This is a genomic window from Salinisphaera aquimarina (assembly GCF_042643355.1).
Classification (GTDB): Bacteria; Pseudomonadota; Gammaproteobacteria; order Nevskiales; family Salinisphaeraceae; genus Salinisphaera; species Salinisphaera aquimarina.
This window is the reverse complement of record NZ_JBHRSS010000003.1, coordinates 1,425,537-1,482,785: the sequence shown is the minus strand read 5'-3', so window position 1 is coordinate 1,482,785 and position 57,249 is coordinate 1,425,537. Positions and strand designations below refer to the sequence as shown.

At 65.3% G+C, this 57,249-nt stretch carries 49 protein-coding genes and 1 tRNA gene (1 of these 50 cut by a window edge); 18 read left to right on the top strand and 32 right to left on the bottom strand.

What is annotated here, in order from left to right:
• Window positions 1–65 precede the first annotated feature (65 nt).
• The 9 genes from fdhF to ACFOSU_RS10320 form a co-directional block, all read right to left on the bottom strand.
• The gene (fdhF, locus tag ACFOSU_RS10360) at window positions 66–2,972 is read right to left on the bottom strand and encodes a formate dehydrogenase subunit alpha (RefSeq protein ID WP_380689145.1); all 2,907 of its coding nucleotides are present in this window, start codon (window positions 2,970–2,972) and stop codon (window positions 66–68) included.
• 37 nt (window positions 2,973–3,009) lie between these two features.
• Window positions 3,010–4,548 carry an NADH-ubiquinone oxidoreductase-F iron-sulfur binding region domain-containing protein gene (locus tag ACFOSU_RS10355; protein ID WP_380689143.1) on the bottom strand — a complete coding sequence of 513 codons (1,539 nt, stop codon included), beginning with the start codon at window positions 4,546–4,548 and terminating at the stop codon, window positions 3,010–3,012.
• The gene (locus ACFOSU_RS10350; protein ID WP_380689141.1) at window positions 4,545–5,012 is read right to left on the bottom strand and encodes an NAD(P)H-dependent oxidoreductase subunit E; all 468 of its coding nucleotides are present in this window, start codon (window positions 5,010–5,012) and stop codon (window positions 4,545–4,547) included. The genes ACFOSU_RS10355 and ACFOSU_RS10350 overlap by 4 nt, the downstream gene beginning before the upstream one ends.
• Before the next feature lie 331 nt (window positions 5,013–5,343).
• Window positions 5,344–5,419 (bottom strand) — tRNA-Thr (locus ACFOSU_RS10345).
• 41 nt (window positions 5,420–5,460) lie between these two features.
• Window positions 5,461–6,207, bottom strand: a complete 747-nt coding sequence (locus ACFOSU_RS10340; protein ID WP_380689138.1) for a type III pantothenate kinase — start codon at window positions 6,205–6,207, stop codon at window positions 5,461–5,463.
• Window positions 6,204–7,181: a biotin--[acetyl-CoA-carboxylase] ligase gene (locus tag ACFOSU_RS10335; RefSeq protein ID WP_380689136.1), complete on the bottom strand. Its 978-nt coding sequence runs from the start codon at window positions 7,179–7,181 to the stop codon at window positions 6,204–6,206. Before ACFOSU_RS10335 ends, ACFOSU_RS10340 begins: the two co-directional genes overlap by 4 nt.
• Entirely contained in the window at window positions 7,178–7,795 is a 618-nt protein-coding gene (gene plsY, locus ACFOSU_RS10330; RefSeq protein ID WP_380689134.1) for a glycerol-3-phosphate 1-O-acyltransferase PlsY, read from the bottom strand. Before plsY ends, ACFOSU_RS10335 begins: the two co-directional genes overlap by 4 nt.
• A gap of 45 nt (window positions 7,796–7,840) precedes the next feature.
• On the bottom strand, window positions 7,841–9,691 hold the full coding sequence (locus ACFOSU_RS10325; protein ID WP_380689132.1) for an AMP-dependent synthetase/ligase: 1,851 nt from the start codon (window positions 9,689–9,691) through the stop codon (window positions 7,841–7,843).
• Window positions 9,672–11,462, bottom strand: coding sequence for a M61 family metallopeptidase (locus ACFOSU_RS10320; protein WP_380689130.1), 1,791 nt, complete (start codon window positions 11,460–11,462; stop codon window positions 9,672–9,674). Before ACFOSU_RS10320 ends, ACFOSU_RS10325 begins: the two co-directional genes overlap by 20 nt.
• A 121-nt stretch (window positions 11,463–11,583) precedes the next feature.
• Here ACFOSU_RS10320 and ACFOSU_RS10315 point away from each other — a divergent pair, with 121 nt between their 5' ends.
• Window positions 11,584–13,359 (top strand): pilus assembly protein TadG-related protein, encoded by a 1,776-nt coding sequence (locus ACFOSU_RS10315; protein ID WP_380689127.1) that lies wholly within the window; start codon window positions 11,584–11,586, stop codon window positions 13,357–13,359.
• Window positions 13,360–13,398: 39 nt separating this feature from the next.
• On the opposite strand, the gene ACFOSU_RS10310 is transcribed toward ACFOSU_RS10315, so the two are convergent.
• Genes ACFOSU_RS10310 through ACFOSU_RS10300 form a run of 3 tightly spaced genes read right to left on the bottom strand, consistent with a single transcriptional unit; the run spans window position 13,399 to window position 14,808 of the window.
• Window positions 13,399–13,809, bottom strand: coding sequence for a 4-amino-4-deoxy-L-arabinose-phospho-UDP flippase (locus ACFOSU_RS10310; protein WP_380689125.1), 411 nt, complete (start codon window positions 13,807–13,809; stop codon window positions 13,399–13,401).
• Window positions 13,799–14,155: an EamA family transporter gene (locus ACFOSU_RS10305; RefSeq protein ID WP_380689123.1), complete on the bottom strand. Its 357-nt coding sequence runs from the start codon at window positions 14,153–14,155 to the stop codon at window positions 13,799–13,801. The genes ACFOSU_RS10310 and ACFOSU_RS10305 overlap by 11 nt, the downstream gene beginning before the upstream one ends.
• Window positions 14,152–14,808 carry an HAD family hydrolase gene (locus tag ACFOSU_RS10300; RefSeq protein WP_380689121.1) on the bottom strand — a complete coding sequence of 219 codons (657 nt, stop codon included), beginning with the start codon at window positions 14,806–14,808 and terminating at the stop codon, window positions 14,152–14,154. Before ACFOSU_RS10300 ends, ACFOSU_RS10305 begins: the two co-directional genes overlap by 4 nt.
• Before the next feature lie 181 nt (window positions 14,809–14,989).
• Between ACFOSU_RS10300 and murB the strand changes: the two genes are divergently transcribed.
• The 7 genes from murB (at window position 14,990) to ACFOSU_RS10265 (ending at window position 24,013) form a co-directional block, all read left to right on the top strand.
• The gene (murB, locus tag ACFOSU_RS10295; protein WP_380689119.1) at window positions 14,990–16,018 is read left to right on the top strand and encodes a UDP-N-acetylmuramate dehydrogenase; all 1,029 of its coding nucleotides are present in this window, start codon (window positions 14,990–14,992) and stop codon (window positions 16,016–16,018) included.
• 36 nt (window positions 16,019–16,054) lie between these two features.
• Window positions 16,055–17,119 carry a PstS family phosphate ABC transporter substrate-binding protein gene (locus ACFOSU_RS10290; protein ID WP_380689117.1) on the top strand — a complete coding sequence of 355 codons (1,065 nt, stop codon included), beginning with the start codon at window positions 16,055–16,057 and terminating at the stop codon, window positions 17,117–17,119.
• A gap of 216 nt (window positions 17,120–17,335) precedes the next feature.
• A complete protein-coding gene (locus tag ACFOSU_RS10285) occupies window positions 17,336–18,997 on the top strand; it encodes an isovaleryl-CoA dehydrogenase (protein WP_380689115.1) in 1,662 nt (553 codons plus the stop codon).
• Between the two features lie 365 nt (window positions 18,998–19,362).
• Window positions 19,363–19,785: a MarR family winged helix-turn-helix transcriptional regulator gene (locus ACFOSU_RS10280; RefSeq protein ID WP_380689252.1), complete on the top strand. Its 423-nt coding sequence runs from the start codon at window positions 19,363–19,365 to the stop codon at window positions 19,783–19,785.
• A gap of 6 nt (window positions 19,786–19,791) precedes the next feature.
• Complete coding sequence (locus ACFOSU_RS10275) at window positions 19,792–21,204, top strand: TolC family protein (RefSeq protein ID WP_380689113.1); 1,413 nt, start codon at window positions 19,792–19,794, stop codon at window positions 21,202–21,204.
• Window positions 21,201–22,409, top strand: coding sequence for an HlyD family secretion protein (locus tag ACFOSU_RS10270; RefSeq protein ID WP_380689111.1), 1,209 nt, complete (start codon window positions 21,201–21,203; stop codon window positions 22,407–22,409). Before ACFOSU_RS10275 ends, ACFOSU_RS10270 begins: the two co-directional genes overlap by 4 nt.
• Window positions 22,406–24,013: a DHA2 family efflux MFS transporter permease subunit gene (locus ACFOSU_RS10265; protein WP_380689109.1), complete on the top strand. Its 1,608-nt coding sequence runs from the start codon at window positions 22,406–22,408 to the stop codon at window positions 24,011–24,013. The genes ACFOSU_RS10270 and ACFOSU_RS10265 overlap by 4 nt, the downstream gene beginning before the upstream one ends.
• Window positions 24,014–24,229: 216 nt before the next feature.
• Here the strand turns inward: ACFOSU_RS10265 and ACFOSU_RS10260 are convergent, their stop codons facing one another.
• Window positions 24,230–25,066 (bottom strand): MBL fold metallo-hydrolase, encoded by an 837-nt coding sequence (locus ACFOSU_RS10260; protein WP_380689107.1) that lies wholly within the window; start codon window positions 25,064–25,066, stop codon window positions 24,230–24,232.
• Complete coding sequence (locus ACFOSU_RS10255) at window positions 25,063–25,782, bottom strand: NUDIX hydrolase (RefSeq protein ID WP_380689105.1); 720 nt, start codon at window positions 25,780–25,782, stop codon at window positions 25,063–25,065. Before ACFOSU_RS10255 ends, ACFOSU_RS10260 begins: the two co-directional genes overlap by 4 nt.
• Before the next feature lie 64 nt (window positions 25,783–25,846).
• Here ACFOSU_RS10255 and ACFOSU_RS10250 point away from each other — a divergent pair, with 64 nt between their 5' ends.
• The 3 genes from ACFOSU_RS10250 to msrA are packed head-to-tail and all read left to right on the top strand — an operon-like array spanning window position 25,847 to window position 28,304.
• Window positions 25,847–26,200, top strand: a complete 354-nt coding sequence (locus tag ACFOSU_RS10250) for a gamma-glutamylcyclotransferase family protein (RefSeq protein ID WP_380689102.1) — start codon at window positions 25,847–25,849, stop codon at window positions 26,198–26,200.
• A gap of 28 nt (window positions 26,201–26,228) precedes the next feature.
• Window positions 26,229–27,578 carry an MFS transporter gene (locus ACFOSU_RS10245; protein WP_380689100.1) on the top strand — a complete coding sequence of 450 codons (1,350 nt, stop codon included), beginning with the start codon at window positions 26,229–26,231 and terminating at the stop codon, window positions 27,576–27,578.
• A gap of 36 nt (window positions 27,579–27,614) precedes the next feature.
• Entirely contained in the window at window positions 27,615–28,304 is a 690-nt protein-coding gene (gene msrA / locus ACFOSU_RS10240) for a peptide-methionine (S)-S-oxide reductase MsrA (RefSeq protein ID WP_380689098.1), read from the top strand.
• 9 nt (window positions 28,305–28,313) lie between these two features.
• On the opposite strand, the gene ACFOSU_RS10235 is transcribed toward msrA, so the two are convergent.
• From ACFOSU_RS10235 to pyk, 4 genes are all read right to left on the bottom strand, one after another.
• A complete protein-coding gene (locus ACFOSU_RS10235; protein ID WP_380689096.1) occupies window positions 28,314–29,240 on the bottom strand; it encodes a bile acid:sodium symporter family protein in 927 nt (308 codons plus the stop codon).
• Window positions 29,240–29,836 (bottom strand): Maf family protein, encoded by a 597-nt coding sequence (locus ACFOSU_RS10230; RefSeq protein WP_380689094.1) that lies wholly within the window; start codon window positions 29,834–29,836, stop codon window positions 29,240–29,242. The genes ACFOSU_RS10235 and ACFOSU_RS10230 overlap by 1 nt, the downstream gene beginning before the upstream one ends.
• Window positions 29,833–30,840, bottom strand: coding sequence for a hypothetical protein (locus tag ACFOSU_RS10225; protein WP_380689092.1), 1,008 nt, complete (start codon window positions 30,838–30,840; stop codon window positions 29,833–29,835). Before ACFOSU_RS10225 ends, ACFOSU_RS10230 begins: the two co-directional genes overlap by 4 nt.
• Window positions 30,841–31,023: 183 nt before the next feature.
• Window positions 31,024–32,445 carry a pyruvate kinase gene (gene pyk, locus ACFOSU_RS10220; RefSeq protein WP_380689090.1) on the bottom strand — a complete coding sequence of 474 codons (1,422 nt, stop codon included), beginning with the start codon at window positions 32,443–32,445 and terminating at the stop codon, window positions 31,024–31,026.
• A 576-nt stretch (window positions 32,446–33,021) separates the two neighbouring features.
• On the opposite strand from pyk, the gene ACFOSU_RS10215 reads away from it, so the two are divergent.
• Window positions 33,022–34,185, top strand: a complete 1,164-nt coding sequence (locus tag ACFOSU_RS10215) for an MFS transporter (RefSeq protein WP_380689088.1) — start codon at window positions 33,022–33,024, stop codon at window positions 34,183–34,185.
• 58 nt (window positions 34,186–34,243) lie between these two features.
• On the opposite strand, the gene ACFOSU_RS10210 is transcribed toward ACFOSU_RS10215, so the two are convergent.
• Both ACFOSU_RS10210 and ACFOSU_RS10205 read right to left on the bottom strand, forming a co-directional pair.
• Complete coding sequence (locus ACFOSU_RS10210) at window positions 34,244–34,648, bottom strand: hypothetical protein (RefSeq protein WP_380689085.1); 405 nt, start codon at window positions 34,646–34,648, stop codon at window positions 34,244–34,246.
• On the bottom strand, window positions 34,645–35,016 hold the full coding sequence (locus ACFOSU_RS10205) for a hypothetical protein (protein WP_380689083.1): 372 nt from the start codon (window positions 35,014–35,016) through the stop codon (window positions 34,645–34,647). Before ACFOSU_RS10205 ends, ACFOSU_RS10210 begins: the two co-directional genes overlap by 4 nt.
• A 303-nt stretch (window positions 35,017–35,319) precedes the next feature.
• Here ACFOSU_RS10205 and ACFOSU_RS10200 point away from each other — a divergent pair, with 303 nt between their 5' ends.
• The 3 genes from ACFOSU_RS10200 to ACFOSU_RS10190 are packed head-to-tail and all read left to right on the top strand — an operon-like array spanning window position 35,320 to window position 37,526.
• A complete protein-coding gene (locus ACFOSU_RS10200) occupies window positions 35,320–36,165 on the top strand; it encodes a uroporphyrinogen-III synthase (RefSeq protein WP_380689081.1) in 846 nt (281 codons plus the stop codon).
• A gap of 46 nt (window positions 36,166–36,211) precedes the next feature.
• Window positions 36,212–36,658 carry a DUF3429 domain-containing protein gene (locus tag ACFOSU_RS10195; protein ID WP_380689079.1) on the top strand — a complete coding sequence of 149 codons (447 nt, stop codon included), beginning with the start codon at window positions 36,212–36,214 and terminating at the stop codon, window positions 36,656–36,658.
• The gene (locus ACFOSU_RS10190; RefSeq protein ID WP_380689077.1) at window positions 36,651–37,526 is read left to right on the top strand and encodes an alpha/beta fold hydrolase; all 876 of its coding nucleotides are present in this window, start codon (window positions 36,651–36,653) and stop codon (window positions 37,524–37,526) included. The genes ACFOSU_RS10195 and ACFOSU_RS10190 overlap by 8 nt, the downstream gene beginning before the upstream one ends.
• Before the next feature lie 452 nt (window positions 37,527–37,978).
• On the opposite strand, the gene ACFOSU_RS10185 is transcribed toward ACFOSU_RS10190, so the two are convergent.
• Window positions 37,979–39,343: a 3-oxoacyl-ACP reductase gene (locus tag ACFOSU_RS10185; RefSeq protein ID WP_380689075.1), complete on the bottom strand. Its 1,365-nt coding sequence runs from the start codon at window positions 39,341–39,343 to the stop codon at window positions 37,979–37,981.
• Between the two features lie 257 nt (window positions 39,344–39,600).
• On the opposite strand from ACFOSU_RS10185, the gene ACFOSU_RS10180 reads away from it, so the two are divergent.
• Window positions 39,601–39,813, top strand: a complete 213-nt coding sequence (locus tag ACFOSU_RS10180; protein WP_380689073.1) for a hypothetical protein — start codon at window positions 39,601–39,603, stop codon at window positions 39,811–39,813.
• Window positions 39,810–40,940, top strand: coding sequence for a hypothetical protein (locus ACFOSU_RS10175; RefSeq protein WP_380689071.1), 1,131 nt, complete (start codon window positions 39,810–39,812; stop codon window positions 40,938–40,940). Before ACFOSU_RS10180 ends, ACFOSU_RS10175 begins: the two co-directional genes overlap by 4 nt.
• Before the next feature lie 56 nt (window positions 40,941–40,996).
• Here the strand turns inward: ACFOSU_RS10175 and ACFOSU_RS10170 are convergent, their stop codons facing one another.
• The 4 genes from ACFOSU_RS10170 to ACFOSU_RS10155 form a co-directional block, all read right to left on the bottom strand.
• On the bottom strand, window positions 40,997–41,275 hold the full coding sequence (locus ACFOSU_RS10170) for an acyl-CoA-binding protein (protein WP_380689068.1): 279 nt from the start codon (window positions 41,273–41,275) through the stop codon (window positions 40,997–40,999).
• Window positions 41,276–41,341: 66 nt separating this feature from the next.
• Complete coding sequence (locus ACFOSU_RS10165; protein WP_380689066.1) at window positions 41,342–42,688, bottom strand: esterase/lipase family protein; 1,347 nt, start codon at window positions 42,686–42,688, stop codon at window positions 41,342–41,344.
• Window positions 42,685–43,950 carry a serine hydrolase domain-containing protein gene (locus tag ACFOSU_RS10160; protein ID WP_380689063.1) on the bottom strand — a complete coding sequence of 422 codons (1,266 nt, stop codon included), beginning with the start codon at window positions 43,948–43,950 and terminating at the stop codon, window positions 42,685–42,687. The genes ACFOSU_RS10165 and ACFOSU_RS10160 overlap by 4 nt, the downstream gene beginning before the upstream one ends.
• Complete coding sequence (locus tag ACFOSU_RS10155) at window positions 43,947–46,445, bottom strand: acyl-CoA dehydrogenase (protein ID WP_380689061.1); 2,499 nt, start codon at window positions 46,443–46,445, stop codon at window positions 43,947–43,949. Before ACFOSU_RS10155 ends, ACFOSU_RS10160 begins: the two co-directional genes overlap by 4 nt.
• A 140-nt stretch (window positions 46,446–46,585) precedes the next feature.
• On the opposite strand from ACFOSU_RS10155, the gene ACFOSU_RS10150 reads away from it, so the two are divergent.
• Window positions 46,586–47,299 (top strand): TetR/AcrR family transcriptional regulator, encoded by a 714-nt coding sequence (locus tag ACFOSU_RS10150; protein ID WP_380689059.1) that lies wholly within the window; start codon window positions 46,586–46,588, stop codon window positions 47,297–47,299.
• Between the two features lie 25 nt (window positions 47,300–47,324).
• On the opposite strand, the gene ACFOSU_RS10145 is transcribed toward ACFOSU_RS10150, so the two are convergent.
• The 7 genes from ACFOSU_RS10145 to ACFOSU_RS10115 form a co-directional block, all read right to left on the bottom strand.
• Window positions 47,325–49,148 (bottom strand): long-chain-acyl-CoA synthetase, encoded by a 1,824-nt coding sequence (locus ACFOSU_RS10145; protein WP_380689057.1) that lies wholly within the window; start codon window positions 49,146–49,148, stop codon window positions 47,325–47,327.
• A gap of 74 nt (window positions 49,149–49,222) precedes the next feature.
• Entirely contained in the window at window positions 49,223–50,014 is a 792-nt protein-coding gene (locus ACFOSU_RS10140) for an Abi-alpha family protein (RefSeq protein ID WP_380689055.1), read from the bottom strand.
• Window positions 50,015–50,051: 37 nt separating this feature from the next.
• Window positions 50,052–51,305 carry a DUF445 family protein gene (locus ACFOSU_RS10135; RefSeq protein WP_380689053.1) on the bottom strand — a complete coding sequence of 418 codons (1,254 nt, stop codon included), beginning with the start codon at window positions 51,303–51,305 and terminating at the stop codon, window positions 50,052–50,054.
• 70 nt (window positions 51,306–51,375) lie between these two features.
• Window positions 51,376–52,917, bottom strand: a complete 1,542-nt coding sequence (locus ACFOSU_RS10130) for a TolC family outer membrane protein (RefSeq protein ID WP_380689051.1) — start codon at window positions 52,915–52,917, stop codon at window positions 51,376–51,378.
• A complete protein-coding gene (locus ACFOSU_RS10125; RefSeq protein ID WP_380689049.1) occupies window positions 52,914–56,042 on the bottom strand; it encodes an efflux RND transporter permease subunit in 3,129 nt (1,042 codons plus the stop codon). Before ACFOSU_RS10125 ends, ACFOSU_RS10130 begins: the two co-directional genes overlap by 4 nt.
• Window positions 56,039–57,208 (bottom strand): efflux RND transporter periplasmic adaptor subunit, encoded by a 1,170-nt coding sequence (locus ACFOSU_RS10120; RefSeq protein WP_380689047.1) that lies wholly within the window; start codon window positions 57,206–57,208, stop codon window positions 56,039–56,041. Before ACFOSU_RS10120 ends, ACFOSU_RS10125 begins: the two co-directional genes overlap by 4 nt.
• A gap of 1 nt (window position 57,209) precedes the next feature.
• A protein-coding gene (locus ACFOSU_RS10115) for a GbsR/MarR family transcriptional regulator (RefSeq protein ID WP_380689045.1) crosses the window boundary here: on the bottom strand, window positions 57,210–57,249 show its final stretch. 437 nt of this gene lie beyond the right edge of the window; the window shows 40 of its 477 coding nt (coding positions 438–477); its start codon lies off the right edge, out of view; the stop codon is at window positions 57,210–57,212.

Sequence of the window (57,249 nt, the reverse complement as noted above, 5' to 3'; positions counted from 1 at the left end):
TGGGGCCACACGGCGCTCGGGTGTCGACGAGCCACGCGCGGGGCGGCCGTCGACCGGGAAACCGGCTATTCGGCCGGCTCCCACTCCCGATCGCCGTCCTCGAAGCCCGCGGCCACGGTATCCGGGTCGCGCACCGGCTGATCGCCTTCGATCTGCTGCTGACGCTCACGGGTGTCTATATACCGTTTCTGCCACTCGCTCATGGTGTTGCACGGGCGCACTTCGACCGCGGTCACCTTGTACTCGGGGCATTCTGTAGCCCAGTCGGAGAACTCGGTGGTGACCACGTTGGCGGCGGTTTCCGGAAAATGGAAGGTGGTATAGACCACGCCCGGCGTCATCCGCTCGCTGACCTTGGCCCGCAGGGTGGTTTCGCCCATACGGCTGGCAACGGCCACCAGCGTGCCGTCCTTGATACCGCGCATTTCCGCGTCCGAGGGATGCACTTCCAGCCAGTCCTCGGCGTGCCACAGACGATTCGCGGTGCGCCGGGTCTGCGCGCCCACGTTGTACTGCGACAGAATACGACCGGTGGTCAGCAGCAGCGGGAAACGGCGGTTGGCGCGCTCCTCGGTCGGCTGGAACGGCGTGAGCATGAACTTGCCCTTGCCACGCACGAAGTTGTCCACGTGCATCACCGGCGTGCCGTCCGGATGCTCGTCGTTGCACGGCCACTGCACGCTCCCCAGGGCATCGATCTTGTCGAAGTTCACGCCCTTGAAGGTCGGCGTGGTGCGCGCAATCTCGTCCATGATCTCGGACGGGTGGCTGTAGTTCATCGGGTAGCCGAGCGCGACCGCGAGCAACTGGGTGATCTCCCAGTCCGCATAGCCACCCGGCGCGGTCTTGATCTTGCGCACCCGGTTGATACGGCGCTCGGCGTTGGTAAAGGTGCCGTCCTTCTCGAGGAAGGTGGACCCCGGCAGGAACACGTGCGCATAGCTGGCGGTCTCGTTCAGGAAGATGTCCTGAATGATCACGCACTCCATGGCTTCCAGGCCGGCGGCGATGTGCTTGATGTTGGGGTCGGACTGGAGAATGTCCTCGCCCTGTACGTACAACGCCTTGAACGTTCCACCGGTGGCCGCGTCGATCATGTTCGGGATGCGCAGCCCGGGCTCGTGATCGATGGACACGCCCCACTCGGCCTCGAAGATATCGCGCACGCTCTTGTCGGATACGTGGCGATAGCCCGGCAGTTCGTGCGGGAACGAGCCCATGTCACAGGAGCCCTGCACGTTGTTCTGACCGCGCAGCGGATTCACGCCCATACCGGGCCGGCCGATATTGCCGGTCGCCATGGCGAGGTTCGCCATGCCCATGACCATGGTCGAACCCTGGCTGTGTTCGGTGACACCCAGGCCGTAGTAGATCGCCGCATTGCCACCGGTGGCAAACAGGCGCGCCGATTCACGCACGAACTGCGCCGGTACCCCGGTGTACTGTTCGGTGTTCTCGGGGCTGTTTTCCTCGCGCAGGATGAACTCGCGCCAGCCGTCATATTCGTCGAGATCGCAGCGCTCTTCGACGAACGCGCGGTTTTCCAGGCCTTCGCTGAGCACCGTGTGCGCCAGCGCGTTGACCAGTGCCACGTTGGTGCCGGGCTTGAGCTGGAGATGATAGTCGGCCTGCACATGCGGCGAACGCACCAGGTCGATCGCGCGCGGGTCGGCCACGATCAGACGCGCGCCCTGCTGTAGACGCCGCTTCATCTGTGAACCGAACACGGGATGCGCATCGGTCGGATTGGCACCGATGACCAGAATTACGTCGCATTTCTCGACCGAAACGAAATCCTGTGTACCCGCCGAGGTACCGAAGGTCGAATTCAGACCATAGCCGGTCGGCGAATGACAGACCCGGGCACAGGTATCGACGTTGTTGGTGCGGAATACCGCGCGCGCCAGTTTCTGCACCAGGAAGGTTTCCTCGTTGGTGCAGCGCGAGGATGTGATCGCGCCCAGCGCGCCGCGCCCGTATTTGTCGCGAATGCCGGTGATCCGCTCGGCCGAGAAGTTGATGGCCTCGTCCCAGCTGACTTCCTTCCACGGGTCGGTGATCTTTTCGCGGATCATCGGCTTGGTGATGCGATCCGGGTGATTGGTATAGCCCCAGGCGAAGCGGCCCTTGATGCAGGAATGCCCCTGATTGGCCTTGCCTTCCTTGGCCGGAACCATGCGCACCACCTCGTCGCCCTTGATCTCGGCGTTGAACGAGCAGCCCACACCGCAATAGGCGCAGGTCGTGGTGACCGATTTCTCGGGCATGCCCATCTTGACCACGTCCTTCTCGATCAGGGCTTCGGTCGGGCAGGCCTGCACGCACGCACCGCAGGACACGCACTCGGAGTTGAGGAAATTGTCGCTGTCGGTGCCGGCGGAGATCATCGACGCAAAGCCGCGGCCGTCGACCGTCAGCGCGAACGTGCCCTGGGTTTCGTTGCAGGCACGCACGCATCGCGAGCACACGATGCAGCGGCTGGCATCGAAATCGAAGTAGGGATTGGAATCGTCGATCACCGCATCCTGATGATTGCGGCCGGACTTGCCGTAGCGGTTCTCGGTCACGCCCAGATCGCGCGCCAGCCCGAGTAGCTCGTCGTCGCCGATGTCGTCGGAGGTTCGGCTCTCGCCGGCATGATCGGACAGATACAACTCGACCACGCCGCGGCGCAGCTGATCGAGCTTGTCGGTCTGCGTGGAGACCTTCATGCCTTCCGCGACCTGGGTCGTGCAGGAGGCCGGATAGCCTTTCCGGCCGTCGATCTCCACCAGACACAGCCGGCAGGAGCCAAACGGCTCGAGCATGTCGGAGGCACACAGCTTGGGCACATCGATACCCGATTCGATCGCGGCGCGCATGACCGAAGTGCCTTCCGGCACGGTCACGTGCTGGCCGTCGATCTCGAGGCTGATCTGGGTGTCGGACTCGCGCTGCGGCGTGCCGTAGTTGATCGGGTTCAGAGATGCCATGGCGACCTCCTCTTGTAGTGGTGTCCAGCGATGATCGCTAGACCGTCTCGGCGGGCTCGGCCACGCCGAAATCCTGGGGAAAATGATTCAGCGCGGACAGCACCGGAAACGGTGCCATGCCGCCGTGAGCACACAGCGAGCCGTTGATCATGGTGTCGCACAGCTCGCGCAACAGTTCGATATTCTCGTCGCGATCGCGCTCGTCGATGATGCGGTCGATGACTTCCTGGGCCCGCACCGAGCCGACCCGGCACGGCGTGCACTTGCCACAGGACTCGATATCACAGAACTCCATCGCGAAACGCGCCTGCTGGGCCATGTCGACGGTGTCGTCGAAAACCACCACGCCGCCGTGGCCGATCATCGCCTTGACCTCGGCCATTTCCTCATAGCCGAGTTGGGTACCCAGATGCTCGGCCGGCACATAGGCGCCCAGCGGGCCACCGACCTGTACCGCACGCACCGGCCGGCCGCTCGCGCAGCCGCCGCCGATATCGTTGATCAGATGATCGAGCGTGACCCCGAACGGCATCTCGTAGAGGCCCGGCCGGGCGACGTTGCCGCACAGCTGGATGGTGAGCGTGCCGCGCGACTTGTTCACGCCCAGATCATGATAATTGGGCGCGCCCTGGGCCAGGATCGACGGCACGGTTGCCAGCGTGATCACGTTGTTGATCACCGTGGGCTGACCCATGAACCCCTGGATCGCCGGCAGGGGCGGCTTGAACCGCACCAGCCCGCGCTTGCCTTCCAGACTCTCCAGAAGCGAGGTTTCCTCACCGCAGATATAGGCACCGGCGCCCATGCGCACCTGGATATCGAAGGCCTTGCCGGAGCCGAATATATCGGCGCCCAGCATGCTGTTCTCGCGGGCTACATCGAGCGCAGCCTTGAGCGTGCGCGCGGCGTCCGGATACTCGGAGCGCAGATAGATATAGCCGTGTTCCGCGCCCACCGCGACGCCGGCGATCGCCATGCCTTCAAATAGCGTGAACGGGTCGCCCTCCATGAGCATGCGATCGGCGTAGGTGCCGGAGTCGCCTTCGTCGGCGTTGCAGACGATGTATTTCGGCGTCGCCGGCGCGTCATGTACGGTCTGCCACTTGATGCCGGTGGGAAAACCCGCACCACCGCGACCGCGCAGACCCGATTCCTTCACTGAATCGACGATCTTCTGCCCGTCGTGCTGGAGCGCCGCGCGCAGGCCGGCACTGCCGCCATGGGCCACGAAGGCATCCCAGTCGGTGGGAGCGATTACGCCGCAGCGCGCAAATGTCAGCCGCCGCTGGCCCTGCTCGCGCAGCAGCGTGTCGATATCGCCGACATAGCGGGGATGATTCTCGACGCTGCCATCGGAAACCGCCGCGATCAGCGCCTCGACATCGCCGGCTTCAATCGGCCCGAAGCCCAGACGGCGTCCGTCCTGCTCGATCTCGACCAGTGGCTCGAGCCAGTAGAACCCGCGTGAGCCGGTGCGAACCACATCGGCCTCACCTATCGCGCGCGTGAGCGCATGCGCGGTGTCTTCGGCGCCGATGGAAACGGCCGCGCTGTCCTTGGGTACGTAATATTTCATGACGGCGCTCCGCTGTGGCCACCGGCCGAAAACAGCCCCGCCACGCGCTCGGGGCTCATGCGGCCGATCGTACGTCCGTCGAGCTGCACCGACGGCGCGCAGGCGCAATTGCCCAGGCAATAGACCGCTTCGAGATCCACATCCTCGCTGCGCTGGGACGCGGTCGTGGCCGCCGACCAGACCTCACGTCCACCGACCGCCTGACAGGCTTCCGCGCGACAGACCTTGAGCGTATGGCTCGCCTGCGCCTTGCGATGAAAATCGTGATAGAAAGTCACCACACCGAATACGTCGGCGCGCGACAGATTGAGTTCATCGGCGATCTGCTGGATCGCTTCGTCGGATACATAACCGAAATGTCCCTGCACGTCGTGCAGGATCGGCAGCAGCGGGCCGTTGCTCGCCGCATGGATTGCACAGATCGCTGCGATCTGTGGATCACCCTTGCCGTTACTCCTCGCCATTGCCGAACCCTTTATGACTTTAATGTATGGCGCCATCGGCGCACGCTAATGGGGCGCGTCGCGACAACACGCCTTTGGCATAGCAATACACTTCGCCGAAATCCTGTCAAATCGGGCGGACCGATGGGGTTATCGGCGTTATCTATGGTGCACTGCAGCGAGGCGTGAGCCACAAGGCCTGCACCGCAATCGCACGGATAACCCGGCGTACCGAGCCTACGCCGAAAGATGAATCGCGTTCACGAACCGGCGGCGTAAAACGCGCGGCCCGGCCGTAGCGGCCACGCCGCATGCCGGTACGAAGGGCATGAACCAAGGACTAAGGGAAAGATGGAGCCGGCGACAGGAGTCGAACCCGCGACCTACTGATTACAAATCAGTTGCTCTACCAACTGAGCTACGCCGGCTTTGAGAGACACCGCAGGCACGAATGGCGTGCGGCATGTCGTTATTCTGAACGCTGACGCGCCGGCTGACCACCCCGTGCCTCACGCTCGGCGTGCACGGCAAGCCCTTCCAGCACCAGATGCGGCACCACTTGCCACGGTCGCGCCAGCCGCGGGGCCAGCAACTCGGCCTCGCCTCCGGTCAGCAACAGCCGATCCGGCGCGAGATCGAGCGCCGCCGAATCCAGCACGGCGATCGCGCAGCGCAGCGTGCCCGCCGCGATCGCGCTGTCGGTATCCCGCGCCAGCCAGGCGTGTTCGTCCGGCACGTGCGTCGGCCGCAGTTGGGTCGCGTTGCGCAGCGCGAGGCGCATGCTGTTCACCCCCGGCGCAATCAGGCCGCCGCCGTGCACGCCGTCGGCGCCGACCCAGTCCAGCGTCAGCGCGGTGCCGACATCGGCAATGAGAACCGACCCCTCGGCACGGGCCTGGGCAGCGACACAGGCCATCCAGCGATCCACGCCCAGCCGCTCGGGACGGGCATAGGCGTTGACGAGCGGGCCGGATCGCGCGGTACTGACCACACGATGCACCGCCAGTGCGTGGTCGGCGGCGAAAATGCGCAGCGCCTGGATCGCGCTGTCATCGGCCACGCTGGCGACATAGATGCCATCCAGGGAGTCGCTGGGCAGTCGCGCCGTCCAGTCAGGGTGCCGGGCGCGCCAGATCGCGCCGGTCTCGGCCAGCGTGTGGCCGCGGGCCAGGGCCCATTTGACGCGGGTGTTGCCGATATCGATGAGCAGGTTCACGGCGCCACCCGCAGGCTGACATCGCCCGAGTACAGCGCCACGACCCGACCGTCGATCTCGACCTGCAGCGCGCCGTCCGCGGCGATACCGCGGGCGATCCCCTGGCGCTCGCCCTGGGCTTCGAGGACACGGACGTTGCGATCACGGGCGGCGTCGTAGCGCGCCCAGCGCGCCTGGAACGGGGCGAAGCCCTGGGTTTCAAAATCGAGTACGGCGCGCATGACGGCATCGAGCATGCCCGCGGCCAGCCGGTTGCGGGCCGGCATCACCGGCAGGTGGTCGCGCAGCCGCGTCCACGGCTGATCGATACCTTCGCCCTGCAGCGCCTGCATGTCCAGATTGAGCCCGAGCCCGATGATCAGGCGCGCGCTGCCGCCGACCTCGCCCTTGTGCTCGATGAGAATGCCGCCGAGCTTGCGGTCGCCGGCCCAGAGATCGTTGGGCCACTTGAGGGCGATCTGTTCGGCACCGAACGCAGTCAGCGCATCGGCCACGCAGACCCCGACCGCCAGACTGAGCGCGCCCAGCGGCGCGCGCGGCGCGGCCACATCGCGCGCCAGCGACAGATACAGATTGGCACCGAACGGCGAAGCCCAGGGCCGCTGGGCGCGTCCGCGGCCCGCCGACTGGTATTCCGCCAGGCAGGCACGGGTCATGCCGTCGGCGCGCCGCGCCAGCTCTGCATTGGTCGAGTCGGTGCGTTCGAGCACGATCAGGTCGTCGACCCGCGTGCGTGTGCTGTCCGCCAGATGCGCGTCGATATGCGCGGCGTCCAGCAGTTCGAGCGGCGTCTTCAGCCGATAGCCGCGCCCGGCCACCGAATAGATATCCAGGCCAAGCAGACGCAGATCGGCCACGCGCGCCGAGATCGCGGCGCGGGTGATTCCGAGCGTGGTCGCCAACGCCGGGCCGCTGTGCCAGGCGCCGTCGGCGAGCAGGGCCGCCAGCGTGGGTGCCGGGGACGTTGCGGTCACCGTCTGCGCCACATCACCCGCTCGAAGCGGTTTTCCGTGCCCGCACGCAGTCGTTTGATGTTCTCGCGATGGGTATAGACGATGAGGACGGTCATGGCGATGACAAACAGCTTGGCCGCTGCGGTGGCGGCCGGCGCCACTACGCAGGTGAGTGCGACCGCCAGCATGCCGAGGATGGTGGCCAGCCCGACGAAACCGGTGGTCACGAGCGTCCCGATCCAGACCACCAGCCCGACCAGCAGCGCGGCCGGGAGCAGGACTAGCAGCACACCGATCAGCGTGGCCGCGCCCTTGCCGCCCCGAAAACCGAAGAACACCGGATAGACATGTCCGATCACGGCCATAGCGCCACAGCCGAAGGCGGCCGCCTGGCTCACGCCGAAAATTGCCTGCACCAGAAGTGCGGCAACCACGCCCTTGAGCAGATCGAAGGCCAGCACTGCGGCGCCATAGCCGCGCCCGCCGGTGCGCAGGGCGTTGGTGGCCCCGGCATTGCCGCTGCCGCTGCGGCGCGGGTCGGCGCTGCCGAACAGGGGCGCGAGCAGCAGACTGCCCGACAGCGAACCGATGAGATAGGCCGCGACCAGCGCGAACACGATGAGCAACGTATTCATCCCCTGCTATCCACCTTGGGTCCTATCATCGGGCACGCGCATGACTCAGCCCTGATTCGTGTTCTGCGACACGTCCGCCTTTTCGCCCGGCGCGCGTCGACCGTAGAGCCGGGTAATGTCGCGAGCATAACAGCGGGCCACACGTCGACGCCTGATCTTGTCGGTCGGCGTGAGCAGCCCGTTGCCCTGGCTCCAGCGATCCGTTGTGATCGCCACCCGGCGAATCTGCGCATGCGCGGGATAGCTGGCCAGCAGACGCGCGAAGCGTTCGATGAAGAAGTTCTCTAGCCGGTTGCTGGCGAGGCTAGCCGGCAGATTCGGATCCAGCGACAGGCGTTTCATCACCGGCACCAGCCGGTCGGCGGGGCAACTCACGATTGCGGCCAGGACCGGGCGGGCTTCGCCCACCACGACCGCGCGTTCCACCAGGTCGTCCAGGCACAGCGCATCCTCGATCGGCTCCGGCGACGCTTTCTCGCCGGTGGTCATCACGATGACCTCTTTCATGCGGCCGGTGAGATACAGCCGTTTCTTGTCCAGCCGGCTCACCTTGTCGCCGGTATGCAGCCAGCCGCCCGCCGACAGCGTGGCGCGCGTGGCTTTTTCGTCGTCCCAGTAGCCGTGCATGACCCCGGGGCTGCGGATCAGCAACTCGTTGTCGGGCCCGACCTTGGTCTCGACACCGTCGAGCACGATGCCGACGCTGTCCAGTTCGTTGTCGTCGATCCGGTTGACGCTGACCACCGGCCCGGCCTCGGTCAGGCCATAACCTTGCAGTACCGGCACGCCCAGCCCCACCAGCGTGCGCGCCACGGGGTATGGCAGCGCTGCGGCACCGGAGATGGCGTATTGCATGTCGGTACCGAACAGTCGCAGGCAGCGGCGCGCCACCAGCCGCCGCAGAATCGGCCACAGCAGATGCCGCAGATGCCGGCGCGTGCGCCCCTGCTGGCGTTCGAATACCGATTCGCCGAGCTTGATGGTGAAGGCGACCAGCCGCTGAATGGAGCGCGGCCGGCGTTTGAGCCAGCGATTGAGTTCGACATAGAAGCGCTCGTACACCCGCGGCACCCCGACCAGCGTGGTCACCGGCGTGCGTGCGAGCGTCAGGCCCAGAAAACGCGGATGTCGACAGAAGGTAATGGTCGCACCGGTGATCATGCCGCGGTAGGCGTTGACGACGCGTTCGTAGCAATGCGGCAGCGGCACATAGGACAACGAATGCTCGTCTTCGACGACCGGCAGCGCATCGGCGCAGGCATAAGCGTTGTAGAGCAGATTGGCATGGCTGAGCATGGCTCCGCGCGAACGCCCGGACGAACCCGAGGTATAGACAAGGCTGGCCAGCGCATCCGGCTCGGCGCCTGCCGGCGCGACGGCATCCCGAGAGCGCTCGGCGAGTAAGGCATCCGCGCTTCGGACGCGGGAGCCGGCCACGACCTCGCCGCTGAACACGATGGCCCGCCGCAGTTCGGGACAGCTGTGTTTCGCCAGGATCCGGTCCGCCCAGCGGGCCTTGACCGCGACCAGCACGCTCGCGCCACTGTCGACGATGGTGCGGGCGTTGCTGGGCGGCGTATCCGCACAGAACAGACCGACGGTGACCGCGCCCAGCGACAGAATCGCCTGATCCACGCAGACCCATTCGGGGCTGTTGCGCAGCATGATCGCCACCCGGTCGCCCGGGCCGACACCCTCGGCGGCGAGCACCGCGCGCCAGGCGCGAACCCGTTCCGCGGCATCGGCCCAGGATAGTTCCACCCACGCGTGCCGGCGCGGCGAGTAGAAACGATAGGCCAGCGCCTCGGGCGTGCGTTCCACCCGCGCCGCAAACAGCCCGCAGAGCGTGTCCGCCGCGGCGCGCGCGACCCAGGCGTCAGGCCGGGGCGCGGTCATTCTGCAACCAGCGCGCGCGGCGCGCATGACAGGAATCATCGGCAGTATCGTCAATCGACAGCTGCCATTCCGGCGCCGCCTCGGGGCCCAGCAATACCGGCCGTACGATCAGTTCGTCGCCACGAAACAGATGTACCGCCACCTCGGTGCCGCCGGGATAGCGTGCCAGCCGCGCCGCCAACTGATCGCCGGCCTCGAGCCCATCGAAGGCCACCAGCCGATCGCCGGCGGAAATACCGGCGGCCTGGGCCGGCGTATCGTCGAGCACATGCACGACTATGGGCATGGCATCGCCGCTCAGGCGCAGGCCGAGGCGTCCCAGCAAAGCCGCTGCATCGTCGGTCGCCGGGGCGCAGGTCGCCTTGATGCCGAAATAGCCCAGCCAGTCGGCCCAGGGCGCGTCGATTGCGGTGTTCAGATGGCGATCGAAGAAATCATCCAGAGCAAGGCCGCTGACCTCGGCGGCAATCCGAGCCAACCCGCCCTCCGGCACCGGCGTGCCGTGCTGGCCGTAGTCTGTCCAGACCTTGCGCATGATGTCATCGAGGGTGACGCGTTCGTGGGTCTCGACGCGCAGCTTCAGATCCAGCGCCAGCGACAGTTGCGCGCCCTTGCCGTAGTAACTGACCACCGCGTTGGGCGTGTTCTCGTCGGGCCGATAGAACTTCAGCCAGGCATCGAAACTGGACTGGGAAAGACTCTGGCGATGCCGCCCGGGCGTGCGGTCGATCCGGGTCGCGAGCTTGGCCAGGCGATCGAGATAACCCTGTTCGCCGATCACCCCGGCGCGCACCAGGCCCAGGTCATCGTAGTAGGAGGTCACGCCCTCGTAGGCCCACAGATCGCGGAAGTAGGCCTCGTCGGCCAGATCGCTCTCGGCGACCGCGGCCGGCCGGATGCGCTTGACGTTCCACAGATGAAAATACTCGTGGCTGCAAAGCCCCAGCAGCGTTTCATAGGCTTCGCTGCGCTTGCTGTCGGCCGTGCCCGTCACCACGCTGGGCAGGGCATCGCGTGCCACCTGCAATACGCTCGATTCACGATGTTCCAGCCCGCCGAAGCCGCGCGGCGTGACCTGGGCGAGGAACAGATATTCGCGCGCCGGCAACGCATCGAACACCCGCGCCTGGGTCTCACAGATCGCGGCAAGATCGGTCGCCAGCCGACGCGTGTCGGCGTCGTGCGAACCCAGCAGCACAAACGCATGCGGCACGTCGCGCACGCTGTAGTCCACCCGTTCGATCGCCTGGCCCATGGCCACCGGATGATCGATCAGATCCCAGTAGCTGTCCGCGCTATAGACACCGAAGCCGTTGGCGTCCACATCGGTTGCGGGCAGCGTGGTCACCACGCGCCAGTCGTCGATGCCCGGTGGCGGTGCCAGTCTGACCCGGCAGGGTGCGTTGCCCATCGCCTCCGGGCGCAGAGCCAGCGACGTGAAATTGAAGAACCCACGGCGGTCGTCGAGAAATGCCGCCCGCACCGATTCGTCGCGAGCATAGAACTCACAGACCACATCCAGCGTGGCGGTCCTCGGCGTGCAGGCCCAGGCATGTCGCGAGACCGATTCGACCGCGATCGGCTCGCCGTCGCAGCGCGCCGAAATCGACAGCAGATGGCGGGCGAAATCGCGAATCACATAGCTGCCCGGGATCCAGGTGGCCAGATTCAGGTGCAGCGGGCGCCCGGCACGCACGTCGACGCGCAGGTCTACACGAAAGCGGTGCGCGGCCGCGTCAATCGGGGTGACGGTATATTCCAGCGGTGCCATGCAGTCCTGATTTTTCCTTCGGGCCGCGCAAGTCTACGCGCCGTGCCCTCGCCTGCCCACGGGCGCCATTCAGCCGCCACGCCCGAAGCCGATACCTCGATAAGTCCAGATAGTTTACGCAATGCCGCCCTGCTTGCGTTGCACCACGGGGGATACCGCGGACGTGATACGACGTTTGCCCATCGGCGGACGCCGCCAGCGCGGCGCCATTCTGATCATGACCGCTGCGTTTATCGTGGCCGCCGTGTCGTTGCTCGCGCTCGCCGTGGATGCGGGGCGGCTGTATGCCGCGCAGCAGAAACTGCAATCGGCCGCGAACCTGGCTGCGCTGGACTCCGCTCGACAGGCCAGTGGCTGCCGAACGGACCTGGGCGTCGACGGTGAGGCGGCCGCCAGCGCGAGCGTTGCCCGCAATTACGCCGCGCGCACCCCGGCCAGCCTGCCGACGGTCAGCCGTTTCCAAAGCGGTCAGGTGCTACCGGATCAGGACACGAAGTTACGCGTGTTCAGTGCCGATAATGCGCCGACACAGAAACCCAATGCGGTCCGGCTGACGGTGGTCGACAACAGCTTCCGGCCACTGTTTTCACTGTTTTCGGATACCGACACGACTCTGAGCGCTTCGGCCGGAGCCATCAGCCGGCCGGAAGCCAGCCTGCAATTCGGCACCACCCTGGCAAACGTCGACCCCACCCTGCTATCCGCTCTGCTGGATACGGATATCAGCGTAGCCAGTCTCGGAGACCTGGCTAACGCCCGCGTAACCCTCGCCGACCTGGTCGATATCCAGAGCAACGTCATCAGCGTCGAAGACGTTTCTCGGATATCCATCAGCGAGGCGCTCAACAATGTCTCGGGTCAATTGAGCACGTTATCGGGCAGTGTGGTCAACGCAGTTCGCGACTCCCTGGGCGATCAGCCGCTCTCCGCGGTACTCGGCATCGCCGGGCCAATCGGCGGTGACGCCTCGGTGGCGCTGGGCAATATCGTCAATGCGGCGGCCCAGTTAGTGGCGATAGACCGTGACCAGGCTGTCCCTCTGGATCTCTCTCTGCCGGGCGTGAATGCCAGTCTGCGCCTGCTGGCGCCGCCAAAAACCGAGATCGGCCCGGCCGGCAAACCCCAAGATGGCGACTACTACACCGTCGTGCATTCGTCGCAGCTCTCGCTTGCCCTGAGTATAGATCTGGACATCAACCTCGGGCTTGCCAGCGTCGCAAAGGTCACGCTGCCCGTCGGTATTCAAGTCGCGCAGGGCACCGCGCAGCTGGAACGAATCGACTGCCCGACCCTGGCCGATCGTTCGTACACCGTGGTCGTGACCGGCAATACCGCGCTGATCGCGGCCGCGATTGGCAGCGTCCGCTCCGACGGCAGCATCGACACGACTCAGGCCGCCCGCGTGACGGTTCTTGGCCAACCAGTCGCAGAGATTTCCAACGACGGCAATATCCTGTCGACAATTCCGGCAGGCGACGAGTTCGAGGCTGTTTTCGACGATATCGAAAGCCTCGACGACTTCCCGAGAGTCTATACCGGCGACGATGAATTGCGCACCGCCGACATCGCCTCACTGCTGGGCGACATCAATCTGCATGTAGATCTGTTGCGCGATGACAGCAGTAACGGCGGACTGCTGGGCGGTCTCCTGGGCGGTCTCGGCGGATTGCTGAGCGGGTTGACCAACGCCATTCTCGGCCCGGCGCTCGACGGCATTACAGCCATCCTCCAGAGCGCGGTGACGAACACCCTGGGTCCGGTGCTCGACCCCGTTCTGGCCGGCCTGGGCGTCAGCCTGGCCGTGCCGTCGGTCACGCTCGGTGGGCTGAATCCGAACCAACCCGAACTGTTCTGCACTTCTGCCGGCGACTGCGGCTTCGTCTCGGCGGACGAATGAACCGACGGCCTAAAAGCCGACCCCGAGCACCTTGCGGAATCAGTTGCTGCGCGACTGCGCCACCAGTGCCACGCCGAGCATGATCAGCGCGGTACCGGCGATGCGATACATGCTGATCGTCTCATCGAGCTCGGGCCAGAAGGCCGCGCCGACATAGACCAGCACATAGCTGAGACTCATCATCGGGAACGCGAGACTGAGCGCCATGCGCGACAGTACCTGCAGCCAGACCATGACGGCGGCCGCATAGACGATCATGCCGGCCCAGACGTAGGCGATGGTGGCCGGCGAGGCCAGCCCGCTCCAGACGAGATTGACGAAAGCCGCGAACGAATCGATCTGCCCGAACCCGATCATCCCGCGGCGCATGAAAAGCTGGCCGGCGGCGATCAGGGTCACCGAAACCAGCAGCAGGATCACGCTGACGACCGAACGTCGCTCAAGCGCCATAGGCCAGCACTCCCACGCCGGCGACGATGAGCAAGACCCCGCACCAGCGACGCTTGCCCACGGAGTCGCCCATGAAGGCGGCCGAGTAGGCGGTGACCAGTACGTAGCTCAACGAGAGCACCGGAAAAGCCAGGCTCACGTCGATATGCGAGAGCACGACCAGCCAGAGACAGGTCAACAACACCTGCGAGGCCATGCCGGCGAGCACCAGCGGCTGGCGCAGCGGACGCAGCCAGATATGCCCCGCGTCGGCCAGGGCAGCGCGGTTCATGCCGTGCTTGAGCAGAATCTGCGCCACGCTGGCGAGCACGACCGACAGCGCCAGCAGGACTCCGGACAGCGTCACCAGCGCGCCACCTCGATCCCCAGCCCGCCGACCTGATGGAACAAGCGCTTGGAGGGGCAGACAGCCACGCCGTTCTCGGCCCATGACAGCAGCGGCAGATCGGCGTGCGAATCCGAGTAGGCGGTAACGCCCCGACCCTGCTCGGGCATATCCGGCATCACCTTGACGCGACGCAGCTTCTCGTCATCGCGGCAGTTTTCACCGTCCATGCCCACCAGGCGCCCGCGGGCGTTCCAGGCCACCCGTGTGGCCAGCACTTCCTCGATGCCCAGCCGTTTGGCCAGGCGCACGACATACACGTCGAAGCTCGCCGAGGCGAGAATCACCCGGGCGCCCTCCTGCTGATGGCGGCGCAACTGGGCAAGGCCTTGCTCGCGCATGGCGTCGGCCATCAACTCCTCGATGAAGCGATCCGCCCAGGCTTCGATACGCGCCCGCGGCTGACCGCCGAGAAACGCACGCAGCACCTGCGTCTTAACCCAGGTGCGATCGCCCCAGTGCCAGAACTTGAGCAGCGTCGCCAGCCGCCACAGCGACAGACTCCGGCGCTTGCGCTGGTAGCGCAGATAACCAATGACAAACGGTAGGAAGGTGTCGTAGCGGGTAAGCGTGACGTCGAGATCGAAGACGACGATGCGCTGCGGCTCGGACAAGACGATTCTCTCGAACAGGACGTGGTGGGTGCAGCTTACGTCAAAGCGTGGTCGGCGCGGCAGGCCGGCGCGGTGCGATCACACGCCTCGTCCAAAATGGGCGCGCTTGTATTTGCCGCGACGCGCACCGACCATTACAAGCCGATTCATCGGCCGACGCCGGACAGCCTGCTTATATTCGATGCGCAAACCCCGCAACCCAACGCCCGCCCAGCAGCGCGCGCTCGCCCAGCGACTCGGCGCCGCGCTGCAGCGTGACGTGCCGCTGGCCGCACGCACGAGTTTCCGTATCGGCGGCCCGGCGGCGTACTACGTCGAGGCAAAAACCCCCGAGGCGCTGGCGGTCGCGGTGCGCGCCGCGCGCGCGCTCGATATCGATTATTTCCTGCTCGGGCGCGGCGCCAATATTCTCATCGGCGATCGCGGCTATGCCGGGCTGGTAATTGCCAATCACGCCAGCGATATCAGGGTACACGGCACCTGCGTGACCGCCGCCAGCGGCGTGCTGGTCTATCCCGACCTGATCGATACGGCCGTCGGCCGTGGTCTGTCGGGGCTCGAGCACTATGTCGGCATCCCGTCCACCGTGGGCGGCGCGCTGTGGCAGAACCTGCATTTTCTGTCGCCCGCCCCCGAGCGCGAGCGCACCATGTTCATCGGCGAGGTGCTCGAATCCGCCGAGCTGCTCACCGCCGACAACCAGCGCAAGCGCGTGGACGCGGATTATTTTGAATTCGGCTACGACCAGTCGGTGCTGCATTCGCGCGACGATATCGTGCTCTCGGCCACGTTCGAACTCGAGCCCGCGCCGGCCGAAACGCTGTTGCGGATCATGGACGAAAACCTGCGCTGGCGCGCCGATCGCCACCCGCCGCTGGACAGCGAACCATCGGCCGGCTCGATCTTCCGCAAGATCGAAGGCATCGGCGCGGGCCGGCTGATCGATGAATGCGGCCTCAAGGGGATGTCCTGCGGCGACGCCCAGATCTCGCCGCGGCATGCCAACATCATCGTCAATCATGGCAACGCCAGCGCCGCAGACGTATGTGCGCTGATCATGCATGCGCAGCAGTGCGTACAGGCACGCACCGGCTACTGGCTTACGCCCGAAATCTCCTTCATCGGCGAATTCGCACCGGTGACGCGGCTGCCCGCCGACGTACGCCAGCCCGCCTCGACCGGGCCCGATCAGGCCGCCACCCTGAACTGAAAACGCCGCCGCGCACGCCGTACAGCAAGGATAATCATGCCCACGTTCTCGTATACCGCTCGTCTGATCTGCACGGCCGCGGCCGCGCTGCTGCTCGCCGGCTGCGGCCACCGCCAGGACACGGGCGATCACGAGTACAGCCGCGCGCAGATGCGTATCGTCGGCTCGTCGACGGTGTATCCGTTTTCGTCCTATGTCGCCGAGGAACTGGGCGCGACCACCGACCTGCGCACGCCTGTGGTCGAGGCCACGGGTTCCGGCGGCGGCTTCAAGCTGTTTTGCGCGGGCGTGGCCGAGGACACCCCGGATGTGACCAACGCCTCGCGGCCGATGAAGCCATCGGAGCTCGCCATGTGCCGGGGCAACGGGGTCGAGGATGTCTCCCAGATCATGCTCGGTTTCGACGGTATCGTGATCGGCCAGAAAGCCGGCATCCCGGCAATGGATCTGACCCGCGAACAGCTCACCCTGGCAGTTGCCGATCGGGTACCGCGGGACGGCCAACTGGTGAGCAACCCCTATAAAAAATGGAGCGATATCGACGCTTCCCTGCCCGATCGCGACATTCTGATCTACGGGCCACCGACCTCTTCGGGCACGCGCGATGCGTTCGAAGAACTGGTGGTCGACTACGGCGCAGAGCATATCGACGGCTACGACGGCCAGGCACCGACCATCCGCCAGGACGGCAAATACGTGCCATCGGGCGAGAATGACAATCTGGTCGTGCAGAAACTGGCACAGAACCCCAATGCCGTCGGCATTTTCGGCTACTCGTTTCTGGAAGAGAACCGCGACAAGATCCAGGCCGCGCGCATCGACGGCATCAAGCCCGAACGCGCGCTGATATCGTCCGGCGAATACCCGATCTCGCGCTCGCTGTTCTTCTACGTAAAAAACGCCCATGTCGGCCGGGTTCCGGGCATGGACGAATACGTGCAGCTGTTTCTGTCCGATCCGATGGCAAGCCCGCGCGGCGCGCTCAAGACACTGGGGCTGATCTCGCTGCCGGCGGACGAACTCGAAGCGATGCGCCAGAACTGGCAACAGCGCAAACCGGTCACAAAAGATTCACTCGAAAACCCGTCGGGCAAGGGCTAGACTTTCGCCCAGAACGTGGGCGCCGGGCAGCGGCGGCCCCGTTCAACAGTATCGAGTGGCTTCGGGGGTATGCCCCGTGCCGCGGCCGGCCCGAGGGTCGGCTTTTTTTATGGCCGCGATGAAAACGCGCCGGCCACGGGTAACACGCGTTTCCCTTCGGTACGGGCCCGCCCTGGGGCACAATCGGCGATCAGGTTTCCAGCCCGCGTGATCGTCATGAACCCCAGCCCGTTGCGTCCGCGTACGACACTCGCCACCCACGACGTCACCAATCAGCCGCCGCCGCTGATCGGCTACAACGCGTTCACGAGCGATCCGGCGCTCATGGAGGCGATCGCGCGCGAGGGCGGCGACTGGGGCACCGACCGGCTCAAGACCTACGGCGCGATCGCCGGCGACGAACTGATCGCCATCGGCTTCGAGGCCAACGAGAACCCGCCCAGGCTCAAGACCTTCGATCGCTTCGGCCACCGCCTGGACGAGGTCGAATTCCATCCGGCCTATCACCGCAGCATGGCCCTGGCCAAGGAACACGGCCTGCACGGGCTGACCTGGACCGGTCAGCGCGCCGGCGCGCAGGTGATTCGCTCCGGCCTGATCTATATGCACAACCAGATGGAATCCGGGACCATGTGCCCGATCACCATGACCCATGCGGCGGTACCGGCGCTGCGGCATGCGCCCGAGATCGCGGCCGAATGGCTGCCCGGCATCCTCGCCAATGTCTATGATCCGGCCTGTCGCCCGGCGGCGGAAAAACAGGGCCTGACCATCGGCATGGGCATGACCGAGAAACAGGGCGGCTCGGACGTGCGCTCGAATACCACGCGCGCCACAGCGCAGGGCGACGGCCGTTACACGCTCGTGGGCCACAAGTGGTTCTTTTCGGCCCCCATGTGCGATGCGTTTCTGGTGCTCGCCCAGGAGGCGACCGGGCCCGGCGACGGCCTGTCCTGTTTCCTGCTGCCGCGCTGGCGCCGCGACGGCAGCCGCAACGCCATCCAGATCCAGCGCCTCAAGGACAAGCTCGGTGACCGCTCCAACGCCTCTTCCGAAGTCGAGTTCGTCGATGCCGAGGCCTGGCGGATCGGCGAGGCCGGGCGCGGCGTGCCCACCATCATCGAGATGGTCTCGCAGACCCGCCTCGACTGCATGCTCGGCTCGGCCGGCCTGATGCGCCAGGCGCTGGTGCAGGCCATTCATCATTGCCGCCACCGCGACGCCTTCGGTACACGCCTGATCGAACAGCCGTTGATGACCCATGTGCTCGCCGACATGGCGCTGGAGTCGGAAGCCGCCATCGCCCTGGCGCTGCGTCTGGCGCGGGCGTTCGAATCCGACGACGAACAGGAGAAGCAGCTCGCGCGCGTCGCCACACCGGTCGGCAAGTATCTGATCTGCAAGACCGCGCCGCCGCTGATCAACGAAGCACAGGAATGTCTGGGCGGTGCCGGCTACGTCGAGGAGTCGATCCTGCCACGGCTATTCCGCCAATCTCCGCTGAACTCGATCTGGGAAGGCTCCGGCAACGTCCAGTGCCTGGACATGCTGCGGGCGATGGGCAAGAGCCCGGCCAGCATCGAGGCCTTGCAAGCCGAACTCGCCGCGGCACGCGGTGCCCACCCCGCTTACGACGCACACTGCGACGCACTCGAGCAACAATTGCGTAGCGACGCGGACAATCCGGTGCACGCCCGTCGCATGGCGGAAGCCGTGGCGCGGGCCCTGCAGGCCCGCATCCTGCTGACCGGCGACGCGCCGTGGGTCGGTGAGGCCTTCTGTGCGGCGCGCCTGACCGGCGGCCACGGCATGGCTTACGGCACCCTAAACACGGATCTGGATTTCGCCGGCCTCGTGGCGCGTGCCTTTCCCGGCTAGCCGCTGGCGTCAAATCAAATGTATGTCGTCCTTGCGGTACGAAACCGCGAGGACGATCCAAGCGAGAGCTAACGCCTCTCCTCTCTGAAAACTCATTGCTGTCGTACGCGCGGCACGCTTCGGGGTATTCGTGAATCACGCCGAGAGATAACCGGCCGTCGCACGCGCACGCTATGCGGTGCGCGTTGTCCTTCGCATGCGCCCACCGCTTCGCACCCGAATCAAACGCTAGACCTGCTGCGACGCAACAAAAATATAGCGTGTCTACTTTTATTTTAATAGATAGTCTTGACTATTTATTATTGCTAAATACAATTAAACCTCCCGACTAACCGTTTTATGTCGAGGTGATTGGTTTGGCCCACGTGTTACCGGATTCGATTCGCTGCCGACTCGGCTATCTGCTGGCCAAGGCACACCATCGCCAGCTCGCGCTGTTCGACAAGCACACCGCGTCGTTGACCGTCTCCGGGCGCGAATACGCGGCCCTGCTGGCGCTGGAAGCCAACGCCGACGGGCTCTGGCAAAGCGATATCGCGGATCTGCTCGGCATGGACCGCACCACGGTGACCTATCTCGTCGACGGCCTGGAAAAACGCGGCTGGCTGACCCGCAGCAAGGACCCGGCCGATCGCCGCGCCCATGTGATCAAGCTCACACCGGCCGGCGTCGATGCACTCGCCGAGATCCGCCCTGCCGCGCGTGCGTCGACCGACGAACTGCTCTCCCCGCTCGACGAGGCCGAACGCGCGCAGCTGCGCGATCTGCTCGCCCGCCTGATCGCCTGAGCCGTGATGAGAATATCGGCATATCGACACCGACCGGCCGCGCTCGTCCTGTGCGCGGGCCTGCTGTTCAGCGCGGCCGGCGCCGCTGCCCCGGCGCCCGGCGAAACATTCACCATGCCCGAGGCCGCGCAGCCGCTATCCATGCAACAGGCAATCGACGACGCGCTGGCCACCAACGTGCAGACCCTGCTCGCCGACGCGCGCCGCGCCGAGGCCAGCGGCAATCGCGCCGAGGCACGCTCGGCTTTCCTGCCGCATCTGTCGGGCGAAGTCAGCCAGTCGCGGCGTCAGACCAATCTGGCCGCCCAGGGGCTGGATTTCGGTTCCGCGTTCGCGAACCTGCCCGCCGGCACCGCCCCGGCTTTTCCCAGCGTGATCACCTACAACAGCTTCGATGCACGCGCCCGTCTGCGTCAGAGTCTGTTCGACTACAGTGCCTGGCAGCAGTACCAGAGCGCCAAGATCGGCGAACGCGTGGCCGACGACCAGCTCGCCGTGGCCCGCGAACAGGTCGCCGCCCAGGCCGCGCTCGACTATGTATCCGCGCTTGCCGCGCGCGAATCGGTCGCCGCGTCCCAGGCCGATCTGGATCTGTCCGCAACGCTGGCCAAGCTCGCCACCGATCAGGAGCACGTCGGCATTGCCACCGGCGTGGACGTGACCCGTGCCCAGACCCGACAGGCCCGTGCGCGCGCCCGCCTGGCCCAGGCCGAAACCGACCAGACCCGCGCCGACATCCGCCTCGCGCGCACCGTAGGCCTGCCGTTGGATGCGCCGATCACGCTCGAGGACAGGCTCGACTACCGCCCCGTAGCAGTCGGCGATACCGCCACCGACGTGGCCCGGGCGATGGCCGACCGCCCCGAGGTGCAGCTCGCCTCACGCCAGATCTCGCAGCGCGAAAAACAGCTGGCCGCCGCCCGCGGCGCGCGTCTGCCCACGCTCTCGGCCACCGCCGATTATGGCGACTCCGGCAATACCTATCACGAGAACAATGAAGGCACCTACGCGGTCGGCGCCCAGCTCCAGGTGCCGATCTTCGATGGCGGCGCCACCCACGCGCGCATCAGCAGCGCCGCCAGCCGCCTCGACCAGCAACGGATTCAATACCGCGACACCCGTGATCAGGTCGAGCAGGACGTGCGCCTCGCGCGTCGTACGCTGACCACGCTCGCCGAGCAGGTCAACGCCGCGCAATCGGCGCTGACTCTGGCCAATCGGGAGCTGTCGCTGTCACGCGATCGCTTTGCCAACGGCATCAGCAACAACGTCGAAGTGATCGATGCACAGGCGTCGCTGGCCGATGCCCGCAACACCCGTGTGGCCGCGCTGGCCGACTACACCCGGGCCCGTATCAACCTCGCGGCCGCCCTCGGCCGCGCCCAGCAGTTTCGTATCGACGAGCCGGTAACACCATGACCCAATCAGACTCCGCCGCAGACCCGGCGCCCCTCGATCTCGACGCAAATGCCGCCGACAACGCCGCGACGCCGCAGAAATCCGGCAAGGGCAAGCGCGTGGCCATCATCGCGGTGTGCATTGCCGTGGTCTGCGTGGTCGCCGCACTGTTGTACTGGTGGCTCACCCGCAATCAGGAGAGTACGGACGACGCCTTCGTACAGGCCGATATCGTCCAGGTCGCACCGCGCGTGACCGGCACCGCCATCCAGGTGTTCGTGCGCGACAATCAGCACGTCGAGAAAGGCGATCCCCTGTTTACGCTCGACCCGGCCGACTTCCTGGCCGAACTGGCCAGCGCCGAAGCCAACCTGCAGGCGGCCCAGGCCTCCTACGATTCGAGCCAGCGCCAGCTGTCGGTCACCCGCCAGACCAGCGGCGCGGATATCGACAGCGCCAGGGCCGCGGTGGAAACCGCGCGCGCCGAATACAACCGCGCGGCGGCCGACGCACGGCGCTATCAGGCGCTTTATGCCAAGCGCGAGGTGTCGCGCCAGCAGCTCGATCAGGCCAACACGACCGCGACCTCCGCGCGCGCACGCATCAGCCAGGCCCAGGCGCAGCTGGCCCAGGCCCAGTCCGCCCCCGACCAGATCGCGCTCAAGCAGTCCCAGGGTTCGACCGCCAAGGCGCGCGTGGCCCAGGCCCGGGCACAACTCGACCGCGCCCGCCTGAATCTGTCCTATACCGACGTGCGTGCTCCGCAAAGCGGCAAGATCGCGCAGAAATCGGTGCTCGTCGGCAGTCACATGAACGCCGGGCAGGCAGCGCTGGCGATCGTCGCCGACGACCCCTGGGTGGTCGCCAATTTCAAGGAGACCCAACTCACGCGCATGCGCATCGGCCAGCCGGTGAGCATCGAGGTGGATGCCTTTCCGGATCACGATTTCACCGGCCGGGTCGAATCGATCCAGTCGGGCACCGGCGTCACCTTCAGTCTGCTGCCGCCCCAGAACGCCACCGGCAATTTCGTCAAGATCGTGCAGCGGGTGCCGGTGAAGATCGTGTTCGATCATCCCGACGCGGTGGATAAAATCGGGCTGGCGCCCGGCATGTCGGTGCTGCCCACGGTCAACGTCGCAGCCGCGGCGAAACCGCTGGATCGCCCCCACCCCGCCACCGCTAGAACTAACGCGACCGCGGCCGCGACGACGCCCGGCCAATGAGCGCGGCCGCCTCAACGGCGGCGATCGCCGCCGAACCGCAATATCCCGCCAACCGCTGGCTGATCGCCGGCGTGGTGGGCATGGCGGCTTTTATGGAGGTGCTCGACATCTCCATCGCCAACGTGTCGCTATCGCATATCGCCGGCAGTCTGTCGGCGAGTCAGGACGAGGCGACCTGGGTGCTGACCTCGTATCTGGTCGCCAACGCCATCGTGCTGCCGATTTCCGGCTGGTTCTCGCAAGTGTTGGGGCGCAAGCGATTCTTCATCATCTCGATCGTGCTGTTTTCGGTCGCATCGCTGTTGTGCGGGCTGGCGCCGTCGCTGAGCTGGCTGATCGTATTCCGAGTGCTGCAGGGCATCGGCGGCGGCGGCCTGCAGCCGGTATCGCAGGCGATTCTCGCGGATTCGTTTCCGCGCGCGCAGCGCGGCATGGCGTTCGCCATCTACGGCGTGGCGGTGGTGTTCGCGCCCGCGATCGGCCCGACCCTGGGCGGCTATATCACCGATCACGCCAGCTGGCACTGGATATTCCTGCTCAACGTGCCGGTCGGCGTGCTCCTGCTGATTCTCGCCGGCGCCCTGGTCAAGGACACGGCCGCCTATGAAGCCGCGCGGCGCGCCAAGATGGCGGACGGTTTCCGGGTGGACTATGTCGGCTTCGCCCTGCTTGCGCTCGGTCTGGGCTGCCTGCAGATCATGCTCGACAAGGGTCAGCAGAACGACTGGTTCGATTCCAGCTTCATCATCGCGATGACCGTGATCGCGGTGAGCTGCCTGGGCGCGCTGGCCTGCTGGGAGCCCTTCCAGAAGCATCCGATCATGGATCTGCGCCTGTTCCGTTTCTCCAACTTCGCGCTCGCCAACCTGCTGATGTTCATGCTCGGCTTCGTGCTGCTGGGCTCGACCCTGCTGATTCCGCAGTTCGTGCAGTCGGTGCTTGGCTATACCTCGACGCTGGCCGGGCTGGTGATCTCGCCGGGCGGCTTCGCGATCGTATTGATGATGCCGATCGTGGGTTTTCTGTCGAACAAGATCGAGGCACGTTGGCTGATCATGTTCGGGTTGGTGCTGGTCTCCGCGTCAATGTTCCACCTGGCCAGTTTCAATCTGAATGTCACCTTCGATCAGCTGGTGGTCGCGCGTATCTTCCAGACGCTGGGGCTGGCGTTCCTGTTCATCCCGATCACCAACGTCGCCTATATCGGCGTGCCCGCGGACAAGACCGATCAGGTGTCCGCACTGATCAATCTTGCGCGCAATATCGGCGGCAGCGTCGGCATATCGCTGGTCACGACCTGGCTGGCGCGGCGCGCCCAGTTCCATCAGAACGTGCTGGTCGAGAACATCACCCCCTACAACGCCCAGTATCACGGCGTGATCGAATCACTGACCACACATTTCGCCCAGATGGGCGCGGGTCTGGAGGCGGCGCGCCAACAGGCCCAGGCCGTCATTTATCAACAAGTCGCCTCGCAGGCACAGATCATGTCGTTTCTGGATGATTTCTGGCTGCTGGGCGTCGTTCTCGTCTGCCTGATTCCGCTGATCTTTTTCGTCGGCAGCAGCAAGGACGCCGACGTGCCCGAAGGCGCGGGGCATTGATCGCGTCGGGCTTGAAGAAAACTCACGCAAAGACGCAAAGGCGCAAAGGCGCAAAGCCAGGGAAAAAATTGCTCGATGACGTCTTATAAATTGCGTCTTTGCGCCTTGGCGTGAGTCACTGTTTCGAGAAATAACCACGGACTATAGACCGCCGCAAAGAAGACTCACAGCCCTTGTTCTCGATCGACAGCGTGCGCCTGCGGCGTACTCGTTCGGTTAACGAGTCAGGCGGCGCCAACCGTCCTCGGCTTGTGCGGCTTCGCCCAGTTCGACCAGCCGGATGAGATGCGCCTGCACCTGCGCTGCCGCCATGCGCTGCAGACGCGGGTCGAGATCGGGATAGAGCACTGTAGCGATAGCGGCTGCGGATCGGGGCGTCGTTGGATCCAGCACGTCACGTACCTGCGCCTCGCGATCCAGTCGATGCTGCGTGATATGGGCGAAGGTCGCGGCGGGGTCATCGAGCAGATGCCCGTGTCCCGGCGCAATCGTGTCGATCGCCATGCCGGCGAGTTGCGCCAGGCTGTTCAGATAATCGGTCATCGAACCGTCGGGCGGCAGGATCACCACCGTGACATCGGCCATCACCGTGTCGCCAGCGAACAGCCAGCGCGACTCGCGCGCATAAAAACATAGATGGTCGGCGGTGTGGCCCGGCGTATGCAGCGCTTCGAGCGTCACCTCGCCCAGTGCCAGGGTATCGCCGTGGGTCAGCGTGCGATCCACGACCAGCGCCTCGTCGCGCACGCCGGCGAGTTGCGCGCTGTGCGCCAGCACCGGTGCGCCCGTCGCCGCCTTGAGCGTGGCCACGCCGCCGGTATGATCGGGATGCGCGTGGGTGATCAGAATAGCCGCGATTTCGCCGGGCGCGGCGGCGCGCAGGGCGGCCAGATGCGCGGCGTCGTCAACGCCCGGGTCGATGATGGCGAACGGGCCGGTGCCGACCACGTAGCTGTTGGTGCCCGGGCCGGTCATCGGGCTCGGATTGGGTGCGGTCACCCGGGTCACGCCGACGGCGAGCCGTGTCGATTGTCCGGTCAGCGTGGTCGTCATGCGCCCTGAACCACGCCCTCTTCGACCAGCCCGGCGAGCGCGCTCTCGGCATCCTCGTAGTCGCACAGGCGTTCGAGGGTGGCGCGGGTAGGTGTCATCAGATGAATCTCGCCGCGATCATTGGCGGCCAGGGCCTCGGCCGGCGTGGCCCACCACGCGCGGATGGTTTCGAAGCCGTCCGACAGCGCCGACTGCGCATCCGGCGCAAGCGCGGCAAAGAACCGGGTCGAGTAACGCTTGGGCGCGCCGGCGGGGGTCACCCAGTGGGCGAAATATGCCAGTTCGTCGAGCCGGAAATGGAGCGCCATATCGTCGACGACTTCGGCCCAGCCGCGGGTACCCGCGTTGAGGGCTTCGCGCGCGCTCAGACGCCGCGATTCATCCACATGCGAACAATCGCAGGCGAGTAGCAAGCCGGCCTCTTCAAAGCATTCGCGGATCGCGGCGGTCCAGTAGGCAACGGCATGGCCGGTATCGCCAAGGCAGGCGTTGGCGTAGTCGAGACCCGCGCGTATGCGCCCTGCAAGCACGGTGTCGCTGTCTGCCGGGTCGACCGCGCCGCCGGGAAACACATAGGCGTTGGCCGCGAACACGTGGCCACCGTGGCGCCGCAACAGCAATACCTGGAGCTGCGTCCGGCCATCATCCGAGCCGTCGCGTAACAGGGCGACAGTCGCGGCCTCGCGTATCGCCACCACAGGATCAGATGCGCTCATTGCGCTGTTGCCTGGAATTTCATGTCCGCTAGCATACCCGCATGCAATACCTGCGATCGAACCGATGAACCGTGTTTTCGTCTACGGCACGCTGCGCCCCGGCGAGCGCAATCACCATTATCTGGCAACCGCTGCGCATCTGGGCGCGTATCTGACGCCAGCGGTGTTCACATTGCTTGATACCGGTCCCTACCCGGCCGCGCTCGACGAGGGCACGACCGCGCTAGTGGGCGACGTGTTCGCCGTGGACGACGAGACCTTCGCCGCCCTGGATGTGCTCGAGGATTATCCGGTGCATTACACGCGCCGGCACCTCGAGACCGATTACGGGCCGGCCTGGGTGTATCTGTGGATCGCCGCGCGTGATCCGCGCTGGCCGACTATCGGTAACGGCGACTGGTGTCGGCGCAACGAATAGATTGAAGACAGACCAATCCAGGGAGCCCATGAGCGCACGAGACGAACCCGTCACACCAGACAGCGGGCCGATACGCGATGTCTACGACATCGTCACCGGGGACGAACATGCACGCGTGTGCCGGGATATCTCCGACGACGCCTGCCGCGAACAACCGACCAATTTCTTCATTCATCTGATCGCGTTGTTCGCCAACCAGGCCGGCGATCTCATCGCCAGCCCCAAGCTGGTGCTGCCGTGGCTGATGGGTGCGATCGGCGCGCCGGTATGGATGACCGGACTGCTGGTGCCGCTGCGTGAATCGCTGGCGCTGCTGCCGCAGCTGGCCATCGCCGGCTGGATGCGGGCGAAGACGCGCCGCAAGGGGTTCTGGGTCGCCGGCGCGACGATACAGGGCGCGAGCGTGCTGGCGATGATTGTCGCAGCGCTGGCCCTGCCGGCCACCGCGGCCGGCGCCGCGGTTGTCCTGCTTCTGGCCGTGTTCTCGCTCGGACGCGGCGTGTGTTCGGCCGCCTACAAGGATGTCCAGGGCAAGACCATTTCCAAGACCCGGCGCGGCACGCTGTCCGGTTATGCCGCGAGCGGCGCCGGTGGCGTGGCCGTGACTCTGGGCGCGGCGCTCTGGCTCACGCCGCTGGCCAGCCAACAGCTCACACCGATTCTTGTACTGCTGGCTCTGGCCGGCGTGCTCTGGTTGTTCGCGGCCATCGTCTTTGCCGGTCTGCGTGAATACGCGGGTGCGACCGAAGGCGGTGGCAACGCACTCAAGGCCGCCTGGCAAAGCCTGGGGCTGATCCGCAGCAAACCCGGCTTCGGCCGCTTCATTGCGGTTCGCGGACTACTCGTGGCCACCGCGCTGGCGGCACCCTATTACGCGACGCTGGCGCGCAGCAGCGGCGGCGAGGCGATCGCCAATCTCGCCCTCCTGTTGGCACTGTCCGGACTGGCGTCGTTGATCGCCGCACCGATATGGGGGCGCTTCTCGGATCGTTCCTCCCGCCAGGTATTGATGATCACCGGCGTGCTCGCGGCGGTACTGAACGGGCTCGTCGCCCTGGCCGCCGGGCTCGGCCTGGGTGCGGCCTGGGGCGTGTGGCCGTATGCGCTGGCTTATTTTCTGCTTGCCGGTCTGCACGCGGGCGTACGCCTGGGGCGCAAGACCTATCTCACCGATCTCGGCACCACCGATGACCGCGCGCAGCTCACCGCGGTCGCCAACACCACCATCGGCGTTCTGCTGCTCGCCGGCGGCGGCGCGGTCGCCGCGATCGGCATGCTCGGCGCCTGGATTGCGGTCGCGGCCCTCACTGTCCCAGCGCTGCTGGCGGCCTGGCTGGCCGTTGGATTACCCGAGCTGGAACGCCCGTTACAGGACTGAGATGTTTAGCCTCCGCTCTCGGAGTAAGGTCATCGCATGAAAACGAAACCACACTCAGCTCTTGTTCCCGCCCCTGTCCGGCGCGTGGCGTATCTTCTGGCGATTCTGTGCCTGGCCGTGGCCAGCGGTAATGCCGTAGCCGCCGACAGCCCGAAACCACAACAGCCGTTCAAGCCGGATGTCGGCCCCGGCGAAGCCGTGGCCATCTTTGCCGGCGGCTGTTTCTGGTGTGTCGAGGCCGCGTTCGACCCGGTCGAAGGCGTGGTATCCACGACCTCGGGTTATACCGGCGGGCATGTGGACAACCCGACCTACAAGGACGTGACTTCCGAGACCAGCGGACACCTGGAATCGCTCAAGGTCGTCTACAAGACCGATCAGGTCGACTACGAAAAACTGCTGGATGTGTTCTGGCACAACATCGACCCGACCGATGCGGGCGGCCAGTTCTGCGATCGCGGGGATTCCTATCGCAGCCAGATATTCGCGGTGAACGACGCCCAGATGAAAACCGCCGAGGCGTCCAGGAAAGCGCTGGCCGACGACCCCGACGCGCCCTCGCCGATCGTCACCCAGATCGTACCCGCGACCACGTTCTACCCGGCCGAGGATTATCACCAGAACTATTACAAGAAGAATCCGCTGCGCTACAAATTCTATCGCGCGTCGTGCCGCCGTGACGCCACCCTCGAAGATCGTTGGGGCGACAAGGCCGGCGGCCACTGAAAACGGAGACTACCGGCGGCGGGCGTCCAGACGTGCGAACACTCCGGCCAGCGCCGCGCCGCTGAGGTTGTGCCAGACCGAGAAGACCGCTCCGGGTAGCGCGGCGGTGGCGCTGAAATACTGCTGGGCGAGCGCCACCGCCAGACCGGAATTCTGCATGCCGACCTCGATCGCCACGGTGCGCGCGGCGATCGGGTCGCCGGTAACCAGACGCGTCACGCCATAGCCCACGCTCAGGCCGATCGCGTTATGCAGCACGACCGCCAGCAGCACTATGGCGCCGAGCGTGGCGATCGAGGTGGCGTTCAGCGCGACCACAATCGCGATCACCAACCCCACCGCTGCCGCCGATACCAGGGCACACCAGCCGTCCCGGTCCGGCCAGCGCGCGCCAATCAGCCGGTTGATCAACATGCCCGCAACCACCGGCACGATCACGATCTTGGCGATGCTGAAGAGCATCGCCACCACCGGCACCGGAATATGGGTGCCGGCATAGAACCAGGTCAGCAGCGGCGTGGCAATCACCGAGGCCAGCGTCGACACGCTGGTTAGCGTGATCGACAAGGCGACATCGCCGCCGGCGAGAAAACAGATCACGTTCGATGCGGTGCCACCGGCCACGCTGCCGACCAGGATCAATCCGAGCGCGATCGGCGCATCCAGCTGCAAGGCCTGGGCGATGACCCAGGCCGCGAGCGGCATCAGCCCGAACTGCAGCGACAGGCCCAGCAACACCACGCGCCAGCGCGAGACGGCACGGGCGAAATCCGCGGGGCGCAGGGTCAGCCCCATGCCGAACATGATCAGCACCAGCAGCGGCACGATGGCGCCCGAGAACGGCGCGAACAGGCCCGGCACGAAATAAGCCAGCAGCGCGAGCGCGCCAGCCCAGAGCGGGAACAGCAGAGCGATACGGGTGGGCGCGAGGCGCATCAGGCGGCCAACGGGTCGATGCCGACGCCACGCAGCAACGCGCCGGTTTCGAACAACGGCAGCCCCATGACCGCCGAGTAGCTACCCTCAAGGCGTTCGACGAACAAGGCACCAAGGCCCTGAATCGCGTAGGCGCCGGCCTTGCCGAACGGCTCGCCGCTGGCGATATAGGCCTCGATTTCACTCGCCTCGAGTGCGCGCATGGTCACCGCGCTCGAGGCGACCCGCGCCGTCGTGATGCCATCGACCAGAATCGCCACGCCGCTGATCACGCGATGGGTCGCGCCGGCCAGCACGCCGAGCATGGTGGCCGCCTGGGCCGCGTCGACCGGCTTGCCGAACACGGCGTCTTCGCTCGCGACCACCGTGTCGGAACCGATGATCACGGCATTCGGATAGGCAATAGACAGGGCTTCCGCCTTGGTTCGCGCCAGCCGTTCGGCCAGCGCTTCGGCGGACTCGCCCGGGCGTTGACGCTCATCGATATCGGCCGCGATCGCGGTATGCGCCACGCCCAGCTGGGTCAGCAGATGGGTACGCTGGGGCGAGGCCGACGCCAGGATGACGCGCGATGGGGCGGGAACGGATTGATTCATAGCGGCTGGACGTATTGCACCGGATTGTCGGATTGCGCGAATTCTGCGAACGCGTCGCGCATCAGTTTGCCGGCATCGATCGCGTCCTGCCAGGCCGCCAGGCGTGCCCGGTCGTTGTTGGCGTAGCGGTGGAAATCCTTGCGATCGGGCACGCGCCCGTCCACCAGCCGCTCGCGCAGCGCCGGACCCGGACCAATGAGCAGGGTATTGGTGGCGAAGCGCGGCCGCCGCCATGCCAGCCCCTTGTCGAACCATCCCGGCACCAGCCGCGCATCGAAATGTGGCATCAGCACCAGCGGCGCGGACGACGATTCCGGCACGATCGGCTGGTCCATGTGGTAGTCGACGATACCGCCGTCGCGATAGATGCCGCGTGGCGCGCCGGCCGGATCGACCACGCCGCGCATCATCAACGGAATATTGCCGCTGGCGTATACCGCATCGCGCGCATTGGCAGCGGTCAGCGCCACCGTGCGCGTGCTCAGCCCGTCGTCGGCCCAGCGAATACTGCCCTGACTGCGCGAGAACACGACGCGCTCGAAGAACCAGCCCAGCGCGCGCCGCCGCACCGCGTTGGACAGCGCCCCGAGCATAGAGCCCGCGGCGAGCACGGCGCGATGCTCGCTGGCGGTGAGCCCGCGCGAGCGCACGGTCACGGCGTGCAGATGGTAGCGCGGATGCGTGAGCACGCCGTCGAGCGCGTCGTTGGTGAAAAACGCATCGAGAATGGCCGACACGGTGCCGGTGATCTCGTTGCGGTCCGCGCGCGCGCTGTAGCGCTGAGCCACATACGCATCTTCCAGCGCCGTGATCGCCGCGACCGGGTCGCTGGGATGACAGGCCGCGGCAAACCGCCATGCGCCTATGGAAGAACCGATCAACTCGATCGGCTGCGCCGATTTCGGCAGCCATTCACCGAACAGATAGCGATCCAGCGCCGAAAGAATCAGCCACTTGGGCCCGCCTGCCGCCCCGGCCAGCGCCCCCACCCGAGCCGGCGACAAGCCTTGCTCGGCAAGGGACTTGAGCGCGCACGGCCCTGCGCGAAGCGACAGAACATCCTGAAATACCATCAATTAACCGATCGGAAAGCTGGTGAAACGGTATTTTAAACGAGAGTCGGACACACGCGCATGTCGATCTGCTCCGAGGCAGCGTCTGTCGATTGCAAAAACCTCCCCGCAGGGCTATTCGACGGTGATGATCTTCATTGCATTGGTCCCCCCCGGACCGGTGAAATCACCCTTGGTCAGCAACACCCGATGGCCGGCGTCCAGATCGCCGCGCGCCTTGAGGCAGGCGACGGCTTCGGCGACCGGCACGGTGCCGTTGAGCTCGCTGGGCGAGAACGCCACCGGATAGACGTTGCGGCACAGCGCCAGATAGCGCTCGGAGGCCGGATACTGGGTCAGCGCGTAGATCGGAATATGGGTGTCCTGGCGCGACATCAGCAGGGCCGTGGTGCCGGACTCGGTGAGCGCGATGATGGCGTCGGCATGCATGTGCCGGGCCGTATACATCGTGGCCATGGCGATGGCTTCGTCGGTCCGCTGAAAATGCGCGGCCAGGCCGCTGGCCGGCCGATCCGCCGAGGCCACGCGCTCGGCGCCGATGCATATCCTGCTCATCGCGGCCACGGTCTGGACCGGATAGCGGCCCACGGCTGTCTCTGCCGAGAGCATGACCGCGTCGGTCCCGTCGAGCGTGGCGTTGGCCACGTCCAGTACCTCGGCGCGTGTCGGCACCGGGTTTTCGATCATCGACTCCATCATCTGGGTCGCGGTGATCACCAGCCGGTTCATCTCGCGCGCCTGGGCGATGATGCGTTTCTGCACGGCGGGCAGTTCCGGGTCGCCGATCTCCACGCCGAGGTCGCCGCGCGCGACCATCACCGCATCGCTGGCGGCGATGATCTCGTCGAGCGATTCGATCGCTTCCGCGCGTTCGATCTTGGCGCACAGCCGGGCACTGCCACCGGCCTCGCGCAGCATGCGCCGCGCCTCGTGCATATCCGACGCGCTGCGCACGAACGACACGGCCAGATAGTCCGCTTCCATCTGGGCGGCGATACGGATATCCGCGGCATCCTTCTCGGTCAGCCCGCCGGCGGACAGGCCGCCACCGCGCAGGTTCACGCCCTTGCGCCCGGACAGGCGTCCGCCCACTTCGACGGTGCAGATGATACGGTGGTCGTCGACCTCGTCGACAACGAGCGAAATCGCGCCGTCGTTGATCAGCAGCTGATTGCCGGCGCGTACATCCTTGAGCAGCGGCTTGTAGTGCAGCGCGACCTGTTCACGCGTGCCCGCATCGGCGGCCAGATCGGTATCGATGGTGAATCGCTGTCCGGTCTCCAGCTCGACCGCATCGTCGACGAAGGATTCGATTCGGATCTTGGGGCCCTGCAGATCCGCGAGCACCGCCACCGGCAGCCCCAGTTCATGAGCCGCGGCGCGTACCCGCGCCACGCGCTCGAGATGGTCGTCGGCACCGCCGTGCGAGAAGTTGATCCGCACCACGTTCACGCCGGCTTGCAGCAGACGCGCAAGCACGTCGGGCGAATCCGAGGCCGGACCGAGGGTCGCTACGATCTTGGTTTTTCTATTCATGTGACGAAACGCTAGTATCCTGCACCGTAAATTCGTGAAATAAAGTTCGCGCGATTCTTTGCGTCGAGCAAGGCGCGGCAACGCCGCAAGGCGCAAGAAAGCGTCGAAATCGTGAGGCGTATTTGTGTTTCAGGACACTAGCACAGGCCCATGACCAACGACGTGTCGGAACAGTAAAAGTCTTCTTTTCGTCGGCGCTTGCACGGCGCTAGGGCGTGTTGCCGTTTGGCCCGGCGCCGCGCCAGCGGCCATTTTGGTGCAAGACAAGGCGCAGTGCGCGTTGTGTAGCCGAGCTACATGAGCGTGCTGCAACGCCGTATTGCAGGAAAATGGACGCTGTCCCGAAGGGTTGCGGCCCAAAATCGGTCCATACGGCGTTGCGCGGCTTGACCCTAGAATGACTAGGGTCGGCACCACGCGCCTTGTCTGGACCAATTTTGGGGTGCAACGCGGGGCCGCGCCAAACGGCAACACGCCCTGACGGCCATCAAATCCGACCGCAACCACGGCATGCGACGACTCGCATCGCGCGCACCCGGCCTATAATCGCGCCGCCTTCTTCTTCATGGGCTGAGCATGCAGCACGAACCGCGCGGCATCCAACGCATTGGCGTTCTGGCATTGCTCTGGTGTATCGGCGTATATATGCGCGCACCGATTCTGCTGGCCGCGCCGCTGGGCTCGCGTATCCGCGACGAACTGGGCTTTGGCCAGACTGGACTCGGCGCGCTCACGACGACGCCCGTGCTCATGCTCGGCCTCGGCGCGCTGCCGGCCGCGCTCCTGATCGGGCGCTTCGGGGCCCGGGCCACGCTGTGCGCCGCGCTTGTGCTCGCCGCCCTGGCCTCCATGCTGCGCGGGTTGGCGCCTGATCTCGGGCTGCTGCTCGGGCTGACCGCAGTGATGGGGCTGGCCATCGCCGCGATGCAGCCGGCGCTGCCGGCACTCGTGGGCCGTTGGTGCCCCGGCTTCGCGGCGCTGGCATCGACGGTCTATCTCAACGGCATGATGCTGGGCGAATTCATCGGCGCGGGGCTCACGCTGCCGCTGCTGCTGCCCGCGCTCGGCGACGACTGGCGACTGACGCTGCTGGTGTTCTCGCTGCCCTGTTTGCTGCTTGCGCCGCTGGTCTGGCGGCCGACCCTGCACGGCGCGCACCAGGACCGCGCCGGTGTGCGCCGGCTGCCCGACTGGCGTGACCGCCGCGTGTGGATGTACGGCGTCGCCATGGGCACGACCGGTGCCACGTTCTTTGGCCTCAACGCCTATATGGGCCCGCTGCTGCAGAGCAAGGGGCTCGGTGGATGGCTGGATACCACGTTGTTCGTCTTCAACGCGACGCAGATCGCCGGATCCTTCTTCATGATGGTCGCGGCCCGCGCGGTATTGCGGACCCGGCGTCTGCTGTTCTTCACCGTCGGCACGCAGGTGATCGGCCTCGGGATGGCTCTGCTGGTCGACAGCCCCGCGCTGCTGCCGATCGTGATCACGCTGAGCCTGGCCTCGGCGCTGCAGCTGATTTCCCTGGTCACCCTGCCGGCGCTCATCAGTACCCCCGAACAGGCCGGCAAACTGGCCGCCGGCATGTTTGCCGTGGGTTATGTGCTGGCGTTCATCATCCCGCTCGCCGCCGGCATGGCCAGCGACCTGCTGGGCACGGTGGACGCCGCGCTGTGGGTGTTTCTGGCCTGCAACCTGCTCTGTCTGCCGCTGGCCTGGCGGACATCGACCGCCGTCTGAGCGCGTGGCGCGGCACCGAGTTGCGTGAAACCACAGCGGACACCAGGAACCACACGTATCAGTCGTCGTGTTTCGCGTCGTTCGCGCGGCGCCATTCCTCCAGGCTTTCGCTGTGTTTCTTCGGCCCGGGCGCGAACAGACCGGACACCGTGCGCCCGATGTTGCGATTGAAGGCACGCACGCCGGCATAGATATTCGTGCCACGCTCGCGGTCGCCGCCCCACAGGCCCGACAGGGTGCGGTGGGCGCTTTGTACGCCGGCCGTGCCGGTATCAACGGCTTTTTCCACGCTCTGTTGCCGACGCCGAAACCGCTGGCGCGCATCGAGAAGCGCCCCGGCTTCGCCGTAGCCGCCCACGAGCACGCGAAAACGCTGGCTCGCTCGCTCGACAGCACTGTTGAGCCGCAGCGCGGCGACGATCAGCGCCAGCAGCCCGATGAAAACGATGCAGGCGAGAATCATGAGCCGGTCGGGTGAAAGATTTCCAGCTGCGCATCCACCCCCTGGGCGGCGAGCTGCTGTTTCATTTCGCGGGCGACGGTGTCGTACACGCGACGTCGAATCATGCGCGGCGCAACGCCCACGAGCGCGCCACCCCAGCGCGAACGGCTGCGCGCCAGCGTCATCGGATTCACCAGCTCGACGATGATCCGGCTGCCGCTGACTTCGGCCAGCACCGACGACAGCTCCTCGTTGGCGTGGGCCAGATCGTGGGCGAGTGTGGCCATCTCCTGCTCCAGCGCGTCGAGGCGCGCGTAGGCGCGCCACAGCAGATAGACAGCCACCGCCAGCGCAATGGCAAAAAACGTGCTGATGAGTGCTAGCGTCATGATCGCTCCTGGAAGACCGTTGGACTCAAGTCCAATCTACTGCGCCGGCGGGAAAAGAACTGCAATCGCACGTTGTTGTCGTTGCGCAGAACCACGTCGCGCCGCCGAAACCGGACCGCTTGCGCGCAGTTCCCACCGTGCTCGCCAAGATTGGCCAGAATTACTTGTGTCGCCGGCCTCCTGGACATTGTCAATGCTCAATGGCAGTTTGCCGCAGCGCAGCATGACGTGCAAATACACAGCGACGCGTGGTCTCGTTACACTGCGCCTCTCGCTTTTATACCGCGCCCCGGGCTTTTCGTCATGACCAACGCCGCCACTGAAGACAGCCTCCAGGGACGGCGGATCGGCATACCCGAATCACGCCAGCTGGATCTGTTCGCTGACATGCTCGAACGCCGCGGCGCGATGGTGACGCGATGCCCGCTGGTCGATATTCGCGACACCCCCGATACCACGCAAGTCCAGGCATGGCTCGATGACGTGATCGCCCACGGCCTCGACGACATGATCTGGCTGACCGGCGAAGGCGTGCGTCGTCTCACCGATTTCGCCGGCCGCGACGACGCCGCTCATCTGCCGCGTTTCGTCGAGCGGCTTGCAGACAGCCGCGCGATCACTCGCGGCCCCAAGCCGACGCGCGAACTGCGCAAGCATCGGCTCGGCTCCGATCTGGCGGCTACCACGCCCACCACAGCCGGCGTGATCGATGCCCTGCGGGATATGGATCTCGAAGGACGACGCGTGGGCGTACAGCGCTACGGCAGTGACCCGAACACGCCGCTGATGACGTTTCTCGCCGACAAGCACGCCGTGGCACTGCCGGTGGCGCCCTATGTCTATGCGGACGAGGCCGAGGAGCCTCAGGTACTGGCCTTCATCGATGCCATCATCGACGATGAACTCGAGGCCGTGGCCTTCACCAGCTCGCCGCAGGTCAAACGGCTTTTCAAGGTCGCCACCCGCCATGATCGTGAGGCGGCCCTGCTCGCGGGCCTCGAGCGGCTGTGCGTGGCCGCGGTCGGCCCACTGGTCGCCGAGCGACTCGCCGCGGCCGGCGCAGCGGTCACGCTCATGCCGGACAACAGCTATTTCATGAAACCGCTGGTCCGTGCGCTCGCCGAGCATTTCCGGTCACGCACCGGCTGATCGTCTTTCCATACCCTGTTCTGTTCCAACCTTTACCCGAGATTTCATGGCGAACAAGCGTTCTCCGTTGACCCTCGCCACCGCGCTCGGCGCGCTGGCGCTACTGCCTTTCATTTTCGGCGTGTACTACGCCTATAGCGGTTATTCGCTGGATGCGCGCACTGCGCTGCGCTGGCTGCTGCCCTATCTGGCCACCGTCGTGGCGTTCATCGGCGGTGTTCAGTGGGGCCGCATGCTGTCGCAGAAGAATGCCGCCGCACGCGACATGGCCCTGGCCGTCGTGCCCGCGCTGATCGCCTGGGGCGCGCTACTGACGGCCGCGCCGTGGCGCGGCCTGCTATTGCTGCTCGCATTGATCGTGGCCTGGCTCGTCGACGAACACGGCGCCCGGCGCGGCTGGCAACGGCGCGACTTCCTGCAACTGCGACGGGCGTTGACGCTCATCGTCGGCGGCTGTGTCATCGCGATCGTCTGGCGAGTCATTCATGCCTGATCCCGCGCTGCAGGTCGCGACCGAAACCCTCGATGCCGACGACGGTGGCCGTGTCGCGCTGACCCGGGTGACGGTCGCCGATGTGGCCGTGCGCGCGCCGGTGGTGCTGGTGCCCGGCATGTTTACCGGTCGGCGTTTCTGGCTTTCGGACAAGCAGGTCGGCCTCGCCGGCTGGCTGGCTCGACGCGGTTATCCGGCATTCATCGTGCAGCGGCGCGGATTGTCCGACTCGCCCGCATGCGAGGCGCGCGCGGGGCTGCTCGAGCACGTGAAATTCGACCTGCCCGCGGTGCAGCGCGCGGTATCCGGCGCGCATGATCAGCCCGCCTTCTGGATCGGCCATTCCTTTGGCGGCGTGATGAGCGCGCTGGCCTGCGCACGTTATCTCGATCGCAGCCGTATACGCGGGCTGGTGCTGTTCGCCAGCCAGTTCGAAGTCGGCAAACGCATGCTCGATTGGCCGGCGAACGTGCTCACCCGCGGCCTGGCGCGATTACTCGGATATTTCCCGGCGCGCGCGGCCGGACTGGGGCCGGAGAACGAGCCTGTCGCTGCGCTCATGGATGCGACCCATTGGGTCGCCACCGGGCGTCGCGACGATTATCTATGCGAAACCCTGGCGCGGATCGATACGCCGGTTCTTGCCTTGTCGGGTGCGGCCGATCGGGTCGATCCCAGTAGCGGCTGCGAGCGCTTCATCGGCCACTTCAAAAGCGACGACAAACGCTTCGTACGCGCCGGCAGGGCCAGCGGCTACAGCGAGGATTTCGATCACCCGGGCATCGTCATCAGCAAGACGGCCCAGGCTGAAATCTGGCCGCAAGTGGCCGACTGGTTGCACGCACACTGTCCGGATACCCGGCCATAGGAATCGGTCGAGGAGTCTGCCGCCCCCCCTTTCATCGCCAGCACGACATCTCGCAGGCGTCGTCGATGCGTCTTACTACCCGTACCGACAACGCGCGAGGGCGCGCCACAGGCGCACCCACAGCCAATGATGATCGGGCGGCGCGGCGTCATCCGCGGCTAGTTCGTCGCGGTCCTGGTCCGGCGCCATGACATCAAACGTGCGCCTGTGGGGCACACCGCGCGCGTCCTCGTCGCGACAAAGTCTTCTGCCAAACACATGCGTCTTCCCGTCGTGGAGCCAACTTGCCATTCCACGATGCAATAGACGCGCCAGAAATTATTTCTTTCTAAATCAGATCACTGTCCCAATGCGCGAGGCCGAGTGATAGAAAAACCGACAGGGCGCCGCGCTCAGCCGACCGGCACTGAACGCGCACTTGAATGTTGCTAAAAAACAATAGATCGTACCGATCAGGCGCCGATCAGACTCTGTCCACAGACGCGCAATACGTTACCGGACACGCCACCCGCGCCCGGCGTGGTCAGGAAGGTAATCGCCTCGGCGACGTCGCGCGGCTCGCCGCCCTGCGACAGCGACGACAGGCGGCGGCCGGCCTCGCGCATGCCAAACGGCATTTCCGCGGTCATGCGAGTCTCGATGAAGCCCGGCGCCACGGCGTTGACGGTGACGCCGCGCTCGCGGTCGGTGGCCCCGCGACGCTCGACGAAGCCGATCAGCCCGGCCTTGGTGGCACCATAGTTGGTCTGGCCGCGATTGCCGGCGATACCGCCGATCGAACACAGGCAGATGACCCGGCCGTGTTCGTTGATGATCTGTTCGTCCGAAAGCACCGCATCGACGTCGATGATCGCCTGCAGGTTGATCGCCTGCACCATGTCCCAGTAGTGCTCGGGCATGTTCGCCAGTGTCTTGTCCCGGGTCACGCCGGCGTTGTGGATGACGATATCCACGCCACCGAACTTGTCCTTGAAGAAGTCGGCAATCTCGCGCGGCGCGTTGTCGTCGGTGATATCCAGCGCCAGTGCGGTGCCGCCGAACTCGGCCACGGTTTCCTCGAGCGTGTCCTGGTCCTGCGGAATATCCAGACACACCACCGTCGCGCCTTCGCGCGCCAGGCGCTGGGCGGTCGCGGCACCGATGCCGCGGGCACCGCCGGTGACCAGCGCGACCTTGTCCTTGAGCGGCTGGGTGCTGACCACGGTTTCCGGCATGATCCCGGCCCGGGTCACGGACAGCGGCTGACCATCGACAAAAGTGCTGTAGTCGGACAGAAAGAAACGCAGCGGCCCGGCGATCCGATCCTCCGCGTCCGGCTCGACGTAGAGCATGTTGGCCGTGGAGCCCAACTGGCCAATCTCTTTGGCCAGCGAACGCACAAACCCTTCCACGGCACGCGCGGCGGCGCTGGCGGAGACGCTTTCCATGGCCTGCGGCAGGCTTGCGAGCACGACGATGCGAGCATTGGTCGTGAGCTTGCGTGCCACCGGGTGAAAGAACGCATAGAGCGATTTCAGATCGGCCACGCCTTGCATGCCGGTGGCGTCGAAGACCAGGGCGTCGAATTTCTCGTCATCGGCGGGTTGCGGCGTGTCCGCACGCTCGACATTGGCACCGGTGCTTTCGAGCGCGACATCGATCTGGGCCGACGCGGTGGTGCCGGCGGTTGCGCCGACAAGCACTTTCTGGCCTTCCAGAAAGCGCTCCTGATAGGCGCCCTGTGCGCGCTCCAGCGTGACCGGCGTGGGTACGCCGACCGATTTCAGAACGCTGCGCAGGGTCGCGTTGGAAGACGCTTTGACCAGATAGTCACTCATGTTCGCTCCTCGAATTGGCGGATGACGACGGCAGCGCGGCCGTTTCGTCGTGCAGTGCAACATGATTGACTTTAAGCCGCCCGAATGTCAAAGCGAAGCACCAGCGCAGCATATTTCGAGAACAGTTATATTTTCCGAATACCGGAAGCGGCGACGCCCTGCGATCCGGCACGGCTTGATGTAGCATCTGCCGCACGCCAGCAGCGCTTTCGACTTTAGATTACGTCGGAGCGACGATCGCGGCGCGAGGAATACCGATGAGCCAAGAAAACGACAACAGCCTGCCGATCGATTCACGCACCCGAGCCATCATCGACGGGCTGCCACCCGACGATCGCGAGCAGTTGCAGGTGCAGATGAAGCGCGCCGCCGATCATCAGCGCCGCATGCTCGAAACAGCCCTCGAGGACGCGGTCCGCATGGTGCCGGCACCGTTGCGAAAACGGGTTCAGAAGCTGTTCTTAGGATGAGAGACGCCGCCACCCGCGCCGAACTGGTCAAACTCGCCCGTATTCTCGATACCGACCTCGAGAACGTGGAATATCTGAGCTATCTCGAAGCCGAGCGGCTGCGCGTGCTGCGTGAAGGCATCACCGAGGCACTGTTCGAGAAATTCCGCTCCAGCTTTACCGGTTTTGCCCGCCTGTCGTCGCTGCTGCCGCTGTCGATCAGTGCAAGAATCTCGGAGCGTGTGCTCGGCCCCACCCTGTCCGGACGCATCGCTGGCGAAATGCCGCCGCAGAAAGCGATCGACATGGCATCGAAGCTGTCCGATGACTTTCTGGCGGATACCTGCCTGCAACTCGACCCGGTGCGTGCGCGTCCGATCATCGCTGGTTTTCCGGTCGACCGGGCCGTTGCCATCACGCGCATCCTGCTGGCCCGCAAAGAGTTCATCACCATGGGGCGGTTCGTGGACGTACTCCCCCGGGACACGCTTTTTGCCGCCACCGACGCTATTGTCGACGAGGCCGATCTGCTCGAGATCAGTTTCTTTGTCGAAAACAGCGAGCAGCTCGATCAGGTGATCGACTATCTGGGCATCGAGCGGCGCGAAGCGGTGATCCAGGCCGCTGCCAAGGAAGACCTCTGGCCGGAGGTGATCGTGACGCTGCTGCGTATCGGCCACGCATCCCGCACCGCCCTGGCCGAGCTGGCCCTGTCGCAGGACGCGTCCACGCTGGATTCCCTCATTCGGGCGGCCGCGGAGAACGATCTCTGGCCCGCGTTGCTGCAGCTGGCCGACGAACTACCGGATGATGCGATTGCGCGTCTGTCCGAGCAGCCCGCATTCGACGAGCCGGTCGTGATCCGCAGCGTCATCGACTCGGTGGTGGCCAACGATCTCTGGGACGAGTTGCAACGGCAGCTGCCGAGCATGGGACAGGCACGCTGCGCGCGTCTGTTGCAGGTCGGGGCCAGCGAACGGGCGCCGTTCTTGTCGGAGCTGGACAAACGTCTGCGAACCGAGGAAAGCGAGCTGGCCACGCTGCGCGCCGGGGCCGCGGCGCTCGACAAGAGCACGCGCGAGAAAGCGCTGGCGGCCTGCGGCGACGGTGCCCTGGCGCATATTCTTGCCGAGGCCGGCAAGCCATAGCTTCGCGATGGCCGCGGCCGCGCTGACCCGCGTGTTCCCGACCAGCTGTACAAGGTCTAGCCGTATTGCGCCTCGACCTTGTCCACTTCGGCGACGTACTGCGCCATGGCGTCTTCCCGGCTCATGCCCTTCACATCGCGCCACGCCTGCCACTTGCAGCGGGCGATCGGATTGAACATACCCGGTTTCTTGCCGGATACGTCGCCGTCGACCGCCTGCCGGTAGAGCGCATACATTTTCAGTTTGTAGTCATTGGACGGTTTGAAGCGGCCATCCTCGGGCGCATTGCTGACCTTGTCGACGGCGGCTCTGAAACGACTTTGCAGATCGGACATACCACACTCTCTGCGCAAACAATGGACTGCTGAATCTCACCGGACCGCTCGGGCGTCGAATGCCCGTCAACCCGGCGATTGCGATACCGTGCGCGACGCGTCGGCGCGCGACGCCCTGGCCAGACGTGGCGCCAGCCAGTCGAGGATCGCCGCGTAGACATCGTCGTGGTGCATGAGCGCGAAATGATTCATGCCGTAGAAGATACGGCCGTCCTGATCGCGCGCGCTCAGACGCCGGCTCGGCACGCTGGAATGGCCCACGGCACTGCGCACCGGCACCAGCAGATCGCCCAGCCAGCGGCCGAGCGGATCCTCGTCGCGTCGGCCCAGCGTCGCCGCCACCAGAAAATGGCCGACGTGGTCGAGTGTCGGCATGGACGCCGCGGGCGTGCTACCACCGGCGTTGCCATCATCCTTCTGCCAGTCCTCGTCCCGCAGATAGCCGTGACTCAGATCCTTCACCCCGGCGCTGCGGATATCGCCCAGGGCAGCGAACGGCCGCGTGTAGGAAATCCGGGTCAGCGAATGATTGAAGCGGTTGCCCAGGCGTTCCAGCGGCGCACCCAGATGCGGCGACCCGAGGCAGATCAGATCGGCCAGATGATCGACCCATGTGTGCCCGGCTTGTCGGGCGTAGTGACAGGCACTGCGCGCCACCAGCCCGCCCATGCTGTGACCGACAATGGTCAAGCGCTCGATGGCCACGGGATAGGCCTCGAACAGCGATTGCATCAGTCGGGCCAGATCGCGTCCGTTGCTGGAGATATGCCGGCCGCTGTTGTAGCGCAGCCGCAGCGCGCTGTAACCGAGATCCGCGGTCAGACGCGCGCCGAAATCGGGGCGTTCGCCCTGGCGCCATTGGCGATCGTTCATGCCCAGGCCGTGAATCATGACCACGAGCCGCGGCGACGGCTCGCGCAGCGATACCGACAAGCCATTGCGCGTCAGCGAGATCGGGCGCCCGTCATCGGCCACGAATGCCATCGACAGGGCCAGTTCGTTGCCGCTTCGCTCGAGATAATCACCGAAGGCGCCGTTGACCGCGCTATGCAGGCCCAGCGACAGCCGTTCGGGTATATCGCGCTTGCGCGCCGGCACCAGGGTTTCGGCCAGCCCTGCGAGTTGGCTGACGCCGAAGAAACTCAGGCGGCCGATATCGCGCACGCGCCCGTAGACGAAATCGCTACCCATGCCGATTCCCAGGCCGATCGGCCGCGCCGCCGGGTTCAGGCGCGTCACCGTGCCGGTCACGGCCTGATGCACGCCGTTGACGATATTCACGGTGCCGACAAAGGCGTCGGCAGCCAGCGCGAGCCCGCCGCGAACCCACACACGCCGGCCGCCGGCCTGCAGGTCGGCGCGGGCGCAGGAAACCGCGGTTTGCTGTCTGTCGTCGGTGTTCGATCGCGTCATAGGCTGCGACATTGCCAGGAAATACTGCTGAGCAGTTGCCCGAGCGCCAACAGATGCCCGCCCAGAATCGCCTTGCCCGTCACCAGCAGACCCGCGGACAGCTCACGCGATGGGTCGGCCCAGCCTAGGATATTCATGAACCCCAGATGACCATAGGCCTTGCCGGTCATCGGGCCATAGAGCCCGAACGGATTGACGCCCAGCATGAAGCCTTCGCTGTAGCGCATCGGAATCTTGAGGGTGTGATCGAAGCGCAGACTCACCGCCGGACGGACGGCACGGCGGATGGTTTCCGGTGCAAGTACCTGCCTGCCTCCATAAACACCGTCGTCCAGCAGCATCTGATAGAAACGCGACAGTTCCTCCGCGGTGGAGTACAGATTGCCCGCGGGAATGACCGCATCCATGAAATAGTCGCTGTTGGAAATCTCCACGACCTCTTCGAAATCCGCGGACAGCGCCTTTCTGGCGAGCATCGAAATAGGGAAACGCACCGGCTGGCCGGCCACGTAGTTCCTGGCCACCCGCGTACGCGAGCGCCGGTCCATGCCATAGGTGAAATAGCGCATGCCCAGGGGCTGGCGCAGGCGTGTATCCAGATACTCGGTAAAGGCCATACCGGTAACGCGCTGGATGATTTCGGCGAGAATGAACCCGCCGGTAATGGCGTGATAGGCCAGCCGCTTGCCACCGCGCTCGGCCGGTGCCGCACAGATCAGCTCGATACAACGGTTCCAGTCGAGCAGGGTTTCCGGGCCGGATTCGGCCGCCGCCACGTTGAACATGGGAAAGCCGCCGCGATGCGACAGCACCTGGGCGATCGTGGTGCGGTGCTTGCCGCCACCGGTGAACTCCGGCAGGTAATGCGAAATCCGCTCGCCCAGGTCGATGCCGCCCTCTTCGGCCAGCTTGTGTACGAGAATCGCGGTCATCGCCTTGCTCGCCGAGAACAGGCAGATCGGGGTATCGGGTTCCGCCAGCCGCGCATAAGGCCCGTGCGTCTCGCCCGGGCCACCGCCACGTCCGTAGCCAATCGAACGGTTGAGCACGATCTCCCCGCGCCGGCGCAGACAGAAGGTGATCGCCGGAAAAGCGCCGCTGCGGTACAACGATTCGACCCCGCCCCAGATCGAATCCACCGCCGAAGCGGACAGACCGACCGCATGGGGCGAGACTTCTGCCGCCGCGTCGACGCCGGTGACATGGGCGAGCCCGCCGTCACCGACGTTGACCAGTCTGGAGCCGAGCATGGTGCGTGTCATGAAGCCTTGCGCAGGTCCGTCGGGCGGCCCTCGGCCTCACGCGCCGCATCCGACAGCGGGTTGAGCAGATATTCCTTGCTGAAATCGTCGGTCAGCAACACGTCGTAGCGCATCGTGTCGTAGTCGCGAATACCCTGTGCCTGAGCCGCGGTGAGAATATGCTTCGAGACCGCGCTCGTGAGCTGCTCTTCGACAGTCTCGCCTTCGATCTCGCCATGCTTCACGCCGCGCAGGAACTCGCTGTAGTCACCGTCGATCTCCTGCAGTTTGTCGAAGGCGCCCATGAGACGACCGGTGGGGTCGTCCTTGCCGCGACCGATATAGATGTCGTAACTCATGCGCTTGCCGAACGGGGTATCGAGCTTCATACCGAGCATCATCTCGCAAACGGCCGTGTTCATGTCGTCGGTGGGCCCGTCAAAACGCCGGCCGGTCGGCAGCGCGATCATCTTGAGAACAGGGCGCACCGCCTTGACCGGGAAGTTGCGTACGAACTCGAAGAAGGCTTTCTCGATCTCGAACAGATGATATTCCAGCGCCCATGTCGCATGGACGGTGTCTTCGTCGGTGCCGCCATGGACTTCATAGGCCTTGAGCGTGGCCGAGGCCATATACAGATGCGAGAGCACGTCGCCCAGGCGCGCCGAGGTGGATTCCTTGAGCTTGAGCGCGCCACCGAGCGTGCCCATGGACAGATCGGCACAGAAGGCCAGCGCCGCCGAGAAACGCTCCATGTTCTGGTAGTAGCCAGACATGGCGTTGTCGACCGGCGCTTTTGCCAGGCGCGCGCCAGTGATCGCCAGCGTGAATGCACGCACCGCGCGATTCACCGAAAACCCGATATGCGAGAACAGCAGGCGGTCGAATTCCTTCAGGCCGGCCTTGAAGTCGGGATTGTGAGCGGCTTCCATTTCGCTGTAGACATAAGGGTGGCAGCGGATCGCGCCCTGGCCGAACACCATGAGGCTGCGCGTCATGATGTTCGCGCCCTCGACCGTGATCGCCACCGGCAGCGCCTGATAGGCGGCGGCCAGATAATTGCGCGGGCCCATGATGATGCCGCGACCCGAGTGGATATCCATCGAGTGATTGATCACCGTGCGCATCATCTCGGTGGCGTGGTACTTGACCATCGCCGTGACCACGCTCGGCGTGCAGTGATCCACCCCGGAGGCGGTCAGGTTGCGCACGTTCTCGAGGATGTAGGCATAGCCGCCGATCACGCCCAAGCCTTCCTGCACGCCCTCGAAGTTGCCGATCTCGGTGCCGAACTGGCGCCGAATGCGTGAATAGGCCGCGGTGATGCCGTACATGCCCTTGCCGGTGGCGGTGGACAGCGCCGGCAGCGAAATGCCACGTCCCGCGGACAGGCATTCGACCAGCATGCGCCAGCCCTTGCCGGCCTGCTCCGGGCCGCCGATGATCGAATCGATGGGCACGAACACATCGTCGCCCTGGATCGGACCATTCTGGAAGGTCGCACCCGGGAAATGCCGGCGACCGATGTTCACGCCCGGCGTATCGGTGGCCAGCAGCGCACAGGTGATGCCGTAATCGACCGTATCGGGATCGCCGAGCAGGCCGTCCGGATCCTTGAGCTTGAAGGCCAGGCCCATCATGGTCGCCACCGGCGCCAGGGTGATATAGCGCTTGTTGAAGGACAGGCTCAGGCCGAGCACTTCCTCGCCGTCGACGGTGCGCTTACAGACGACGCCCGTGTCGGGCATCTTGGTGGCATCGGAGCCGACTTCCACGCCGGTGAGCGCGAAGCACGGCAGTTCCTTGCCGCTGGCCAGGCCCGGCAGCCATTTGTCCTGTTGTTCCTTGGTGCCGTAATGCACCAGCAGCTCGCCCGGGCCGAGCGAGTTGGGCACCATCACGGTCACCGCCGCGGTCAGCGAGCGGGTCGCAATCTTGGCCACCACGCAGGACTGACCATAGGCCGAAAAACCCAGGCCGCCGTGCTCTTTCGGGATGAGCATGGCGAAGAAGCCGTTGTTGCGGATATAGTCCCAGACGTCTTCGGGCAGATCCTTGAGCTCGAAATTGACCTGCCAATCATCGATCATCGCGCACAGCTGGTCAGTCTCGTTATCGAGAAACGACTGTTCTTCTGCGGTCAATTCGGTGAGCTTGAAGTCCAGCAGCTGTTTCCAGTCCGGGCGGCCACGAAACATCTCGGCCTCCCACCAGACATCGCCGGCTTCCAGGGCCTCTTTTTCGGTCGCACCCATTTCCGGCAGGATCTTGCGGAACACGCCGTACAGGCGTGTCGTGAGCAGCGCGCGGCGCAGCGGCACGACGTTGAAAACCAGCGCCGGAATCGCCACCAGCACAGCCAGGATCGTAAATCCGATCGATCCCACAATACCCACGGCCCACAGCGCGACGATCACGGCCACCGTTAGGCCCGTGAATACCGCCAGCGACACGCCACGGTAGAGCAATGTCCAATACAGTCCGATCAGGACCAATGCAACAATCAAACCTGTCATGACAATGTGTCCGTAGTCTGTTGGCTTGCCGTTTGCCGCACTGACCCCATGTCAGTCTGCGGGGAAACGCGTAAACTTCGAAAAATAATTGTTTTCAGATAATACCAAGCCCTTGTTAGGCGTCAAGCAGGCATGAAGCTGTGAAAGAAACCGAATCCGACCTCCCCCGCGCCACTCGCGGCCGCCGTCGCGGCTACCGCGGCCTGAGCGCCGAAGAGCTGCGCAAGCAGCGTCATCAACGGCTTATCGCGGCCGGCACCGAGCTTTTCGGCGAGCGTGGCTATGCGGCCACGCCAATCGAAGCGGTGTGTTCGCACGCCAAGGTATCGACACGGCATTTCTATGAGCAGTTCGAAGGCCGCGAATCGATTCTGCACGCGGTCTACGCCGCGCTCGTCGACAGCATGGAAGACATCGTGCGCGCCCAACTTACCGAAAGCCGCGCGCCGCTGACCCAGCGTGTCGCCGATACCATCGAAGCGGCCGTGTTCTACCTGCTCGACGAGCCCCAGCGCGGGCGCATCCTCTGCATCGAGGCGGTCGGTGTATCCGAGGTCATGGAAAAGAAGCGCCGCCAGACCACGCATAACCTGGCCGATATCATCGACCGCTACGCCTCGCTCATGGCCGAGACCGGCGTACTGCCGGAGCGCGACTATCACCTGCCGGCCGTCGCACTCGTGGGCATGTTCAACGAACTGATCGCCGAATGGCTGACAGAAGACACCGGCCTGACCGCGATGGAAATGGCGCGCGAGGCCAAGATCCTGTTCCGGGCGATGATGTTCGGCGCCCAGCACTACCAGCCGACCGATGGCGACACCGACCCGCTCGACGGACCCACGGACCTCTAGCGCTGGCTACCCCGACGCTGGCCGACTATAGCGATACGTCGCCGTCGGCCAGCGCAGCGCGTGTGCCGTCGTCGATTTTGTCGTAGCGGTCGGCACCGCTTGTGAGCATGAATACCGGCTCGTCGCCCTCGGGCGCATAGCCCTGCTTCTTGAGATCGACCTTGCGATATTTCATGGTGCCGGTGACGTCCTGCTCGGGACGCAGGCGGATGAATACCGGGATCGCGAAGGCGGGCAACTCCTTGCGCAGGTGGGCGACCAGTTTGTTCCAGTCGATATCCGCAAGCTTGTTTTTCGGCGTGATTGCGGCCATGCCGGCCCGCCCGTCCGAGTGCGGCACGGCGACGCCGTAGACCACCGCTTCCTCGATCTGCTCGAAGGCGTTGAGGGCATTCTCCACCTGCGTGGTCGCCACGTTCTCGCCCTTCCAGCGGAAAGTGTCGCCCAGACGATCGACGAAGGCGATATGGCGCATGCCCTGCACGCACACCAGATCACCGGTGTTGAAATAGCAGTCGTCCTTGTCGAAGACGCCGTGGAACAGTTTCTTCTCGCTGGCCGCGGGATCGGTATAGCCTTCGAACGGTGCAAAATCGGTGACCTTGTTGAGCAGCAGGCCGACCTCGCCCCGGGCCACCTGTTTCATCTTGTTTTTGTCGTCCCTGACCGGCTCCTCGGTCTCCGGGTCATAGGCGACCACCGCGTAGGGCAGCGGACAGAAACCGGCGGTGCGGTCCATGTTGAAGCCGTTGACGAAAACCAGATTGCCTTCGCTGGCGCCGTAGAACTCACACACACGGCCGATGCCGAAGCGGCCCTTGAACTCGTCCCATATATCCGGCCGCAGGCCGTTGCCGATCACCGCGCGCACATCGTGCCGGCGATCGTTTTCATGCGGCTCGGCCTGCAGCAGGTAACGGCAGAGCTCGCCGATATAACAGAACACCGTCGCTCTGTGATGGCGGATATCCGGCCAGAATCCGGACACGCTGAACTTGGGCGCGAGCGCAAACGTGGCGCCGGCACACAATACCGACGACCACGACACCGTCAGCGCATTGTTGTGATATAGCGGCAGCGCGCAGTAGAAGCGATCGGCCGGGGTCAGTCGCAGACCGGCCATGCCCATGCCGGCACCGGCGCGCAGCCAGCGGCTGTGGCTCATACGCGACGCCTTGGGCATGCCCGTAGTGCCGGAGGTGAAGATATAGAAGCAGGTGTCCTTGCTCGACACCGTGTAGGCGTCGTCGATATTGCCGGTCGCCTGTCCCGACGCCTGCTCGAGAAAATTCCGGTAGCCCACCGGCACGGGGTCAGTGGCGCTGTGGCCCACAAACCAGACCGGGTCGACGCCGGCCAACGCTTCGTTGTCGCGAATTTCAGCGAACGCTTCCTGCAGTTCCGGCCCGACCAGCATGGCCGTAGGTTTGACCGTACCCAGACTGTGGGCGAGCACGTCGCCGCGCTGCTTGGTGTTGCACATCGCCGCCGCGGCGCCGAGCTTGGCGAGCGCGGCGACGAGGATCAGCGTTTCCGGGCGATTGCCGAGCAGCACGCCGACGACATCGCCCTTGCCCACGCCACCGGCCTTGAGCGAGCGCGCGAAGCGATTGGCACAGGCATTGAGCTGGGCGTAGTTGTAGCGCTGCGTCTCAAAGGTGAGCGCATCGTGATGCGGGCGCCGCCCGGCATGGGCCTCGATGAGCGTGGCGATGGTCATGTTGTCGCGGAAATTCGACATCAGCAGCAGGCCGACGCCGCGCAACAACCGGTCGATGCCGCTGAGCTTGTCGGCGCTGGGCTTGAGCACATCCCAGGCACTGATCGTATCGCGATTGTGTTCACTCATCGACCGTTCTCCTCCTCGATATCCTTGTTATCGGCAAACAGGAAAATAATTCTTTTCTCTATGCGGTCAGCTTATCAGTCATGCCGTACGGGCGTTCGATCGGCGCCGAACGGGGCACGGGCTGCGTCGCCATCGAGCGCGACCGGCGCCGGCCTGCAGTCCTGCCAGAGCGCGTTGCCGTAGGGACTCATGCGTACCGAAAACCGCTGCAACCGCGGATACATCTTCATGTCGCGACGCACGCGCTCCATGGTGTTGCGCAACTGGGTGTCGGCCATCAGCAACTCGTACTCATCGGCCAGGCGATCGTCCTCGGGGCCGGCCTCGAACACGCCCATGTTGAGCAGATCGCTCATGTATTGGGGCACGTAGTCGCGCAGCAGCACACCGGCATCACGGCCCAGGGAACTGGTATTGGCGAGCACGAGGGCACCGGTGGAACCGGCCGGCAGGCGCGATGCGGTGACGTGACACAGCGGCGCGATCTCCTTGTCTGCCAGCAGCGCCATCATCGCGACCTGATCGGGCACCAGCCGCGACAGCGTCTGCCGGTAAAGGCGCGCGCGCGCGGCGTCCGGATCCACGCCCCGCGACTCGGCCAGCAGGCTGGCCAGCATCTCCGACGGGGCGCGCACCGGATCGGCGCCGCGGCGGTGGCGAACCGCGCCCTGCATGGCTTCGTCAGCGGCCTGTTCGGCGATCGCATCCAGACGCTGCTTGAGTTCGGTCATGGCCCAACTTTCTGCATCCTGGAAGCGGCGCACGGCGGAGCCTGCGACCGGCCAGTCCTCGGCGGCACGTGCAGCCTGGCGCAATAACTGGAAGGCACGCGGCGTGCGCACTTTCAGACTCTTGTTCGTTGCCATCCCGTTTCTCCAAAACAACCGCAGCGCGAGTCGACGATCAGCCGCCGAAGCGCTCCATGAACACGCTCGAGAACAGCACGATCAGCTGGAACCAGCCGACCGCCAGCCCCAGCGCGGCGCCCACTGCAATGAGAATCCATTCGTCTTCCTCGAACGCCGGCCGCAGCATGCCTTCGAACTGAAGCGGGCTGAGGTTCTGCAGCCGCGTGATCAGCGTTTCCTGGATCGCCATTGCATCATGGGCATAGCCGGTCATGTGCGACAACGTCTGCGGCATGCGCGCGACGACCTCGCGCACGGCGTCCGCCTTGATCTGTTCGTAGTCCTCGCTGCCCAGACTCCAGGCCACGAACGGCCGCGCGACGCTGGCACTGTCGTCGATCGCCTGCTGGACCTCGCGCTGGACCAGCGCGAACAGCTTCTCGGCATAGGGTCCATTGAGGATTTCCTCAAGGATGTTCTGCGGGGTGAGAATCTGGGTGGCGACCAGGCTGCCGTAGTCGGCCGCCACTTCCTGCTGGCGCTTGAAGAACAGGCCCTGGATCGTGAATCCCGGCACACGGATCGGCTTCTTGGGGTTGAAGATCATCTTGAGCGCTAGCCAGTTGGTCGCCCAGCCCACGAGCAGACCGAACAGCGGCAGCAGCCACCAGGCCTGGAAGAACACCCAGATCGCCATCTGGATCAGACCGAACACGAAGCCAAAGTAGGCCCCCGAACGGCCGATGAAGACGAATTCGTCGCGGCCGGTCTCCAGAAAGATACGGTTGAGCAGATTCTTTTCGCGCACCAGCACGCGCGTGATCATGCCCTTGAGATCGAACATGTAGCGTACGTTGGTACGCACTTCATCCATCAGCTCACGAATGATGCTCGGCGCCTGGGCGCGCACGCGCCGTTTGATCTGGCTGCGCACCATGTCGGGCAAGGCTTCCCACAGGCGCGGGTGGTGGCGCCGCATCACCGTATCGGTGATCTCCTCGGTGAGCTCGATCATGGGTTGTTCGAGTTCGGCGGCGACCCGGTCGGAATCCAGCCGGCCGAAGATTTCTTCTTCGGTGATCAGCGATTCGGTGATCGTGTCCACCGAGATACCGGTCATCTTGGAGGCCTTGCGCGGCACGATGCCCTGCCAGCCGAGCCAGGGCTTCCAGACGCCGACGAATTCGATCGGATGGAACATCATCTTGATCGCGACCACGTTGGTCACGTAGCCCACGGCCGCGCTGATCACCGGCATGGACAGATATTTCCATGTCTCGATGCTCAGATAGAGAAAATGTCCGTCCATCGCTTTCGGACGATGCCTGCGGGCACCGCCGCCACTCCTCGGATCGCTGTCGCCTCTCGGGAGCGACTGATTATGGTGAGCCGGTCAACCCGGCGGCGCCACTGTGACATCGCGCGTTGTCACTATACATCAGCGAACGCCGGCCGCAGTCGTCGGTACGCGGCTGTTCGGTAAAGCCTGCCGGCATGGTGCGCGTATCGGGTCCATGCAGACGGGCGTTGATACGCGCCAGTTCATTGAAATCGAGCACGCCCGCGGCCTGGCGCAGTTGCAAGCGCGCGATAGCGTGGTCGTACCAGGCCTGCTTGCGATCAGCGCGCCGCTGCACCAGCGTGATCTGGGCATCGATCACGTCGAGGATGGTGCGATTACCCAGATGATAGCCGGCCTGGGCGGCGTCCAGCGCGGTCTGGCCGGAGTCGATCGCGCGATCGAGCGCGTGCAGGCGCCGCGCCGTGGTCGCCACGCCGCGATAGGCGTTGTTGATATCGATGAGCAGTTGCCGACGCGCGCCAATCAGATCCAGCCGCGCCTGCTCGGCGTTGTACTGGGCCTCGGATACCGCCGCCGTAGTCGCACCACCGGCGAACAGCGGCAGCTCCAGTTGCACCCCGATCGACTGGGTCTCGTTGATCAGATTCGCCTGACCGCCGCCGGCACCGAACGGGAACAGCTGTTCCTGGCGGCCGATGCTGCCGACCAGATCTACGGTCGGGAAATGGCCGCCGCGCTGCGCGGAGATATCCTGGCGAGCGGCGCGCCAGGCGGCGTTCGCCGAAGCCACGGTCGGCGAATTGACCAGCGCCGCGTCCAGCCAGCCTTCGCGGTCGCGGGCGCCGCTGTCGTTGGCCGTCGCCGGCATCGCCTCGGTCTCGTCGATGACCGACAGCAGCGCCGGTGCCCGGCCGGTGAGCGCGATCAGGGCATCGCGCGCCGAGGCGAGATCGTTCTCGGCGCTGATCGCGTCGATCTCTGCGCTATCCAGGCTCGACTGCGCCTCCTGCTGATCGGTGATCGGATCGAGCCCGGCCTCGTAGGCCGCGTTGGCGCGATCGAGCTGACTCTGGATCGAGCGCTGCTGTTCACGTGCCGACTGCAGCGCATCGCGCGCAGCGAGCACATCGAAATACGCCTGGGCGACGCGCACGATCAGATCCTGCTCGGCGGCCGACAGCGACAGCCGCGCCTGATCGCTGCGCGCCGCGGCCGCATCCTTGTTCTGCCAGGCCGTCCAGTTGAACAACGGCTGATTGAGATTCAGCGAATACGAGTTCTGGGTCGAGCTGGTCTTGCCGCCGCCACCGCCGCCAAACAACCCACCGCCCGCGGCCGCATCGCCGCCACCGGGGCTTTCGAACGTCTGATCCTGGGTCACGTCGGTATAGGCCGCACTCGCCGACAGGTTGGGCAGCAGCTGACCGCGCGCCTGGCGATAGCGCGCCCCGGCCGCACCGGCTTCGGCCTTGGCGGTAAGCAGATCGGTATCGTTGCGCAGCGCCTGATCGTAGGTATCGAGCAGGTTCTGGGCGGCCGACGCCGGCAACGCCGTTGTCGCCATGACAACGCCGATAGAACACAGCGCGGCCAAGCGGAGCAGGTTGCGATGGATCATGACGAGGCCTCGCGGCGGCGCGCCCAGCGTTCGGCCGCGCGCGCGCCGAGAATGAGCATGCAGGGCGTGAGAATAAGCGTAAGCAGGGTCGAGAACAGCAGCCCTCCGACGATGGCGGTCGCCAGCTGCGTCCACCACTGCGTCGACGGCGCACCGAAGGTGATCGAGCGGCCGAGGATGTCCACGTTCATCTGCAGCACCATCGGCAGCAGGCCCAGAATCGTGGTCACGGTGGTCAGGATCACCGGGCGCAGACGTTCCGCCCCGGTCTGGCGCACCGCGTTCCAGGCATCCATGCCGGTGGCCCGGTTCACGTTGTAGGTATCGATGAGCACGATGTTGTTGTTGACCACGATCCCGGCCAGCGCGATCACGCCGATGCCGCTCATCACCACGCCGAACGGCTGGCCGGCGATGAGCAGGCCCAGCAGCACGCCGATGGTGGAGAACAGTACCGCCGAGAGAATCAGGAACGACTGATAGAAACTGTTGAACTGGGTGAGCAGGATCACGCCGATAAGCGCGACAGCGACGCCGAAGGCCTTGGACAGGAACGACTCTGCGTCGGCCAGATCCTCGCTTTCGCCCTTGAAGGTGATGTCCACGCGCGGATTGAGCCCGGCGTCGGCGACATGGGCGCCGATCCAGTCGCGCAAGGCGGTCAGCTGGGCGGCGACGAGCTTGCCGTCGGCGACGCCCGATTCCACCGTGATCGTGCGCTGACCGTCGGTGCGTTCGATAGTCTCGACCTTGGGCGCGGCCACGCGATCGACGAAATTGCTGATCGGTACCAGACCGCTGGCGGTCTGCACGCGCAGATCGTCGAGCGATTGCAGATTGCGCGCATGGTCGGGAAAGCGCACGCGGATATCGAGTTCGTCGGTAGCATCATCGGGCCGGTATTCGCCCACCTTGATGCCCTGGGTGACCAGTTGGATGGCCTGGCCGATGGTCGCCACGTTGGCGCCGTAGCGGCTGGCCTCGGCGCGGTCGACGTCGATCCGCCATTCCAGGCCCTGGTTCGAGCGCGTGTCCTGGATATCGGTGAACCCGCCCACCGCGGCCATGCCGCGGCGCACGAAGTCGGTGGCCTTGTCGAGCGCGGCGCCGCCGGGGCCGGCGATCTCCAGTTCGACCGGTTTGGCCTGGGTCGGGCCCTGCTCCTGTTTCTGCACGTCGGTACGAATGCCGGGGATATCGGCGATCTGTTCGCGTACGTCCGCCAGCACCTGCTCGGCCGGCCGGCGCACGCCCCAGGGTTTGAACTCGAGCTGGACCTGGCCGATCACGTCATCCGCCGTGCCCTGCCGGAATGCGCCCTGGCCGGACGTACCCGTGCGCGTATAGACCGACTCGAAGGCGTGCATGGCCAGCACCTTGTCCTCGACCTGGCGCACCAGCCGGTCGGATTCGTCCACCGACAGCTGGCCGCGGGCATGAATCTGGATCACCGCGTTGTCCGGCGAGATATTCGGAAAGAACTCCACGCCCTTGCCGAATGTGCCATAGGCCACGATCGCGGCGAAGAACAGCAGCACCGCGCCGATCACGGTCTTGCCGGCATGGCCAGCAAAGAACTCGAGCGCTGCCACATAGCGGCCGGTGAAACCGCGCAGCGGCTGGCCCGGCTGCCAGACCGCATCGGCGCCGCCCGGCGCCGAGCCGCCGATCACCGCCCCCAGGGTGGGCACGAAGATCATCGCCATCAGCAGCGACGCACTCAGCACCGCGATCAGCGTGATCGGCATGTAGCGCATGAACTCGCCCACCACGCCCGGCCAGAACAGCAGCGGCGCGAACGCCGCCAGCGTCGTTGCCGTCGAGGAGATGATCGGCCAGGCCATGCGCTGGGCCGCGTGCATATAGGCCGAACTTCGAGTTTCGCCGTCGGCGAGAAAACGATCGGCCAGTTCCACTACCACGATAGCGCCGTCGACCAGCAGCCCGAGGGCAAGGATCAGCGCGAACAGCACCACGATGTTCACCGACAGGCCCATCGCCGCGAGCACCAGAATGCCGAGCAGGAACGAGCCCGGAATCGACACCCCCACGAGCGTGCCGGCGCGCAGGCCGAGGATGCCCACGATCACGATCATCACCAGCAGAATGCCGCTGACCACGTTGTTCTGCAGATCGCCGAGCAGATTGACGACATCCTTCGAAGCGTCCTGCGAGAAATTCACCTGTACCGCGTCCGGCCAGTTCTGCTGCAGGCCCAGCACGGTATCGCGCACGGCGGCGTTGGTATCGATGATATTCGCGCCGATGCGCTTGGTGACTTCCAGCGCCAGCGTGGGCGCGCCGTTGAGGCGCGCATAGCTGTCGCGATCGGCATAGCTGCGGCGCACGCTGGCCACATCGCCCACGGTCACGACCTGATCGCCGGCCTGCTTGACCGCGGTATTGCGCAACGCGGCGAGATTGTCGATCACCCCCGGCACCTTGATCGAAAACCGCCCGGCCCCGGATTCGATCGCCCCGGCCGGCACCAGCTGGTTGTTCTGCTGGACCGAGTTGAACACCTCCTCCAGCGACAGGTTGTAGGTCTCGAGCTTGAGCGGGTCGATATTGATCTCGATCTGCTCGTCGCGATCACCGGCGATATCGGCTTCGAGCACGCCAGGGATGGCCTCGACCGCGTCCTGTACGTCCTCGGCCAGATTGACCAGCACCCGCTCGGAGACATCGCCGTAGAGATTGACCACCAGCACCGGGAACAGCGCCACGTTGACCTGATTGACGGTGGGCTCGTCGGTCTCGTCCGGCAGATCCGCCTTGGCGATATCGACCTGGTTGCGCACGTCGTCCAGCGCCTTGTCGGGGTCGAAACCGGCCTCGAATTCCATGATCACGCTGGCATGGCCTTCCGAGGCGGTCGCACTCAGCTCCTTCAGGCCCTCGATGGAGCGCAGCTCCTGCTCCATCGGTTTGACCAGCAGCCGCTCCGCGTCCTCCGGCGAGATCCCCTGATGGGTCATCGACACATAGATGGTCGGGATATCGATATCCGGCGAGGATTCCTTGGGGATATCGCGATAGGCGAGCGCGCCGGCAAACAGGATCACGACCAGGCCGAGCACTACCGTGCGCGGACGCGAGAACGCCGCCGCGATCAGTGCGTTCATGGACGGCTGTCGCTGTCCGCGGCCGGTTGTGCCGGGGCCTGCTTGGCGGCCGCGGGGGTGTTCGCCGGGCCTGCGCCGCGCGCGCTGGCAGTGGCGTCGTCCACCACCCGTACGGTATCGCCGGCGCGCACGAAGCCCTGCCCGGTGGTGATCAGCCGCACCCGTTCGGGCAATCCGCCCAGCCACAGTTCATCGTTGCCGGACTTGACGATATCGGCGGGGTGAAACTCGACCACATCGTCTGCGTTGACCGTCTTCACGCCCATGTCGCCGGCCTCATTGAGCGTGAGCAGGTCGGCGGCCACCTTGTGCGCGGACACCTGCTCCAGCGGCAGGATCAGCTTGGCGGACGCGCCAGAGACCAGGCGCCCGTCGGGATTGTCGACTTCCAGTTCGACCGGATAGGTGCGGGTGTCGGTATCGGCCTCGGTGGCGACATAACGCACCCTGCCCTGCACCGTGCGCCCGTCGACCAGGCGCGCGCTGCCAGGCTGGCCGGGCTCGATCAGGGCGACGTCCTTTTCGGCCAGATCGCCGTTGACCACGAACGGGTCCTGCTGGATCACGCGCGCGATCTCATCGCCCACGCCGACGTAATCGCCAACCTCGACCGGCCGTGTTTCCAGCACCCCGGCGAACGGCGCGCGGATGACGGTGTTGTCGATATCCTGCTGGATCTGGGCGAGCTGAGCCCGGGCGGCTTCCAGGTCCGATTTCGCCTGCGCCATGTCGGTGGCGGTCTGATACCCCTTCTCCGACATCTTGCGCACGGCGTTGTATTGCAGCCGGCGCTGTTCGACCACCGCGCGGGCCTCGTTCCGGGAGGCACTGCGCTCATCGAGCGCGATACGCACCAGCACTTCGCCCTTGCTGACACGCTTGCCGCGTTCGGCCTCGACCGCCCGCACCCGGCCCGCGGTGCGGGCGCGCAGTGTTACCGCGCGATCGGGCGCGGTGCGGCCGTTCAACTCGGCTTCTCGCCAGACCGTCGTCGCCTCGGAAACACGCGTGGACACGCTCACCGGCTGCGGCTCGTTCGCCTGGGCGGCATCGTCTTCGGCAGGCTTCGACTCGCCGCCCAGCATGCCCGAGGCCAGCCAGGCCGCGAGCGCGATCACGATTATCAGGACGAACCAGATCGGCCGGATTTGCGAGAACCTGGCCATGTTAATCCCGGGTGTCCGGGTTCTGCGCCGCGCCCAGCCGC

Excerpts from the sequence above, each read along its gene's own strand:
- fdhF (WP_380689145.1), bottom strand. The coding sequence starts at position 2,972 with ATGGCATCTCTGAACCCGATCAACTACGGCACGCCGCAGCGCGAGTCC.
- ACFOSU_RS10355 (WP_380689143.1), bottom strand. The coding sequence starts at position 4,548 with ATGAAATATTACGTACCCAAGGACAGCGCGGCCGTTTCCATCGGCGCC.
- ACFOSU_RS10350 (WP_380689141.1), bottom strand. The coding sequence starts at position 5,012 with ATGGCGAGGAGTAACGGCAAGGGTGATCCACAGATCGCAGCGATCTGT.
- plsY (WP_380689134.1), bottom strand. The coding sequence starts at position 7,795 with ATGAATACGTTGCTCATCGTGTTCGCGCTGGTCGCGGCCTATCTCATC.
- ACFOSU_RS10325 (WP_380689132.1), bottom strand. The coding sequence starts at position 9,691 with ATGACCGCGCCCCGGCCTGACGCCTGGGTCGCGCGCGCCGCGGCGGAC.
- ACFOSU_RS10320 (WP_380689130.1), bottom strand. The coding sequence starts at position 11,462 with ATGGCACCGCTGGAATATACCGTCACCCCGATTGACGCGGCCGCGCAC.
- ACFOSU_RS10315 (WP_380689127.1), top strand. The coding sequence starts at position 11,584 with ATGCCGCCCTGCTTGCGTTGCACCACGGGGGATACCGCGGACGTGATA.
- ACFOSU_RS10310 (WP_380689125.1), bottom strand. The coding sequence starts at position 13,809 with ATGGCGCTTGAGCGACGTTCGGTCGTCAGCGTGATCCTGCTGCTGGTT.
- murB (WP_380689119.1), top strand. The coding sequence starts at position 14,990 with ATGCGCAAACCCCGCAACCCAACGCCCGCCCAGCAGCGCGCGCTCGCC.
- ACFOSU_RS10290 (WP_380689117.1), top strand. The coding sequence starts at position 16,055 with ATGCCCACGTTCTCGTATACCGCTCGTCTGATCTGCACGGCCGCGGCC.
- ACFOSU_RS10285 (WP_380689115.1), top strand. The coding sequence starts at position 17,336 with ATGAACCCCAGCCCGTTGCGTCCGCGTACGACACTCGCCACCCACGAC.
- ACFOSU_RS10275 (WP_380689113.1), top strand. The coding sequence starts at position 19,792 with ATGAGAATATCGGCATATCGACACCGACCGGCCGCGCTCGTCCTGTGC.
- ACFOSU_RS10270 (WP_380689111.1), top strand. The coding sequence starts at position 21,201 with ATGACCCAATCAGACTCCGCCGCAGACCCGGCGCCCCTCGATCTCGAC.
- ACFOSU_RS10265 (WP_380689109.1), top strand. The coding sequence starts at position 22,406 with ATGAGCGCGGCCGCCTCAACGGCGGCGATCGCCGCCGAACCGCAATAT.
- ACFOSU_RS10260 (WP_380689107.1), bottom strand. The coding sequence starts at position 25,066 with ATGACGACCACGCTGACCGGACAATCGACACGGCTCGCCGTCGGCGTG.
- ACFOSU_RS10255 (WP_380689105.1), bottom strand. The coding sequence starts at position 25,782 with ATGAGCGCATCTGATCCTGTGGTGGCGATACGCGAGGCCGCGACTGTC.
- ACFOSU_RS10250 (WP_380689102.1), top strand. The coding sequence starts at position 25,847 with ATGAACCGTGTTTTCGTCTACGGCACGCTGCGCCCCGGCGAGCGCAAT.
- ACFOSU_RS10245 (WP_380689100.1), top strand. The coding sequence starts at position 26,229 with ATGAGCGCACGAGACGAACCCGTCACACCAGACAGCGGGCCGATACGC.
- msrA (WP_380689098.1), top strand. The coding sequence starts at position 27,615 with ATGAAAACGAAACCACACTCAGCTCTTGTTCCCGCCCCTGTCCGGCGC.
- ACFOSU_RS10235 (WP_380689096.1), bottom strand. The coding sequence starts at position 29,240 with ATGCGCCTCGCGCCCACCCGTATCGCTCTGCTGTTCCCGCTCTGGGCT.
- ACFOSU_RS10230 (WP_380689094.1), bottom strand. The coding sequence starts at position 29,836 with ATGAATCAATCCGTTCCCGCCCCATCGCGCGTCATCCTGGCGTCGGCC.
- pyk (WP_380689090.1), bottom strand. The coding sequence starts at position 32,445 with ATGAATAGAAAAACCAAGATCGTAGCGACCCTCGGTCCGGCCTCGGAT.
- ACFOSU_RS10215 (WP_380689088.1), top strand. The coding sequence starts at position 33,022 with ATGCAGCACGAACCGCGCGGCATCCAACGCATTGGCGTTCTGGCATTG.
- ACFOSU_RS10210 (WP_380689085.1), bottom strand. The coding sequence starts at position 34,648 with ATGATTCTCGCCTGCATCGTTTTCATCGGGCTGCTGGCGCTGATCGTC.
- ACFOSU_RS10205 (WP_380689083.1), bottom strand. The coding sequence starts at position 35,016 with ATGACGCTAGCACTCATCAGCACGTTTTTTGCCATTGCGCTGGCGGTG.
- ACFOSU_RS10200 (WP_380689081.1), top strand. The coding sequence starts at position 35,320 with ATGACCAACGCCGCCACTGAAGACAGCCTCCAGGGACGGCGGATCGGC.
- ACFOSU_RS10195 (WP_380689079.1), top strand. The coding sequence starts at position 36,212 with ATGGCGAACAAGCGTTCTCCGTTGACCCTCGCCACCGCGCTCGGCGCG.
- ACFOSU_RS10190 (WP_380689077.1), top strand. The coding sequence starts at position 36,651 with ATGCCTGATCCCGCGCTGCAGGTCGCGACCGAAACCCTCGATGCCGAC.
- ACFOSU_RS10185 (WP_380689075.1), bottom strand. The coding sequence starts at position 39,343 with ATGAGTGACTATCTGGTCAAAGCGTCTTCCAACGCGACCCTGCGCAGC.
- ACFOSU_RS10180 (WP_380689073.1), top strand. The coding sequence starts at position 39,601 with ATGAGCCAAGAAAACGACAACAGCCTGCCGATCGATTCACGCACCCGA.
- ACFOSU_RS10175 (WP_380689071.1), top strand. The coding sequence starts at position 39,810 with ATGAGAGACGCCGCCACCCGCGCCGAACTGGTCAAACTCGCCCGTATT.
- ACFOSU_RS10170 (WP_380689068.1), bottom strand. The coding sequence starts at position 41,275 with ATGTCCGATCTGCAAAGTCGTTTCAGAGCCGCCGTCGACAAGGTCAGC.
- ACFOSU_RS10165 (WP_380689066.1), bottom strand. The coding sequence starts at position 42,688 with ATGACGCGATCGAACACCGACGACAGACAGCAAACCGCGGTTTCCTGC.
- ACFOSU_RS10160 (WP_380689063.1), bottom strand. The coding sequence starts at position 43,950 with ATGACACGCACCATGCTCGGCTCCAGACTGGTCAACGTCGGTGACGGC.
- ACFOSU_RS10155 (WP_380689061.1), bottom strand. The coding sequence starts at position 46,445 with ATGACAGGTTTGATTGTTGCATTGGTCCTGATCGGACTGTATTGGACA.
- ACFOSU_RS10145 (WP_380689057.1), bottom strand. The coding sequence starts at position 49,148 with ATGAGTGAACACAATCGCGATACGATCAGTGCCTGGGATGTGCTCAAG.
- ACFOSU_RS10140 (WP_380689055.1), bottom strand. The coding sequence starts at position 50,014 with ATGGCAACGAACAAGAGTCTGAAAGTGCGCACGCCGCGTGCCTTCCAG.
- ACFOSU_RS10135 (WP_380689053.1), bottom strand. The coding sequence starts at position 51,305 with ATGGACGGACATTTTCTCTATCTGAGCATCGAGACATGGAAATATCTG.
- ACFOSU_RS10130 (WP_380689051.1), bottom strand. The coding sequence starts at position 52,917 with ATGATCCATCGCAACCTGCTCCGCTTGGCCGCGCTGTGTTCTATCGGC.
- ACFOSU_RS10125 (WP_380689049.1), bottom strand. The coding sequence starts at position 56,042 with ATGAACGCACTGATCGCGGCGGCGTTCTCGCGTCCGCGCACGGTAGTG.
- ACFOSU_RS10120 (WP_380689047.1), bottom strand. The coding sequence starts at position 57,208 with ATGGCCAGGTTCTCGCAAATCCGGCCGATCTGGTTCGTCCTGATAATC.